Raw genomic sequence first — 57,671 nt, forward strand, 5'->3', positions numbered from 1 at the left:
GAAAAAAGCGCTAACGATTAATCCCGAAGCGTATCATTTAGAAGAGATCATCGAGAGAATGAGCGAATTTTAGAAAACAATCGTCATGTTTAGAAGGATTTATGAAGGCGGGCAAGAATATACTATAGTAAATATAGTTATTGGAATGAATGATGGGGGGGATTGCAATGAGTAGCACTGTTTCAGTTCTTGAGAAAAAAGATTTTATTAAATGGTTTTTAAATCATTATCAATTGAAAAAAAGAGAGTGCGTCTGGTTGTTAAATTACCTTGTCAGTGACGATCAGTTAATGGAAAAAGTACATTTTGTCGAAAAAGCCGAATATTGCCCGAAAGCCATTATTATGTCTGCGCAGTGTACGGACGGGGTTCCGTTTCGCTTTTATAAACAAAATGTACTTACAACAGATGCTGAGAAATCATTCCATGATATCCGTCTAAACCAGGACGAAGATATTTATATTGAATTAAATTTTAATTCTTCCAGGCTGACTCCGGAATATGCTTCAGTTTTAGAAGAGAATCCGCACTTGCCGCCGAACATGGTCACAGATAAGAAATATGGTTTATGGGCGGAGCTCATTCTCGATCAATCGATCAATGAGTTTAAGCGGCAAACGATTTTAATGCAAATCGACAAAGCCTTAGATGAAAAAGATGAAGCATCGTTTCAAAAATTGTCTGAGGAATTAAACAATCTGCAAAATTAAAGCCCTCTTTCAAGAGGGTTTTAATTTTGGTTACTTTTTTGAAAAAGTAAAACCGCATGGTACTATAGTAAAGAATGAATACTATTAGGGGGAGAATGAGAGGATGAAATGGGAGTCTCGTGACTTTGAAGTTTATGATCAATCAAAAGAATATGTTGATACTGCGCTCGTGCCACTTTTACCCGTCAGTTTTAATGATAAGATGAAAAACGCTGTCGGAATGGGAGAATATGTAGACCTTTTAAGCAAAGAAATTGAGCGGCAGCTTCACGGCAGGGTGCTTTTGCTGCCACCGTTTACATATTTAAAAAGTAAAGAATCGGAAGTAAGCGTCGAGTTGTTAGGGGAATGGTCAACGGCTCTTGAGGATGAAGCAGCTTTTAAGCACATCTTTTTTTTAACGAGTGATGTAGATTGGAAAAAAATTGAGCATACTATGAAACAAACATTGCTATGGTTGCCTGCCATTCCATTGGAGTCGATGGATGAGTCATATAAAGAAGAAATGATAAGAGAACAGGTTAAACAATTGATGACGGTCATTTTTAACGAGTGGCAAAAACGTTCAGTTTAAAGGAGTTGGACAGGCATTTGTATGATGGTTCTATTGACATTAAAAGACATCATACGCTATCATGGGAATGTCCTAGTAATAAGTGTGTAAATTTTCTGTCCGGATGGACCAAATTTGCGGCACAAGGGGGGGAAATGAATGTCAAAGGAAGATATCTCCAGACGTCAGTTTCTGAATTATACGTTAACTGGTGTCGGAGGCTTTATGGCTGCCGGGATGTTGATGCCAATGGTGCGCTTTGCGATTGATCCGATCCTGGAAAAAGGCTCGGATCAAGATATGGTTGCGGTTACAGACGTAAGCAAAATTACATCTGAACCGAAGACGGTGAATTGGAAGATTAAACAAAAAGACGGTTGGTACGAGTCTGAAGTTACACAATCCGCATTTGTGTATAAAGACTCGTCCGGAAAAATTGTTGCGATGTCACCAATTTGTAAGCATCTCGGTTGTACGGTAGGCTGGAACAATAATCCGGCATATCCGAACGAGTTTTACTGCCCGTGTCACGGGGGACGTTATTACAAAAATGGTAAAAACGTACCAGGAACACCGCCGCTTTCAGGGCTTGATCTCTATGAAAGCAAAGTGAAAAATGGAAAACTATACTTAGGAAAGGCAGTACCACGAGGGGGGGCGTAATACATGTTGCAAAAAATATACGATTGGGTAGACGAGCGCCTTGACATTACGCCGCTCTGGCGGGACGTAGCAGATCACGAAGTGCCTGAGCACGTCAACCCTGCTCACCATTTTTCTGCGTTCGTATACTGTTTTGGAGGATTAACCTTTTTTATTACTGTCATTCAAATTTTATCCGGAATGTTTTTAACCATGTACTATGTACCGGATATCGTAAATGCCTGGGAATCTGTTAACTATTTGCAAAACAGTGTTGTAAATGGACAAATTGTACGCGGGATGCACCATTGGGGTGCGAGTTTAGTAATCGTAATGATGTTTTTACATACATTGCGCGTATTTTTCCAGGGAGCATACAAGAAGCCCCGTGAATTAAACTGGGTTGTAGGTGTACTTATTTTCTTTGTCATGCTTGGCCTTGGCTTTACGGGATATCTCCTGCCATGGGATATGAAGGCATTGTTTGCGACGAAAGTAGGGATTCAGATTGCTGAAATGGTTCCGATTCTTGGACCGCTCATTAAAACATTCCTTGCCGGCGGTGAAATCATCGGGGCGCAAACGCTTACACGATTCTTTGCCATTCATGTATTCTTCTTGCCTGCAGCATTACTAGGGCTAATGGGCGTACACTTTTTAATGATCCGAAAACAAGGTATTTCCGGCCCGCTGTAAAATAAAGTGCCAATGAAGAAGAGATGAAACGCTATATTTTCAACGAAAAGGAGGGAGAAGTATGCATCGAGGTAAAGGAATGAAATTCGTTGGCGACTCACGTGTACCGGCAATCAAAAAGATGAAAAACATTCCGAAAGATTATTCGGAATATCCGGGAAAAACGGAGGCGTTTTGGCCTAACTTCCTTTTGAAAGAATGGATGGTAGGTGCCGTCTTTTTAATTGGATATTTAATTTTGACCATTGCACACGAATCACCGCTTGAGAAAAAAGCGGATCCTACGGATAGCGGGTATATCCCCCTTCCTGACTGGTACTTCTTATTCTTGTATCAATTGTTAAAATATAAGTATGCATCAGGAGACTATGCATTAATTGGTACGATTGTTATACCTGCACTTGCTTTCGGTGCCCTGCTCTTGGCGCCATGGCTCGATCGAGGACCTGAGCGTCGTCCGTCGAGGCGTCCGATTGCGACTGGATTAATGTTGCTCGCTTTAGCTTCCATTACATATTTAACCTGGGAATCTGTTGTCACACACGATTGGAATAAAGCGAAGGAACAGGGGAAAATCGTGAAAGAAGTGAAATTTGACAAAAATGATCCGGGCTATCAAGTATACACGAAACAAACTTGTGTGCAATGTCACGGAAAAGATCTTACTGGTGGTGCCGGACCTTCATTGATTGGTACTGGATTAAAGCCGGAAGAAATCGCGAAAATTGCCAAGCACGGAAAGCCGCCAAAAATGCCGCCTAATCAATATAAAGGAAGCGACGCCGATTTGAAAAAAATGGCGGAATTTATTTCAAAATTAAAATAATCAAGATAAAGCTGGCTTTTATAAAGTCAGCTTTTTTTACACAGAAGGAGAAGCTAAAAAGATGTATTGGGTATTTGCGCTGCTCAAAGAGAAATGGGTTATCTGGTGTTTGCTTGTTATTAATATTCTTGGCACGATTTATGGATACTACTGGTACAAAAGCCAGCTTGCTGAAACACCGGCTCCATTTCTTTTATTTGTACCGGACAGTCCTACTGCAAGCCTTTTTTTCTGTTTTGTATTAATCGCCTTTTTATTCGGACGGAATGTTCCATTATTTGAAGCGTTAGCTGCCGTCAGCCTTTTTAAATACGGCATTTGGGCGGTCGGAATGAATATAGCCGGGAGCATCGTCGGGCCACCGCTGAATTGGATGAATTATATGTTAATCTTTTCACATTTAGGAATGGCTGCCGAAGGTTTACTTTATGCGCCTTTTTATAAAATCCAGCCAATTCATCTTGTAATTGCAAGTATATGGGTACTCCATAATGAAATGATTGATTATGTCTTTAAAATGATGCCGCATTATTACATGCTTGAGAAATATATGCCGATCATCGGTTACATTACGTTTTGGCTCAGCATCTTATCAGTTGCAATTGTTTACTTGTTCACGCGCAAAAAACATATACATAAAAAAGCCGAATGACCGTACGGCTAAAATAGGTCTAATCTTGTCCCTTCTTTCATATGATTTCATATATCGTAGGGGAGGGACAAGTCAATGAAAAAAATGCTATGTGCGGCCATACTTAGTTTTGCCATCTTTCCGTTTAATGTTCATGCGCAGACGGCCACAAAAGACTGGTCCGTTTTTAATGAACTTTCAGATAAAGTGTTAGAGCTCGGAAAAGAAGAGCGTTTTGACGAAGCAAGCGAAGTGCTTCAATATTTATCTAATCAATTCGAAAAGGGAAGCAGACAAACGGAACTCACACCTGAAAAAGCGCAAATTATTGATAGCACAATGGAGCTGGCACGAGAGACGCTTGCGAGGCCAAATGAAACGAGTGAAGAAAAGTTAAATAAATTAACCGGCTTTCGGCTTGTGATCGATGCGGTCAATTCAGACCATCAGCCACTCTGGAAACAAACAGAATATCAATTGATGAATCCATTAATGGATATGAAAAAAGCCATTCAAGATAAAAATATGCAGCGCTTTCAATTTGCAGCCAATCAGTTTTTATCACATTATGAAGTAATTCGTCCGGCTTTAATGATCGATTTAAGTGACGTTGAACTTCAAAAATTAGATCAAGACATTGACTTTATTGATAAAAACAGAGATCACTTTGTAGGCTCTAAAGAGACGAAAGAGGAATTAGAGGTGATTCAGGCTGATTTTGAAGCATTATATCATGCGGATCGCGACACATCCGAACCATCATTATTCTGGCTAATTTTTTCCATCGGAGGAGTCATCTTTGTCACATTAACATATGTCGGATGGAGAAAATATAAAGCAGAAAAAGAAAATGTAAGGGTGACTAATAAACATAAAGATGTTTAATTTGACAGCTTGTCGCTTGAAACTTAAGATAAGTTGTAAAGAACGTTTTGGAGGATTGACGGTAACATGTTTCTCATTTATTTCATACTGATCATGATAATTCCTATTTGGGCACAGATGAAAGTTCAAAAAACATATGCGAAATATTCAGAAGTTCCGAATTCATATGGTTTAACGGGTGCTGAAGTTGCCCGCGAAATATTGGACCGGAATGGACTTACACATGTTTCGATCGAACCGGTACACGGTCGCTTATCCGACCATTATGACCCAAGAGACAAAGTCGTGCGCCTGTCAGAAGAGAACTATTACGGTCAATCAATTGCAGGTGCCGCTGTTGCTGCACACGAAGTTGGCCACGCGATCCAGGATAGCAAAGGGTATGCTCCGCTCCGTTTCCGGCATGCGTTAGTCCCTGTAGCGAATATTGGATCAAATTTATCTTTTTTATTAATTATTGGCGGCGCCCTTCTTCATCTTGCTCAATTATATCTGCTTGGCATTCTTTTCATGGGTGCAGCTGTTTTGTTCCAGCTTGTCACATTACCGGTCGAATTTAATGCATCCAGCCGTGCGATGGACCAAATTGTCGAACTCGGGCTTATCCGCAACAATGAAGAGCGCGAAGCAAGGAAAGTGTTAAATGCCGCTGCGCTGACGTATGTTGCTGCAGCTTTAATCGCTGTCCTGGAACTCGTTCGATTTATCTTAATGTTTGTTGGAATGAATAGTGATGAAGATTAAAAAAACGAAGCGCACTCCGCTTCGTTTTTTTATCGTCCAATTGGATTCTTGTTTTCATCAAGGGTAAATCCTTCGCCGAGAACTTCATGGACGTCATTGACGGTGACAAAGGCGTGTGGATCAACCCGTTCAATTACCTGTTTTAAACGGACGATCTCGTTGCGGGCAATGACGCAATAAAGGACTTCCCGATAATTGCCTGTGAAGCTTCCTTTTCCAGTAAGAAGAGTTGCCCCTCTTTCCAATTCCTTCATAATTAATGCCGCAATTTCCGCATTTTTATCCGAGATAATCATCACTGCTTTACCAGAATAGGCGCCTTCCTGCATAAAGTCGATCACTCTTGCTCCGATAAATACAGCAACTAGTGTATACATCGCTTCTTTATAATTTAAATAAATAAGTGAAGACGTAATGACAACCGCATCGAACATGAACATCGTTTTTCCTATGCTCCATCCGAAATATTTATGTACAAGCCGGGCGATAATGTCGACCCCTCCGGTTGTCCCGCCAAACCGAAAAATGATGCCTAAGCCGATCCCGATAAAGACACCGGCAAAAAGAGCGGCAAGTGTCATATCACTTTTTAAATTGATATTCAATGTAGAATAGCGTTGGAATAAATATAAAAAAACCGAAACGCCTACTGTTCCGATAATCGTATACATAAACGTTGTTCTGCCAAGTAGTTTCCACCCGATGAAAAATAACGGTATATTCAAGATAAGGTTCGTATACGACGGATCGATATTGAACAGAAAATATAAAATGAGCGTAATTCCGGTAAATCCGCCTTCTGCAAGGTTATTGGCCATATTAAAATGTACGAGTCCAAATGAAAAAACGGCGGTTCCAAATAAAATAAGCAAAATATTTTTAATACGGATTGGATAATTCATGTAATTCCCCCTAATTGATACTCGGATTCCATTATAGTCGAAAAAAATAGCCTATTCAATTTTTCATTTAATTTGTCAAACTTGTCATCATTCGCTAACATGAACTAAGAGAGGATAAGAGGTAAAACTTCATATGGAAAAAGGAGAGATTGAAGAATGAGTAAGACGATAAATATTGTAATAGCAGGACCAAGAGGGAAAATGGGCAAGGAAGCCGTTCAAATGGTGCAAGGAACCGGCCATTTTAATCTTGTTGCCGTCGTTGATTCACGAAATGATGGTTTGATGTTGAAAGATTTAGAGGGGATGCCGCCATTAAATATACCGGTATACGATGACCTGAGAAAATGCTTAAGTGATATTCGTGCAGATGTATTGGTTGATCTTACAAAGCCTGAAGTCGGGAAAAAACATCTGGAAATCGCGCTTGAGATGAATGTCCGTCCTGTCATCGGAACAACAGGGTTTACAGATGAAGATCTTAATCGGATTGAAAACCTTGCAGCCGAAAAAGAATTGGGGGCGATTATTGCGCCGAACTTTGCAATAGGAGCCATTTTAATGATGAAATTTGCCCAGATGGCTTCCCGTTATCTTCCTGATGTTGAAATTATTGAACAGCACCATGACCAGAAGCTCGACGCTCCATCAGGCACAGCGATCAAGACGGCACAATTAATCGAGCAAGTAAGGAAATCGAAAAAGCAAGGACATCCTGATGAAAAAGAGGAGTTAAAGGGTGCGCGCGGCGCGGAAATGGACGGCATTCGGATACATAGCGTACGGCTTCCGGGGTTAGTAGCCCATCAAGAAGTGATATTTGGCGGAGTCGGTCAGACATTGAAAATTCGTCATGACTCAATCGCAAGGTCTTCTTTTATGCCAGGCATAAAACTTGCAGTTGAGACGGTAATGCAGTTAGATCATCTTGTATATGGTCTAGAAAATATCATTGAATAAAATTCGGCTGCTTTTTAAGAGGGGGAATGGTTGTGAAAATCGCGCTTATCGCACATGATAAGAAAAAACAGGAAATGATTCATTTTACGCTTGCCTATACGCATATTTTAAAAAAACACACACTCTTTGCCACCGGAACGACTGGCACAAAAATTATGGAGGCGACAGGCTTATCGGTCCATCGGTTCCAGTCCGGACCGCTTGGCGGAGATCAGCAAATCGGTGCCCTAATTGCAGAAAATGAAATGGATTTAGTCATCTTTTTTCGAGATCCGTTAACGGCCCAACCTCACGAGCCCGATGTTAATGCCTTAATGAGGCTTTGTGACGTCTATCAAATTCCCCTTGCAACAAATGTGGCGAGCGGAGAGCTATTTATCCGCGCAATGGAGCGGGGAGAATTTAACTGGAGAACGATTATTCATGAGAGGGAAAATAAAGAATGAAAAACAAAACGTGGCTAGCATTTGGCGCCCATAGCGATGATGTCGAAATTGGAATGGGGGCGAGCATTTACAAACATACGAAAAACGGCGGACGTGTATTTATCTGTGATCTAACAGAAGCTGAGCTCTCTTCTAACGGCACAGTTGAACTTCGCAAAACGGAAGCAAATGAAGCGGCCCGTCTCTTAGGTGTAGCTGAGCGGTTGAATTTACAGCTTCCTGATCGTGGATTGTACATAAATGATGATTATATATTAAAAATCGTTTCCGTTATTCGTAAAGTGAAGCCAGATGTCATTTTCGCGCCTTTCTGGGAGGATCGGCATCCTGACCATGCAATTGTGCAAGGCTTGTAGACGAAGCGGTCTTCTCTAGCGGCGTGAAAAAGGTGACCGATCCGGAGAATCTTGAACCCCACCGCACCGGAAGCGTCTATTATTATTTTATCAATGGGTTCCATAAACCGGATTGTTTAGTGGATGTTTCAGAGGATTATGAGCACAAGATTGCTGCTTTAAATGCGTACAAAAGCCAGTTTATAAAAACCGCCGATAGCTTCAATACTCCTCTAGTAAATGGTTATATTGAATCGGTGAAGGCAAGGGAGCTTTTGTTTGGCAAAGAGGCAGGCATTTGTTTTGCAGAAGGTTTTATGTGCAAAAGACCAATTGTTTTAAAGGAGTTACTATGAAATTAAAAATTGGTATAACCTGTTATCCATCAGTAGGAGGATCCGGTGTCGTCGCGACGGAATTAGGGAAGATGTTGGCGGAAAGAGGTCATGAGGTTCATTTTATCACGTCAGGCCTGCCGTTTCGACTCGGGCGGCTTTACGAAAATATTTTTTATCATGAGGTGAAGGTGAATCAATATTCCGTTTTTCAATATCCTCCATATGATTTGACGCTGGCAAGCAGAATGGCGGAAGTCGCCAAAAGAGAGAAGCTCGATTTGATTCACGTCCACTATGCCATCCCACACGCCGTTTGTGCTTACTTAGCGAAACAAATGGTCGGCGATTCATTAAAAATCGTGACGACTCTTCATGGAACGGATATAACGGTTTTAGGCTATGATCCATCATTAAGCGGAATGATCCGATTCGGTATTGAAAACTCGGATGTCGTCACATCTGTATCCAATAGTTTAAAAGAAGAGACGAAAAGTTTATTGTCAACCGATAAAGACATTCTTCCGGTTTACAACTTTATTGACGAACGGGTTTACTATAGGCGAAAACAATCGTCGCTAAGGGAAGTTTATGGCATATCCCCGGATGAAAAGGTGATCGTACATATTTCGAATTTCCGAGCCGTCAAACGGGTGCCCGATGTGATTCGTTCTTTCAAAATCATTAACAGCACGCTTCCTTCGAAATTATTACTGATCGGAAATGGTCCTGAGCTTTCCGTTTGTTGCGGGTTAGTTCGAGAGCTTGGACTTGAAGGGGATGTCCTGTTCTTAGGAAAACAGGATAATATTGCTGAGTTGTATTCGATCAGCGATTTAAAATTGCTGTTATCGGAAAAAGAAAGTTTTGGCCTTGTCGCACTTGAGGCAATGTCATGTGGTGTTCCTGTCATTGGGACAAAAATTGGCGGCATCCCTGAAGTGATTGTCGATAAGGAAACGGGATATTTAGTCGAAGTAGGAAATATTGAAGAGACAGCAAATCAAGCCATACAATTATTGCAAGATCCGGAGAAACACAGGAATTTTTCGGAAAATGCTATTCGCCATGTGCGCAAAACATTTCATTCTGAAAAAATCGTCAGCGAGTATGAATCGATCTATTATGAAGTTTTAAAAGGATAGTGGTACTATGCAGCCGTCTTTTGCTGAGGCAAGTGAAGTATTAAACAAACTAAAAGAAGCGGGGTACAAAGCTTATTTTGTCGGCGGCTCTGTCCGGGATTATTTAATGGGAAGAGAGATTGGTGATATTGACATTGCAACGAATGCAACACCTGAAGAAGTCATGTCACTCTTTTCTAAAACCATTCCTGTAGGGCTAAAACATGGAACGGTCATTGTCCGCCACAGGCACGAGTCATATGAAGTGACGACATTTCGAAAAGAATCAAACTATGAAGATAAGCGGCATCCTTCGTCTGTCGTCTTTATCGACTCCCTTTATGAAGATTTAGCGAGAAGAGACTTTACGATGAATGCGATGGCGATGGACGAAAATGGCGAAATATACGATCCATATAATGGCAGGAAGGCGATCCAGTTAAAACAAATTGAAACGGTCGGAGATGCTTCCCACCGGTTTCAAGAGGATCCCCTTAGAATAATGCGGGCGCTAAGATTTATGAGCGTGTACGGTTTTTCTCTTGAAGAAAAAACAAAACAAGCTTGTATTCAGTTATCACATGAATTAAAGGCGATTTCCGTCGAACGAATGGCCGTCGAATTTATTAAATTGCTCGCGGGCAGCCATTGCTCTGGCGCGCTTAAAATGATTGATGAATATCACATCTACCGCTTTTTGCCGGCTTTGAGTGAGTATGATCAATCATTTGAAGCACTGTTTCCGATCGATTGGGACAGGCTGGAATCCAATGAAGAACGGTGGACGCTTCTCTTGTTTTTGCTGGGCGTCGATGATATTCCGTCATTCTTAAGAAAGTGGAAATTACCGAATTCGCTCATTAAAAAAGCGGTAAAACTCATTTCGTTTATTGATAAACCGCTTTCTCTCTGGGATATTTATAGGTTAGGCCTGAAAGACAGTCTGTCATGCCAGAGGATGAGCAATCTATTGAATGGCAGAACGCCTCATCATGATTTTAAGAAAATCAAGGAACAATATGATTCTCTGGCTATCAAATCAAGAAAAGATATCGCATTAGAAACGAACGCAATAGTAAACGTTATAGCGAAAAAAAGGGGGCCATGGATCAACACCCTTCTTTCCGATATGCAAAAAGCGATCGTTGAGAAAAGGCTTAAAAATAATGAAAAGGAACTCATGGAATGGGTGAGGAGGTGGAAAGAAAATGAGACAACAACTTCTTGAAATGTTAATGAATCATCAAGGCGAATTTTTATCAGGGCAACAAATTAGCGACCAATTGAATTGTTCACGGACGGCGATTTGGAAACATATTGCCGAACTTAGAAAACAAGGATATCAAGTTGAGGCTGCGCCTAAAAAAGGGTATCGAATTCTTTCATCACCAGATGCTGTCACAGCGGATGAAATCTCCATTCGCCTGAAAACGGAAAAGTTTGGCCGGCAGATTGTCTCTAAAGAATCAGTGTCAAGCACTCAGGAAATTGCCCATAAGCTTTCTCATGAAAAATGCGAGGAAGGCACACTCGTCGTGGCTGATGAACAGACGGGTGCAAGAGGAAGAATGGGAAGGCCGTGGCAATCGCCAAAAGGGAGCGGAATTTGGATGAGCCTCATTCTTCGACCGGAGATTCCGCTGCAAAGAGCCCCGCAATTAACGTTACTAACCGCAGTCGCCGTTGTAAAAGCGATCCATAAAGTAACCGGTCTTAACGCGGAAATCAAGTGGCCAAATGATATTTTAATCAATGGAAAAAAGGTCGTTGGCATTTTAACCGAATTGCAAGCGGAGGCCGATCGAATTAATTCGGTCATCATTGGGATTGGAATGAATGTCAATCTTTCATCAGACGAACTTCCAGATGAAATCAGGGGAATCGCCACTAGCTTACAAATCGAAACGGGTCAAGCTATTCGGAGGGCAGATTTGATTGCGGCTGTCATGAAAGAGATGGAGGTATTGTACAAGCAATATTTACAAGAAGGATTTCATCTCATTAAACTTTTATGGGAAAGTTATGCGCTAAGTTTAGGCAAACGAATTAAAGTCCGGACGATCAGTGGGGAATTTGAAGGATTTGCGAAAGGGATAACCGATGAAGGTGTCCTCCTGTTAGAAGATGACGAAAATCAAATCCATCAAATTTATTCAGCGGATATAGAGATACCCCGGTCGTGAAATTTATGATAAAGTAATAGTGTAAATAAAGGCGGTATCTTAATTTTTAAGAACTGCACTTTTTTGCGGAAATCATTTTTAAAAGCAAGTTCTGCCTAGATCCAAACTGGACCGGGACAGAGGGATGTTTATAACAATTCAGTCCTTCTTCCTTTGCGAGAAGGATTTTTTTGACTCCTCTGTTCCTCCTACAGAAAAAAGGAGGAAAAAAGATGATGAAAAACACACAGAGCTTTCTAAAAATGAAGCGAAATGGTGAAAAAATCGCCATGGTGACAGCTTATGATTATCCTTCCGCCCATTTGTGCGAGCGGGCGGAAGTGGACATCATACTTGTCGGTGATTCACTCGGCATGGTTGTCCTCGGATTGGAATCGACCATTTCGGTAACGCTCGATGATATGATTCACCATACAAAAGCGGTTAAGCGAGGGGCGCCGAACACCTTTATTGTAACCGACATGCCATTTATGACGTACCATGCATCAAAAGAAGAAACCGTTAGAAATGCAAGGGCTTTAATGCAAAAGGGTGGATGTCATGCGTTAAAGCTTGAAGGAGCGAAAGACGTTGTTCCAATGATCCGCGCTCTTACAGATGCCGGAGTCCCTGTCGTCGGCCACCTTGGCTTGACACCGCAATCAGCCTTAGTATTGGGTGGTTATAAAGTGCAGGGAAGAGAAGCGGAGGCGGCTGCGCAGTTAGTAGAGGAAGCAAAAGCTGTAGAAGCGGCCGGCGCGTTTATGCTCGTCCTCGAATGTGTTCCGAAACAATTGGCTGAACTGATTTCGGAACGTTTGACGATTCCGGTCATCGGCATTGGTGCGGGAAATAAGACGGACGGACAAGTACTCGTTTACCATGACTTATTGGGTTATGGATTCCATCATATTCCAAAATTCGCCAAAAAATATGCAAGCGTCGGAGTCCAGATGACGAGTGCAATCGAGTTGTATTGTAAAGAAGTGAAGGCGGGGCAATTTCCGGCGGATGAGCATTCGTTTACGATGAAACAAGAAGAAATTGAAGCGGTTTACGGAGGAAAGTAACTTGAAAATTATACAGTCGATTCAACATATGAAAGATTACGTAACCGAATGCCGCCAAAGAGGGAAATCGATCGGGTTTGTTCCGACGATGGGATTTTTGCATGAAGGCCATTTGTCGCTAATTGAAGCCGCCCGTCGCGAAAATGATATCGTTGTGTTAAGCATTTTTGTCAATCCTCTTCAATTTGGTCCGAATGAAGACTTTGACCGCTATCCACGCGATATTGAGCGGGATGAATTGCTTGCAAAAGAAAAAAAAGTAGATGTCTTGTTTTACCCGGGAGTTGAAGAAATGTATCCGACTCCTCCTTCTGCCGTAGTAACGGTAAAGAAGCGAGTGAATGTTTTATGTGGAAAATCAAGAGAGGGTCATTTTGATGGCGTCGCGACTGTTCTTGTCAAATTGTTTCATATTATTCAACCTACAAAAGTTTACTTTGGAATGAAAGATGCACAGCAAGTGGCTGTAGTGGACGGTCTTATTCAAGACTTTAATTTTCCAATTGAAATGATCCCTGTACCTACCGTGAGAGAAGATGATGGACTCGCTAAAAGTTCGCGCAATGTTTATTTAACGGAAGATGAGCGGAAAGAAGCACCTCACCTATATCGATCATTACTATTAGGTAAAGAGATGGTAGTCTCTGAAAAAAACATTTCATATGTAAAAGAAAAAATGGTAGAGTATATACAGGAACATACAAGCGGGGAAGTAGACTATTACGAAATTCTATCTTTTCCCGAATTGAAAGAACTGGATCGAGTGGAAGGATCGATAATTATCGCACTTGCCGTTAAATTTTCAAAGGCCCGGTTAATTGATAATATTACATTTTCCATTTAAATATGAGGTGACAACGATGTATCGAACATTAATGAAAGGCAAAATTCATCGTGCCCGTGTAACTGAAGCGAATTTAAATTATGTTGGCAGTATCACTATCGATGAAGATATACTTGATGCGGTTGATATGCTCCCTAATGAAAAAGTCCAAATTGTAAATAATAATAATGGAGCGCGTTTTGAAACGTATATCATTCCCGGGCAAAGAGGAAGCGGGGTCATTTGCTTAAATGGTGCCGCAGCCCGTCTTGTGCAGGAAGGGGATGTCGTTATTATTATTTCGTATGGCATGTATGATGAAAAGGAAGTTAAAACACATCAACCGAAAGTTGCCATTATGGATGAAAATAATAAAATTGTCGACATGTTAGGTTATGAACCGGCTTCTACGATTCTTTAACCCCTCCTTTAAAAGGGGTTTTTCTTTTGTAATTGCCTAAACCCCTTTTTTGACGAATCTATTTCCGTTTAAGAAAAGAGGTGATGAAATGAACAACCGCTATGTTGTAATTGATGTTGAAACAACGGGGAACTCGCCGAGTAAAGGAGATCGCATTATTCAAATCGGTGCGGTTGTTGTTGAGCAACATACAATCATTGAACGTTTTTCTACATTTATTAATCCGAAAGTGCCCATTCCTCCATTTATTGAACAATTAACGGGCATTGATGACAAAATGGTAAAAGACGCCCCTTCTTTTGAGGAAGTTGCTCCAAAATTGTTAACGATGCTTGAAGGAGCCTATTTTGTTGCTCATAATGTTTTATTCGATTTGTCCTTTTTGCAAGAAGAGTTAACAAATAGCGGCTATCAAACATTTAATGGACCTTTGCTAGATACGGTAGAGCTATCAAGACTGCTCATGTTAAATGTCGACGGGTACCAATTGGGCCAGCTTGCAGAACATCTTGGCTTAGAACATGATAATCCGCATCAGGCGGATAGCGATGCGGAAGTAACGGCAGGCCTTCTTTGCTATTTGCTGAAAAAGTTAGAAAAGTTGCCGCTACTGACACTGCAGCGGATTGAACCTTTCTTAAAAAAAATGCAGAGCGGGTTAGAAGAAATTGTCGGTGAACTGATCAAAGAGAAATCTCGGAACTTAGAAGATGATGAAAATGATCTCGACTTTTACCGGCAGCTTGTCTTAAAAAAATCCTATGAGACCGAGCAAGAAGATGATTCGATTGCACATGTTGATACAACAGCAGGGGCGCTCGTGGAAAAACTGTCATCTCAAATGGAACATTATGAGGCACGGGACAGTCAGTTGAAAATGATGGATTTGATTGAGCATTCACTTAATAACCGGGAGCACGCAATGATTGAAGCAGGTACGGGTGTCGGCAAATCACTCGGCTATTTAATCCCTTCTCTCCTTTTTGGAAAACGAGAGGACCGTCCCATCGTCGTTAGCACACATACCATTCAATTGCAGCAACAATTAATGGAGAGGGACATCCCGATTTTAAAAAAAATTATGCCATTTTCGTTTGAGGCGACTGTATTAAAGGGAAGAAACAACTATCTATGTTTACGGAAGTTCGAACAAAGCTTAGATGATTCATATGAAGATAATTATGACACGAATTTAACGAAAGCCCAGCTTCTCGTATGGTTGACGGAAAGTGAAGACGGGGATATCGAGGAGTTAAATTTAGCATCAGGAGGAAAGCTATTCTGGCAACAAGTAAAAAGCGATGCCGGATCATGTTTAAATCACCGATGTCCGTGGTTTACAAAGTGCTTTTATCACCGAAAAAAAAGAAAAGCACTTGAATCCGACATTGTCATCACGAATCACGCCCTTCTTTTTACGGATTTGCGAGCGGAGTCCCAGCTTCTTCCGTCATATAAAGAAGCGATTATTGATGAAGCTCATCATGTCGAAGAAGTTGTCAGCGACCATTTTGGCCTTAACACCGACTATTTTGCCTTTCATCGTCTTTTGGAGCGAATCGGATCTGACGTGGAGAGCGGGACGATGAAAAAGTTAAAAATAATGACGGAAACGGTTGAATTACCGGAAGTGGAACGGGCGCTTACTGAGATTGGCGATCGTGTGAATGACTTGCAGTTTGAGCTTGATGAATTATTCCGGCTTATTCGTACGTTTGTGCTGGAAAAGCGAAAAGATAAAGCGAATGACTTCGGGAGAGCAAGCTATCGGTATGATCAATCGGTATTAAAAGAAAAGGCATGGGAAACCCTGTTAGAAGTAGGCAATCGGGTTCATTCAGGTTTAAGCGGACTTTTAAAAGTCCTTAAACAAACGAGTAAAAAGATCAATGATAAGGAAGAGCATTTAACGTTCTCACAAAAAGGGATTCTTGTTGATTTTGACGGTTTGAAGAGCGCGCTTGAAGATGAAACGAACAAGCTTATTCATCTTTTAACCGGCATGAATGAAAATGAAGTCTTCTGGCTCGAAGCAGATGCAAAAGGGGCAAAAAATGCGGCCTATCTTTTCTCGAAACCGATTGATGTAAACGATATTTTAGCAGATGAGTTTTTCAAAAAGAAAAATAGCGTCATTTTAACATCAGCGACCTTGTCTGTGAAAAACTCATTTCAATATATGGTAAACCGGCTGGGGCTTTCGGATTTCAGCCCGATTACTGCCAGCTTGCCATCACCATTTGCCTATGAGAGCCAGGTTAAATTTCTTATTCCGACCGATATTCCGATGATCAACGATGTTAGCCAAAAAACGTTCGTTACTACTATTGCCCATCGGCTGAAAAGTATCGCAACCATTACGAAAGGGCGTATGCTCGTATTATTTACATCGTATGAAATGTTGAAAGAAACTCATGCTGTTTTTAAAGACTTGATCCAACATGAAGAGTTTATGCTCATTGCACAAGGAATCGATGGTGGAAGCCGGGCGCGGTTAACGAAAAACTTTAAGCGATTTGAGCAATCCATTTTATTTGGGACGTCAAGTTTCTGGGAAGGAATCGATATTCCGGGCGATGATCTATCATGCCTCGTCATTATCCGATTACCTTTCACACCGCCGGACAATCCGGTCATCGCTGCAAGAAGTGAACGGCTACGAAAAGAAGGCGGAAATCCATTTATGGAGCTATCTCTCCCTCAGGCCATTATCCGGTTTAAGCAAGGTTTCGGCAGGCTTGTTCGTACTGAACGTGATTCGGGCGCCGTTTTTGTCTTTGATCGAAGAATTACAGAGACGCGCTACGGCAGGTTATTTATTACGTCTTTACCGCCGTTGCCCGTTCATCAAGCACCGATGCATGAATTATTGACAGAACTAAAAGACTGGTTACAATAGGTATAGTAGGGTTAGAAATAGAAGATAACAGGAATCGGCGGAATAGCCGGTTCCCGTTATTTAAATGGTTTGGCGAAGTTGCATACATAGTTTAGGGGGAAGGACATGGAAAGTAAAATACAAATTCTTTCCACAGTTAAAATCAATAAATCGGACGATCTGTACAAGCTTGTCACCGTATTAAACAAAACGTTAAAGCATGAGGACTTAATGTTTGGCTTAGCTCTTGATGAGGAAGATCATAATAAAGTGGTATTTACAATTTACCGGACATAATGGTGGTTTTAAATGAAAAAATGGTTGTTGATCGTTTTCTTTATGGTAGTTGTTCTTGTAATATGGCAATCGATCTCTTTATATGAAACGATTCAAGCGGGAAAAAACGGATCGAGAAATAAAGCAGTTAAAATCGCGAAAGAAAGGTATAATCTTGTTAAAGTTCAGAGCGGTGAACCCTATTATGGAAATAAAGCTTACTTTGTCGTAGAAGGCAAAAATAAAGCTCACAAAAGCATCATTGTATGGGTTGATGAAAAAGGTAATACGTATTCGGAAACTAAATCTTCAGGTCTTTCAAAGAAAGAAATGTTAGCCTATACAAAGCGGAATTTAAACCCGAAAAAGATTATCGATATTCGTTTAGGGATGGATAATGATCACCCGATCTGGGAAGTTGTCTATATTGATTCAAACAATCGATATACGTTTTATGACGGTTACTTTGAAAACGGAAGCCGTTATAAAAAATATAGCATTAAACAGGACATTTAAAGCATATTAGCACATTTAGCTGCAGCAAAAACGAGGTAGGAGGGCATTTAAGTGAAAACAACAATATCTCAATTGCAAAAACATATTGGCGAAACTGTTACGATCGGCGCCTGGCTTCATAACAAACGGTCCAGCGGTAAAATTGCTTTTCTTCAATTAAGGGACGGAACGGGATTCGTCCAGGGCGTTGTCTTAAAAAACGATGTTCCTGAAGAATTATGGTCACAGGCGAAAGGGTTAACACAGGAAACGAGCTTATGGGTGACAGGAACGGTCCAGGAAGACAACCGTTCAAAACTTGGTGTAGAACTACTAATTACAGATTTAGAAGTCATCCACGAATCTGTTGACTATCCGATTACACCGAAAGAGCATGGGACGGAATTTTTAATGGATCACCGCCATTTATGGCTCCGTTCCAAGCGTCAGCATGCCATCATGAAAATACGTAATGAAATCATTCATGCCATCTATGAATTTTTTTATGAAAACGGATTTGTTAAGGTGGATCCGCCAATTTTAACTGGAAGTTCAGCAGAAGGAACGACAACGCTTTTCCATACAAAATATTTTGATGAAGATGCCTACTTATCACAAAGCGGACAGCTTTATATGGAAGCGGCCGCAATGGCGCTCGGAAAGGTATTTTCATTCGGACCGACATTCCGTGCGGAAAAATCGAAAACACGCCGTCATTTAATTGAATTTTGGATGATTGAGCCTGAGATGGCCTTTGTTGAACATGAGGAATCACTTGAAATTCAAGAGCAATTCGTAAGCCATGTTGTCCAATCTGTTTTAAAACGTTGCCAGATAGAGCTTGAGGTACTTGGACGTGATATAAGCAAACTTGAAAACGTAAAAGCACCATTCCCGCGCATTACGTATGATCAGGCGATCGAAATGCTAAAGGAAAAAGGCTTTGACGATATTGAATGGGGCGAAGACTTTGGGGCCCCTCATGAAACAGCCATTGCCGAAAGCTTTGATAAACCAGTATTCATTACGCATTATCCGAAAGACATTAAAGCGTTTTACATGAAGCCAGATCCGACGAGAGAAGATGTCGTCTTATGTGCCGATTTAATTGCCCCTGAAGGCTATGGCGAAATTATCGGTGGAAGCCAGCGCATCGACGATCTTAACTTAATGGAAAAACGGTATGAAGAACACGGTTTAACGGCAGATGCCTATAATTGGTATCTTGATCTTCGCAAATATGGCAGTGTGCCGCACTCCGGATTTGGCCTGGGACTGGAAAGAACGGTCGCCTGGATTTCAGGGGTCGAGCACGTTCGGGAAACGATCCCATTCCCTCGCCTATTAAATCGATTGTATCCATGATCATAAAAACCTCCACTCTTCTGGAGGTTTTTATGCTTTTTCATGTTATAATAATAGAAGGAGGGGGTGTCGAAAAATGAAGAATGAATGGTTTGAAAAATGGATGTTAGAAGGGACCATATCCATCCCGAAAGTATTATTGCGTTATTACCGCACCCTCGGTTTAAAGGATGAAGAATGCATGCTCCTTCTCCATGTTTATACGTTTATCGAATCTGGAACGCCTTTTCCTACACCTGAAGAACTCTCAAACCGCATGAGCCTATCAAGCGAGGCATGTATCCGTTATTTAAGAGGGTTCATTCAAAAAGGTTTTTTGGAAATTCATGAAGTAGAGGATAAAGGCATAAGAAGCGAATCGTACTCGCTTCTGCCCCTATGGAATAAATTGTCCCACGTTCTTATGAGTGAAGAAGCTAAACATGAGATGAAAAATCGCCAGGTGCTTGAAGAAAGTGTATATACGTCTTTTGAACGGGAATTTGGAAGACCGCTTTCACCGATGGAATGCGAAACATTGAAAATATGGATCGACCAGGATGGGCATGATGCCGATATGATTTTGACAGCATTAAAAGAGGCGGTTTTATCCGGCAAGCTAAATTTCCGCTATATCGACCGCATTTTGTTTGAGTGGAAGAAAAATAATGTCCGGACACCTGAAGAAGCAAGGACGTATGGTGAGAGATTCAGAGCAAAGCAAAACCGCACGTATAAAAGCAAGCAAGCTGTAACAAAAAGCGAACACGAGATTTCGATACCGCTGTATAACTGGCTTGAGCAGTAAAAAAGGCGAGACTCTTTCTCGCCTTTTACTTATATTTATCAACATGGAGGTAACAATGTTAAACCGATCGCAAATTTCATATTGCCTGGAGGAAATTGGCAAAATGTTCCCGGATGCTCATTGTGAACTTCATCATAGCAATCCGTTTGAATTAACTATTGCCGTCCTATTATCCGCACAATGTACGGATGCGCTTGTCAATAAAGTGACTCCGAAGTTATTCGCGAAATATAAAACTCCACAGGATTATTTAAATGTATCATTGGAAGAATTGCAAGAGGATATTCGCTCGATTGGTTTATACCGGAATAAAGCGAAGAATATCCAAAAGCTTTGTGAGATGGTGATCAAAGAATATGATGGACAGATCCCGCAAGACAGAGATGAATTAATGAAGCTTCCCGGAGTTGGAAGAAAAACGGCAAACGTCGTCGTTTCTGTCGCCTTTGGCATCCCTGCAATCGCCGTCGATACACATGTGGAAAGGGTATCAAAGCGCCTCGGCATTTGCCGCTGGAAAGATTCTGTATTGGAAGTCGAACATACGTTGATGAAAAAAGTGCCGGAGGCAGAGTGGGGAGTGACCCATCATCGATTAATATTCTTTGGCCGCTATCATTGCAAAGCACAAAATCCACAATGTCTTGAATGTCCTCTTCTTACGATTTGCAGAGAAGGGCAAAAAAGAAAGAAAGTGATTGCGAGAAAGGAAGGGAAATAGTCGTGGCGCTACTCTCTATTCCAGACGAATATCAACATCCACTCTTTTTTGCGCAAAATAGCATCGAATTAGCTGAAGGGCATAGCGAAAAAATCCCATTCCTGGAAGAGTTGTTGCTTGCCAACGGACATACCCATTCAGCCTCACTGAAAGATGTCGAAGCAGGCGGAGGCCCACTATTATTGAAGAGCCGGTTTGAAATCTGGCGCAAAGAGTTTGAAATAATTAAACAATATTTTCAGGTGAGAAATCGAAAAAAGGCAAGGGAACCGATGATTTATCAATTGAGCGTTTTCCTTCAAGCGTTATTCTGGGCAAATGGCAGACTAACGGGCAACTTGTGTCGTTGGGAAAAGGAGATCGAACCGCTTCCAATTCAACCGGTGAACCTTGAGGAACGGCTATCGTTCATTTTCGAACAACCCGATCACTATCACTCATTTATTCAACTATCAGAACTTTTTATTGAGCTAGAAAAGAAATCTACGGTACGAAAGAAATTGAAATAGACATATATACAAGTTGCTGAATCATAAAGTATTAGCATGATGTTACCTAGGAGGGGGAATCATGCAAATACATGTCGTTCAAAAAGGTGATTCCTTATGGAAGCTGTCTCAATTTTATGAAGTGCCGTGGCAGGAAATAGCGGCTGTCAATGGTCTGACGAAAGAGGATGTATTGGCGGTTGGACAAACAATTCTCATTTTGACGCCTCTGTCCTATCGGGTACAACAAGGGGATACGCTCGCCAAAATTGCAGGAAAACTTGGAGTAACTGTTGAACAATTGAGACAGGCAAACCCGGGACTTACCGATAGCGCACTTTATGTCGGTCGGGTGATCCGTGTACCGGAACGTGAAAAACGAACCTTAGTAACGAATGCGTTTGCGGAGCCATCGCCACTTTCTATCCAAAATTTCGAGAATGCCGCTAAAGCCTTAAGCTACATTTCGCTATTTAGTTATGAAGTCAATCGAAAAGGTGAATTAAAGCTGCTAAATGATACCGCCTTTTTAAAAGATATAAAGAGAACGTCGGTTAAGCCGCTTGTTTCGATTACCAATATTGAAAACGGAAAATTCAGCCAGGAACTTGCCAGCGCCATTTTAAATAATGAAGATCTTAGCAATCGTGTGATTAGTAATACGGTAAAAATAATGAAAGAAAAAGACTATTCGGGTGTGAATGTTGATTTTGAATTTATCGGCGGCGAAAATCGTGAAGCTTATAACCGCTTTTTAAGAAAAATCACAGAGCGAATGCACCGGGAAAACTTTATCGTCTCAACAGCCCTTGCTCCGAAACAATCCGCCACGCAAAAGGGAATATGGTATGAAGGGCATGATTATAAAGCGCACGGAGAAATTGTTGATTACGTTATTTTAATGACGTATGAATGGGGATATAGCGGTGGACCGCCGATGGCAGTGAGCCCGATAGACGAGATTAAAAAGGTAATAGACTATGCAGTTACTGAAATTCCTAGAGACAAAATCTTGATGGGCATTAACCTGTACGGTTATGACTGGACATTGCCATATGTAGCCGGAGGGCCATATGCAAAAGCGTTAAGCCCGATGCAGGCGACAAGGCTTGCAACGAGACGTAAAGCCGCCATCCAATACAGGAAAGAGGATGAATCTCCATTTTACCATTACTGGGATAAGTCAAAAAAAGAGCACATCGTCTGGTTTGAAGATTTAAGAAGTATGGAGGCTAAATTTAACCTTATCGATGAGTATCGTCTGGCAGGTGCGAGTTTCTGGAATTTGGCCTTTAATTATCCCGTGTTGTGGATCTATCTTGATCAGAGGTATACGATTCGTTTCCATGAATGAAGGATCGCCGATCATATAGGCGATCCTTCTGATTGCCCTTTAAATGGACAAACCTGTTTTTACTGCTCCCATCGTGGCCAAATTAGGGGGGACTGATGAAAGTAAAGAAAACGATTATAAGCCTTAATACGACTATTGCGCTTTTTGTCTGTACCGTTGTCGTCTTAGCATTAACGGTAACAGGCATATTAACTGCAATAGATATAGCAAATAAGACGGAAAAAAGCATTTCCGAAAAAGCGATGGATATTGCACGGGTAGTCGCACATTCTCCGTTAGTGATCGAGGCGCTTGAAGAGAAACGGAACGAATCAGTGATTCAGCAATATGCCGAGGAAGTCCGACGACTGACGCATGTTCGCTATATTGTCGTAATGGACAAGGATCATATTAGAAAATCACATCCGGACAAAAGCAAAATTGGAAAGCATTTTGTCGGCAATGATGAGGAAAGAGCCTTTCGCGGTAAAGAATACACGTCCACGGCAAGAGGAAGCTTAGGAAAGTCAATGAGGGCTTTTGAACCTATTTATAATGCCAAGGGTAAAGAAATCGGAGTAGTTGCGGTTGGAATTATGTTAACTCATGTAAAAGAAAGCATTGCAAAAAGTACGAAAATGATTGATATCGGAATAGGAACCGGCATTTTAGTTGGAATTTTCGGGGCACTCTTGTTAGCCAGAAAAATCAAAAAAGTGCTGTTTGGGCTGGAGCCATATGAGATTGCAAAATTTTTGCAGGAACGAAATGCCATGTTAGAATCCGTTAAAGAAGGTATTTTAGCAGTAAATAAAGAAGGAAAAATCATTTTGGCAAATGCTGCAGCTATTCGAATGTTTAAGCTAGCGGGGTTCAATGAAAACCCACTTCATAAAAATGTGGAAGAATACTTGCCTGAAACCCGTTTCGGCGCACTTTTAGAAAGCGGCAGTTCGGAGTTTGATAAAGAATATGAGTTGAATGGAATATCACTTGTTGTGAATCGGATGCCGATCAAAGTAGAAGGCCAGGTAGTCGGAGGCATTGCCACATTCAGAGATAAAACGGAATTAAAGAAATTGGCGGAACAATTAACGGGCGTGAAAGCATATGTAGAGGCTTTAAGGGTCAATACCCACGAATTTATGAACAAATTGCATGTCATGTTGGGGATGGTCCATATTGGAGAATATGAGAAATTATCAGCATACATTCATTCAATTACAAATCATTATCAAATGGAAATAGGTGCTGTTTCGCGCATTGTGAAGGATCCTGTTTTGGCAGGGTTTTTGCTAAGCAAAATAAGTTACGCTCGCGAGCAGGCGATCACACTTCTAATTTCCGGAAAGAACGTTTTGCCGGAAATCAAAAACGAAAACATCATTAATGAACTAATCACGATTCTCGGAAATTTAATTGACAATGCCATCGAGGCAGCAGAGGGTCAGCCCAATAAAGAAGTGAATGTTGACATTGCTTTTGATGGGGATACATTATCTTTCTCAGTCAAAGATTATGGAGAAGGGATACATGAAACGATAAAGGAAAACATTTTTAAAAAAGGATTTTCAACAAAGGGAAGTGACCGCGGCTTCGGTTTGTATTTAGTTCAAAGTAGCGTTGAGAAATTAGGTGGCACTTTCATGTTCAACTCTCGGGAAAATGAGACAATTTTTACAGTTCATTTGCCGTATATAGACAGGGATGATTCATGGTGATTCAAGTATTGATTGTGGAAGATGACCCGATGGTAGCAGAAGTAAATAAAAAATATTTAACCGCGATACCCGGATTTTCCTGCGCTGGGATTGTATCGAATGTAACAGAGGCGTGGACATTTATCGAACAGAATCCAATCGATCTCGTATTGTTGGACGTTTTTATGCCTGGAAAAAGCGGGCTGGACCTTTTGAGAGAAATTCGTAAGGAAGGAAAAGGAATCGATGTCATCGTCATTACCGCTGCCAACGATATTGAAAATGTCAAAAAAGCATTGAGGCTTGGAGCGGTTGACTATTTAATTAAACCATTTGAATTTCGACGCTTAGAATCGGCTTTGACGATCTATCAAAAGGAATATGAAGCAATGAACAAGCGGGAGCAATTAAGTCAAGAAGAATTGGATAATCTGCTTATCTACCAAAAAAATAAAGAACCCATTTCTTTTAATCTGCCAAAAGGCTTGACGAAAGAAACGCTTCACCTCGTCGTGAACAACATTTTGAAAATGAACTCAAAGGGATTTTCTGCCGAACAATTGGCCAATGAAGTGGGAATTTCGCGGGTATCGGTCCGTAAATATTTAAAATTTTTAACAGAAATTGAACTTGTTGCGATTGAAGTATCTTATGGAACGATTGGGCGGCCAGTCACCACCTATCGTTTAATTGAAGTGAATATGGAAAGGCTCGAACGATATATAAAGGTGCCTGAATAAGGCGCCTTTTGCTTACTTTAGTTACAAAACTCTTTTTTTACTTACAAAAAATTAACGGAATATTCGAAATAAGTTAACGTAATAAATAAAACAGAAAGGGGAATGAATTTGAAAGCGATTTCTTATTCAGTAAGGGAGGCAGAACAAATTGAAAAAACTATGTAAAAATCTAACGTTTCAAGTTTTGACGGCGATTGCGGTCGGAATCATTTTAGGCTTATTGGCGCCCGATGCAGCTAAAGCAATGAAGCCTCTCGGCGATCTCTTTATTAACATGGTAAAAATGATCATTGCGCCGATCATCTTTTTTACGATCGTTCTTGGGATCGGAAAAATGGGCGATATGAAAAAAGTAGGAAGAGTAGGAGGAAAAGCGCTTCTTTATTTTGAAATTGTAACTACTTTTGCCCTTGCCATCGGACTTATTATCGCAAATTTGATGAATCCTGGAGAAGGTGTCCATTTAGATACTTCGAAAGGAAAAGAGCAGGTCGCACAATTTGCAAGTGAAGGCGAAAAAATGAATTTCGTCGATTTCGTCACCCATATCGTTCCATCTAACATGGTAGATGCTTTTGCAAAGGGAGAAATTCTTCAAGTCGTGTTTATTGCCATTTTATTCGGATTTGCTTTAGCTTCCCTTGGCAGCTTCGGAAAACCAGTTATAGACCTGTTTGATCGGATATCAAAAGTGTTTTTTAAGATCGTCAGCATCATTATGCGTGTAGCGCCAGTTGGGGCTTTCGGAGCGATTGCATTTACCATCGGAAATTATGGTTTATCTTCGATGTTGCCGCTTGGAAAATTGATGATATCCGTTTATATAACGATGATCTTGTTTGTTTTTATCGTGTTAAATGTAATTTGTAAATTATATGGGTTCAGCCTCTGGAATTATTTAAAATTTATTAAAGAAGAGTTGCTGATCGTTCTTGGAACTTCATCATCCGAATCTGTCCTGCCTCGTATGATGGACAAAATGGAGAAGTACGGGTGTTCAAAGTCAGTAGTAGGGCTAGTTCTCCCGACCGGCTATTCGTTTAATTTAGACGGAACTTCCATCTATTTAACAATGGCCGTCGTCTTTCTAGCCCAGGTAAGCGGAGTTGACCTCAGCCTTACGCAAGAAATAACGATTCTATTCATTTTAATGCTTACTTCAAAAGGAGCCGCAACAGTTACTGGAGGGGGATTTATCGTTCTCGCCTCAACTTTAAGTGCGATGAAGATCATCCCGATGGAAGGTCTCGCGCTTCTTCTCGGAGTGGACAGGTTTATGTCGGAAGCACGTGCCATCATTAATATGATTGGAAATGGCATTGCAACAATAGTCATTGCAAAAAGTGAAAACGAATTCAATCCGAATAAAAAAGAGGAAATTGAAGTAAATGTTGAAACAAATGTGATGTAGAAATTAATATAAGCAGAAAAACCCGAAGCAAACGCTTCGGGTTTATTCTAAGGAAGTAATTGATCGACTCCATTTCCTTTACCAGGCTTAGTTTTGTCGCCACTGTGATCACCTTTTGCTGGAGGTTGTGATGCTCCACCGTTATCGCCTCCATTTTGATCGCCATTTCCTGGTGGCTGATCAGGATTTTGGTCATTGCCGCCGCCCTGATCTCCTCCTTGATCACCGTTATCGCCCCCGTGATCACCGCCCTGGTCGCCTTGATCTGGTGGGGTTTGGCCATTATCACCGCCTTGATCAGGAGGATTTTGACCGTTTTGATCACCCTGGCCAGGCTGCTTATCGCCATTATTATTATTATTTTTATTGTCGTCAGGCTGTGTGTCCTCATCTTTCGGTATGGTTATTGATGTTTGTGCCGGTTCGCTTTCTTTTCCGGTTTTTTCATCAACGGCTACTACCTGGAATGTATATTTGGCGCCCGGTGTTGGATTTTTTACGATGAATTGCTTGTCTTTGATCGTACCTTGATCCGTTAATGGTGCACCGTCAATACCTCCACTCAATTTATAGGAAGCTTTTCCATTATAGTTCCATTTTACTTCAATTTGTTTCTTGTCTTTATTATAAGTCGCCGTTAGACCTTCAATTCCGGCTGGTTTTTCGTATTTAGTAGAAACTTCTGTCGGTTCATGACCGCGAACGAATAATTCATACGTTTTTTTGTCTTCAGGCGTATATTCGCTTGCACGTTTTTCCGTTCCTTTTTCAAGCGGAACTTCAACAACCGAATTCGGTTTCTTAAAGTCTTCGCTCGAATGATCAAGCTGGCTCATTATTTCTCTGAAAATTCGTTTCGGGATGCCATCCTGTCCAGAACGCGAGTCTAAAAATTGTGCCTGCCCTTTATTGACATCATTATCATATCCTGCCCATACGGCCGTCGAATAGGAAGGGGAATAGCCAACCATCCACGAATCTTTGTTAGCATAGCTGCCATCACCAAGCCCGTATTTTTGCAAAAAATCATCGCTGAAGTTCGTTGTTCCGGTTTTTCCGGCAAGATGAATGCCAGGGACATTTGCAAGCGTTCCTGTTCCTTTTTGAACAACGTCTTTCAACATGTCGGTAATCATATAAGCTGTATAATCATGCATGGCCGCAACCGGTTTATTATCCGGTGTTACGACATTTCCATCAGGAAAAACCACTTTACGAATCGTTGTCGGCTCATTATAGACGCCGCTATTGGCAAATGCCGAATAGGCACCGGCCATTTGTAATGGAGAAAGTCCTGTTTTAAAGCCGCCAATGGCGTAAGCAGGTGAAATCTCATCTAATTTAATGCCTAATTTGCTTGCAAAGTCTTTTGCTTTTTCAGGTCCAACTTCCTGGTATGCCCGGATCGCTGGCAAGTTTTTTGACCATTCCAGAGCATAACGCATCGAAACATCCCCGCTATAGCTTCGATTGGCATTACGGAATTCATGGCCATTTACGGTTAATGGCGTATCGCTTAAAATATGCCCCGTACTCCATTGGAAGTTGTCAATCGCAGGTCCATAGTCAAGGATCGGTTTAATCGTTGAACCGGGCTGGCGCTCGATGCCGGAAGCATAGTGGGCGCTTAATTGATTTTCTTCCCGTCCGCTTCCAATCGCTCTTATCGCACCAGTCTTCGGATCAATGATCGCAACACCTGCTTCAATATTTTTTGAATTCGCTGTCCAAATGTTAGGGTCATTTGATTCGAGTACTTTTTCCGTTATTTCTTGAGCTTTCGTATCTAAATTCGTGTAAATTTTAAGCCCGGATGTAAACGGATCAACGTCATCGCCGACAACCTTTTTTAAATCTTGAAGCACTTGTGCCTGGTAAGCTGCATACTGCATCGAATTGGTCGTTTTTCCGCGATGCAGTTCTTTTTTGATCGGAATCGCTTTTGCTTTTTCCGCTTGTTCTTTCGAAATGAAGTGGTATTTGGCCATCTGGTTTAAAACGACATTTCGCCGTTGCTCTGCCGCTTCAGGGTGTTTAAAAGGGTCATAGTAGCTCGGCGCTTTCGGAAGAGCGGCGAGAATGGCACCTTCCGATAAATTTAAATCTTTCACATCCTTATTAAAATACGTTTTGGCAGCAGTAGCGAGACCTGATGAATTGTTACCAAACCATACTTTGTTTAAATACATTTCTAAAATTTGGTCTTTGGAATATTTCTGTTCTAATTTAATCGCTAAATAAGCTTCCTGGATTTTGCGAGTAAATGTTTTCTGAGGGGTTAAATACGACCGTTTAATCACTTGCTGGGTAATCGTACTTGCTCCTTCAGAACCGAAGCCTTCCTTCACATTGGCCAAAGCCGCGCCGAAAATTCTTCGGACGTCAATTCCGTGATGTTTCCTGAACCGGATATCTTCTGTTGCGATGAACGCATTTTGAACGATTTCAGGGACATCGTTGATCGATGTTTTTATCCGTTTTTGCTCACTGAAAAACATGGAAACTTGCTTATTATTTTTATCCAACAGTTGGGAAGACTGCGGAGTTTCCAATTTTTTTGGATCCAGGTCAGGAGCTTTTGCAATAATGACTCCGACTGTTGCAACTCCGATTACAAACAAAGTAATAACCGTCAATACGATAATTTTAAGAAAGCCCAATTTCTTTCGTTTCTTTTTTTGTGGCTTACCGGCATGATTTGCCTTGCGCCGTTCTTGCCTGCTATTGTATTGGTTCGACATTGTATACCAACCTTTCAACCTCTCTATTACAACATGATTATTCGAAATACAACCATTCTTTTTGAGTACACCCCTTTAATTGGAAATGCTTATTTGAGTTATTCCCCATCGAAGTACATTTTATCAATAATTTGCAAATAGTCAATTCTCGGGTTATAGCCGATCTGTAGGGAATAACCATGCTTTTCTATATATGGTTTTGGGATGGATTTTCTGCCATTTTGCTGATCTTCCCAAAATGAGACCAGATGTGATGAATCAAGAATATAGAGTTCGTCTGTCAGGGAAAAGCGTAGCAAAACAAAGCTGATTCCGCCGTGTTCAGCGACCGCTATCATATGCTGAATTTGATGATCGTGAAAATTACGGAGCGGAAACGATTGTTTATTTTTTGTTTCCTTTGCTTCAAAATCGATATATTTTCCTCTGTAAATTCCATTGTAGTCCGTTGTTGAAGCGAGTTTAAAATAAGCTTCTTTTATGACGGCGGCGGATCTTCTCGGATATTCAACGGATACGATTTGCACCGGTGTCGGCTTTTTGTGGATGACCGCCTTATTATGAAGTAAATAATATTCATTGCTCTTGTTAATATCTTCCTCGAGCGTCATTCCACGGTTTCCATATTCAATCGTACGGGAATCACTTTTTGACGGCTGTAGAAGGCCGCTCCGTTTTTTTCCGTTCGGATAATTGATCGTCGCCATAGCAATCACTTCCTTACTTAAGAATAAAGAAAGGCTATGCGGATTGGGCATAGCCGATTAGATATTTAAGTGTTTTTTTAGCGATTCCTGGTTAAATCCCATTACAACATCCTTAGAGCGCCCGTCAAATATTACGGTTACAGGAGTAGAGCTGGCGCCAAGTTCGATTACCTCGTTTAAATAGGCAGGATTTTTACGGATGTCACGTTCTTCATAAGGAATATGATTCGCTTTTAACCATTCTTTTTCAGCAAAACAGGGAGGACACGTTTCCTGGGTATAAATAATCACTTTTTTCATCCGCAATGCCTCCTTAAAAAATGTAATTACTATCCTCAATAAGTTTACATCTTTTTTTGTGAAGTGACAAATAATTTTTATAAGGACAAGAGGTATGAAGGAGTGTTTACTATATGAAAGAGTTGACGAATGAAGAACGATGTTTGCTTCAATGGATCATGGAAGAAACGGAAAAAGGAAACGTGGATAATATTTCACGTACCGTATTTTATGAGAAATTTTACAAGCGGCATCGAGAAATAAAATGGTCCTTCTTAGCCGCCATGGTTTCCCGGAACGCCGGTTACAATATGTGCGATTTAAAAGGAGAGTGGGTTGGAAGAGTCCTTTCTGAGAAGACACGCAGTTGGCTTTTTTATACATATGAACGCGCAAATTGGCTGATCTTTTCTGATGCTTATCCACAGCTTTTGCTTTATGAGCAGAGTAAAAGTACGGGAAAACCTTTATTTCATTTGCTTCCATATTTAAATGTGTCACGTTTCATGAAGCGGGAGTGGGAAGTCTTTTGGATGGTAAAAGACGAGGAACGGCTCTGGACGTCATTAATCATTAATGAACAACATGTCATTCAAAAACCGGTTATTGAACATCCTTTTTTAAAACGGAAAGTATTTCGGTCTTTGCCATTTAAAATGCAAGAGTGGTTTCATTTCAGCACCGTTTTGTTCCCGACAAGAAATGGAGAGATTTACGGGTTATCGGTAAACGGGTTTCGAAGTGTCGAAAACAGGATTTTGCTTGGCAGAAGGCTTGGCTGGCTTCTTTTTCAATCGAAATGGAAGGATGATTTTTTGGATTTCGCTTCACATACCGATCATACAGGTTCTCGTTTCGATTATGAAAAATACATTTATCCATGGAAGAGGAAGGATACCCCTTTTTTAAGAATGGCCTATCCCATCATCAAACATGGACGTGGCAAGCTGCCGGATTGGAGCCTTAAAAAAAAGAAATTAGGGCAATTTTACAAACCGATCTCCCTTCCTGAACAGGTCTTACTTACGGATTGGTATGAAAAAAAGCAAAAGCAAATGCAAGTTGGGATTTTGCTTGAGGAATTATTTATGTAAAGGGCCGGCTGGTCTTGCCGGCCAATCATTTTTAAGTTGCAGGGAAATTAGGACCTTCTAATTTTTTGTCGCCGTACCCGTCTTTTCTCTCTTCTCTTGCTCCTTGCTTTTGTTCTTTTGGCTGATTTTGTTGTTTATTTTTCGGATTCATTATTCGTTCACCTCCTTATGATAGTGTGAGATGTACAAGTGGTTTTATTCAAAGATCGTAAGCTGTTGTCGAAAAGAAAGAGTTTGAAACGAATTCCACTTTCTTTGCCGAATAAGTACTAGTTTTGTCAGGCGGGAAGGGAGAGGAAAGGAAAGAAAGAATAAGTGTAGTACAAGAAATACGGGAGGGGAACGAATGATGGAAATGGTAATGAAAACAAAAACAGTTTCGGAACAATTGGGAGTCAATCCGACAACAGTACAGCGTTGGGTCAAGCATTTCAAAATCGACTGTCAAAAAAATGAACATGGCCATTATTTGTTTACTGAACACGACGTTCATCAATTAAAACAAATTAAAGAACAACTGGACGCCGGATTGCTAATGAATGATATTCAACTTAGAACGGCGCAGGAGGCGAGATACAAAGAGGAGGAAAAACCGTTTGACCAGCGGTTTAATCATCTGCTTGACCAATTGGATCGGCTGGAAAAGAAAATTGAGCAAAAAGCGGACGATGTGTTATCTTACCAGGTTCTTCAGCACGCCTCAGAAATGGACGAAATGATGAAACGACTTGTAAAAATTGAAGAAAAAATCGAGGATCTTGAAGTCCAATTACTGAAGCTTCCTGAACGAGAAATGGAACTGGCGGCGAAACCGAAACGGAATTGGCTAGTCAGCTTGTTCACATTTTAATCCATTTACTCCGTGCATTTTAGCCTTACTTTTGGTAGGCTAAAATTTGTAAGGGGTGAAACGATGGAGGGGCAATTACTCGAATTAACGAATGAAATGCAAAGGCTCAACAGAACAGCTTTTTCCCAATATGTGAACAAAACTAAAGAAGGGTATACCGCAGATTTTTATAAGGAAGTAAAACCGTTTGCCGATGGGGTGCTTCATGTTTCAAAACAATGGGCTGAGCTTGCTGAAAAGTGGGTCATGGACAACAGGCCGAAATATTTATACCCGTTGCAAATTCAAACGACATTTGACAACATTAATCTTGTTTCCGTTCTTGCCTTTCAAAGCGATACGAAAGAAAAAAGGTTGAATGAGATGATCAAGTCAATTGATTATGTTCTCGATAACTTAAGGGCATCCCTGGAAAAAAAGATGGCATATTAGCCGTCTTTTTTGTTGAATCATCATAAAATTTCACGTACCGTATTAGTAATTTAAAAATAAATGAAGTATAATAGGTTGAAATTTTATGATAACGGGTTGAAAAAAGGAAGTAGGGAAAACATGTTTGATCCAACCATTTACGAAAATTTAAAAGTCATTTTAGAAGGCATTGTTTATGACCTTGACTTGAGCGGGAAGCTGGAGATAACAAACCGAAGGGATCTCGTTGATCTTGCAAGAATGTCAAGGATGTATTCGATTCGCGTGCGGGATACGAAAAACCGTTTTCGCCCATTAGAAGCGGAAGTTGTCTTGCATACAGAATTACAAGACCTTGCAGGAGAAATTTTGGAACAGCAACATATAAGTAGCATTGGCTGTCATTTTACGGTAAAGTTTTATTTATCTGTACAAAATATTGAAAGTGAATGTCCGGTGATCGAAAAAATGATTAAACGGATCTGGGCCATGCCATTAAACGTTACGCAAAGACTTGCATATACATACGGAATGCCGCATGGAAGCTATGATAATGAGATCACTTTAGAAATTTTTGATAAAATAAATGAGGAAAATAGCGAGAAAATCACATCACTCGTCGAGCGTGTCATAATAACGTTTGAAAATTTTTCAAGAAGATAAAAGGAGTCAAGTAATGGATATAAAACATTTTCAACCATTTATTCAAAAAGCCTGGGAAAAAGCAGGGTTTAAACAATTTACTTCGGTTCAGGAAAAAGCGATTCCTTTTTTATTAGAACATCAAGATGCTATGATTGAGTCGGCAACAGGAACGGGGAAAACGCTTGGGTATGCACTGCCTGCTTTACAACGAATGGATACGTCAATTGCAAATGCCCAGGCCATACTTCTTGCGCCGACAAGGGAGCTTGCCATGCAAATACATGCCGTGTTGCAAAACTTTTCCGAAGGCAGCGGGATCACGGGCGCTGCACTAATCGGAGGGGCGGCGATTTCGCGGCAAATAGAAAAATTAAAGAAAAAGCCGCACTATATTGTGGGGACGCCAGGAAGAGTTTTGGAGCTCATCAATGCGAAAAAATTAAAAATGCATGAAGTGAAAACAATTGTAATTGATGAAGCGGATATTATGATCGATATGGGGTTAATGGACAGTGTTCAGTCCATTATTAAGGCAACAACGAAAGACCGGCAGCTTGTTTTTGTCTCCGCTACCATTTCAAGTAAAACAAAAGAGCTCGCGAACGAGTGGATGAAAGAACCGATTTTCGTTCGAGTCGAAAACAAAAAAACGGGCGAGACGAATGTTGAACATTTGTACATGGTCAGTGAAAGACGGGATAAGATTGAAAATCTCCGCAGACTGATAAGGCATCATAATGAAATGAAGGCCCTCGTCTTTATTAGCGAAAATATGCGATTGGATGAGTTTGCAGCAAAGCTTGAGTATAGAGGAATATCGTTGGGTATTCTGGCAGGCCGTTCATCAAAACAAGAACGGGAGAAAGTGCTTCGGGAATTCCGGGCAAGTAAGCACGCGATATTGCTATCAACGGATATCGCGGCAAGAGGATTGGACGTTCAGGGAATTACGCATGTCATTCACTTTGATTTACCCGAGTCAAATAAGCAGTTTGTCCATCGTTCCGGCCGGACGGGAAGAATGGGAGCGAAGGGAACGGTCATTTCACTTGTAACGGAAAAAGAAGAGAGGATTCTTCTAAAATGGGCAAAACAGCTTGAAATCACCGTGCAAAAAGCCTATTTATATAAGGGCAGCTTGATAAAAGAAAATAGAAGTAATTCTCCTGTAAGGAAAAATAACAAAAAAAGATGAGCCGAAAGTTTCGGCTCATTTTTTTATCCATTTAAAACATTAAAATACCGGGCTTCAGGATGGGCAAATACAATTGCTGTTACAGAGGCTTCCGGCTCCATCATGCATCCGTCTGTTAATTCAATGCCAATGTCCTCAGGACGTATGAGGTTAAACAATTTCTTTTGATCTTCCAGCTCAGGGCATGCCGGATAACCAAAAGAGAAGCGTTGCCCCTGGTAACGGGCTGAGAAACGTTCCCGCATCGTGAAGTCAACAGGATCAGGGAAGCCCCAGCGGTCGCGCATTTGTTGATGGATAAGCTCCGCAAATCCTTCCGCTGTTTCGAGTGCCAGTGCCTGAAGAGCATGGCTTTCCAAATACCGGCCTTCATCTTTTAATTTCATGGCGCGTTCACGTATGCCACGTCCAGCCGTTACTGAGAAAAAGCCGACATAATCCATAATTCCACTGTCAACCGATTTCAAGTAATCCGCAAGGCAGAGATATGGTGCTGCAGGTTGTCTTGGAAATTCAAACTGTTCAATAATGGTCGTTTGATCTTCTGGATCGTAAATATAGATTTTTTCACCATCTGACTGGGCAGGGAAAAATTGATATAGAGCGGCAGGTTTGATCCAATCATTTACTTTCGCCTCGTATATTAATTGGTCGACAACTTCTTTTACTTTTAAGGTTCGTTCATCTTTTTCTTCTAGCAATCTTGAAATTTTCCCTTTGACACCTAAATGATGGCCAAGGAGCATTTGCATATTAATATACGGCTCAATATGAGAAACCGAATAGCTTTTCAACAAATGCCGCTTTGTATCTTTCGGGATATAAACAGGCGCCTCCGCTGATACAGAAGAACGAACTTTAACAGCAGTAGCTACAGCGGAAGACTCTTCATTTGCTACGGGCTCGAGTTTCGCTTTCTTTTCCACAGTTTCTGTCAGCAGACGTTCATATTCTTCAGTCGATTGAAGCTGATTAGCCAGCGACAATCCATTCATCGCATCTTTTGCGTACAGTACAACCCCATCATACTCTTTCGCAATTTTCGTGTCGGTGAATTTGCGCGAGAGAGCGGCCCCTCCAACTAAAATAGGAATAGAAATGCCGGCTTCCCGCATATCCTGGGCGGTAAGAACCATTTGTTGGGCCGATTTCACCAGAAGTCCGGAGAGCCCGACAATATTCGGCTTCTCCCTTTTGACTGCTTCGATTAATTCGGCTGGTGTTACTTTAATGCCAAGGTCAATTACGTTGTAGCCGTTATTGCTTAAAATAATATCGACCAGGTTTTTACCAATGTCATGCACGTCTCCTTTAACCGTTGCGAGCAATACTTTTCCTTTTGAAGAAGATGAAGCGTTCTTTTCCATATATGGTTCCAGAAAGGCTACGGCCGTTTTCATCACTTCCGCGCTCTGGAGCACTTCTGCCACGATTAATTGATTGTCATTAAACAAGCGGCCGACTTCCGCCATCCCGTCCATTAGCGGCCCGTTTATAATATCAAGAGGCGCACTATACTCATCTAGCGCCAGCTCGAGGTCTGGGATCAGACCTTCTTTTGTTCCTTCAACGACGTAGTAAGCAAGCCGTTCCTGTAACGTCATATCAGGAAGTGTGGATTTCGCTTCTTTCTTTTTCCCCCGATAAAATGCCGTAAATTCGGCTAACGCTTCTTCCGTTGTTTCGAAAAGCAATGTTTCTGCCATTTTTACTTCTTCATGCGATATTGACGCAAATCGTTCTAATTTTTCTGTATTGACAATCGCATAATCGAGCCCCGCTTGCGTGCAGTGATATAGAAACACGGCATTTAAAATTTCTCGTCCAACAGGCGGGAGACCGAAAGAGACGTTGCTAATTCCGAGTATTGTCAAACATTCCGGAAAATGTTCCTTAATTAAGCGAATGCCGTCAACGGTTGCTTTCGCTGAACCGATATATTGTTCATCGCCCGTACCAACAGGGAATACGAGCGGGTCAAAAATAATGTCGGTAGGAGAAACATTGTATTTGTTAACAAGTAGATCGTAGGATCGTTTCGCAATTTCAAGTTTTCGGTCTGCTGATACTCCCATACCCTCTTCATCAATTGTTCCAACGACAACCGCACCGCCATAGCGGTGGAGGAGGGGAACAACCTTTTGGAATCGTTCTTCACCGTCTTCCAGGTTAATCGAGTTGATGATCGCTTTTCCCTGTGAATATTGCAACGCTTTTTCGATGACATGATCATCAGTTGAATCGATGACGAGCGGGACTTTTACTTTTTTGACCGCTTCTTTAATGAAGTTTTCCATGTCCTTAAGCTCATCGCGATCCGGATCAGCCAAACAAATATCGATGACATGGGCGCCGTTTTTCACTTGAGCGCGTGCGACTTCAGCGGCTTCTTCGAATTTTCCTTCGGCTATCAACCGTTTGAACTTACGTGAACCGATCACATTAGTCCGTTCTCCCACCATGATGGGGCGTAAAGTCGGATCATCGTAAATGAAGGGTTCGATACCCGAAACCGTGTGGACTTGTTTTTCTTGAATGCATCTCGGTTGATATTTTTTCATCGCTTCCGAAATCGCTTGAATGTGGGCAGGAGTCGTTCCGCAGCATCCGCCAACGATATTCAGCCAGCCTTTTTCTGCAAAGCCGGAAAGTTTCAGCGCCAACGATTCAGGCGTTTCATGATATTGCCCTTCTTCATCAGGCAGACCGGCATTTGGATAACAGCTAACCGCCGTCGTCGCGAGTTCCGATAATGACCGAATATGGTCTTGCATAAATTCTGGTCCTGTTGCACAGTTTAATCCGACAGCGATCGGATTCATATGCTCAAGGGAAATGTAGAAGGCTTCTATCGATTGACCGGCCAGTGTCGTACCCATCGGTTCAATGGTTCCGGAAACGATGAGTGGCAGTTCTTTCCCTGTTTTTCGGAACGCGTTTTGTATGCCAATAAAGCCGGCTTTCACATTGAGCATATCCTGGCTCGTTTCAAGCAATAAAAGATCGACGCCACCGTCAATAAGACCTCTTGCTTGCTCTTCATATACGCCAGCAAGTGCTTCAAATGTCGTTCCACCGGTTACGCTTAATGTTTTCGTCGTTGGTCCCATTGAACCGGCGACAAATCTCGGCCATGACCTCGTTGAAATTTGATCTGCCGCTTCTTTCGCAATTTCCGCCGCTATTTTATTAATTTCATAGGCTTTGGAACCGAGATGGTATTCATCAAGCACAATGCTCGTTCCGCCAAACGTATTTGTTTCAATAATGTCGGCACCTGCTTGTAAATATTTAATGTGAATAGATTCGATAACGGAAGGCTTAGTAATATTTAAATATTCGTTGCAGCCTTCGAACTCCTCGCCGCCGAAATCATCTGCGGTCAATTGTGCTTCTTGAAGCATCGTGCCCATCGCACCGTCCATAATGAGTATTTTTTTTCTAAGTTGTTCTGTTACTGATGGTTTAGACATTTTTCTTACCTCCTGGCTGTTAGGGCAAAGCTTCTGCTCTTAGCATAGTCTGTGAGTTCAACCGTTAATTCGTAACGTAGAAACGGTGTAATCAAATAGATGCCGTTGAAAAGTTCCATTGCCGCATCTAATAGCGATTTTGCGATTGCGAGTCCTTCCTGGCTCGCTTTGGCTGGATTATCCTTATAACGCGACATGCGCTCACGGACGCTATCCGACAGTTTAATTCCCGGTACTTCATGATGTAAGAAATCGGCATTTTGACTGCTAGTAAGCGGCATAATGCCAATGTAAACAGGTTTATCTAAATGTTTGACCGCATCATGGACTTCCAGGAGTCGCTCTTCAGAGAAAACCGGCTGGCTAATGAAATAATCGGCACCGCACTCGATTTTCTTTTCAAGCCGCTTGACCGCTTTTTCCAACGAACGAACATTCGGATTAAACGCTCCTGCGACCGAAAAAGAAGCCTTTTGCCCGAGGTCTTTTCCGGAGAGAGAGATCCCTTGATTGAACTGTTTGATCATTTGAATGAGTTCAAATGAAGTGACATCATATACGGAAGACGCTCCCGGCAAATCGCCAACCTTCGTCGGGTCGCCCGTTACGGCTAAAATATCGGTCAAACCGAGTGTATGAAGTCCCATCAGGTGAGACTGCAATCCAATTAAATTATGATCCCGGCACGTAATGTGAATAAGGGGACGAAGACCGATATCCGTTTTTACTAATGAACCAAGTGCGCTATTGCTGATTCTTGGGGAAGCAAGCGAATTATCAGCCATTGTAATTGCATCAATCCCAGCTTCCTTTAATGCTCTAGCCCCTTCGAAAAAACGGGCCGTATCTAGTTTTCTTGGCGGGTCTAATTCTACGATAATCGATTGTCTTTCTTTTACAATATCGTGAAGTGGAGTGATATTCTGGCCAGGCGTTTCCCTCACTACGATTCTTTGTTTCTTCTGTTTAACGGTTTTTTCCGTGACCGGCCGAGCACCTTTCAATACGTTTGAAAAGGCACGGATATGTTCAGGTGTCGTGCCGCAACATCCTCCAAGCAAACGAACTCCCTGGTTGCGGAATTTCGTTGCGCATTCATTAAAATAGTCGGCGTCCCCTTCGTACTGAAATTTGCCATCATTGTAGGATGGGAGGCTTGCATTCGGATAAGCGGATAAATAAGCATGTTTTGGAATCGATACTTCTTCTAATGTTTGCAGCATATGATAAGGTCCTAACCGGCAGTTTAGCCCAACAATATTTGCTCCAAGATCTTCTAGTGTTGATAATGCTTCTTGTATAGGGGTGCGATCTTGCAAGATGCCGACTTCCTGAAGCGCAATCTGGGCAATGATCGGCAAATCCGTTTCTTTTCGCGCGATTTGCAAGACGGTTTCTAGTTCTTCGATATCATAATAGGTTTCTAGAATAACTCCATCTACTTCTTCCATTAATAGACAATACAATTGTTCGCGAAAGCTTCGTTTAATTTCTACCACCGTGACCGAGTTTGGCTTGATCGAACGAATTCCGCCAATCGTACCGAGCACATACGCGTTGTCTCTTGCCGCTTTTTTCGCTAAGCGAACGGCGGCACTATTAATATCTTTTACTTGATCCTCAAGCCCGTAACGTTCGAGCTTAAAATAATTAGCGGCATACGTGTTCGTCTGAATGATATTCGCTCCAGCTTCAATATAGGCACGATGAATATTTACAATTTGATCCGGCTCAGATAGATTTAATTCTTCAAAGCAACAATCCGTTCCATAAGAATAAAGAAGGGTGCCCATCGCTCCGTCGCCTATTAATATGTTCGTTTTTAATTCATCCAGTAGTCCCATCCTTATTCTCCTTTCATGCAAAAACTTTCTTAGATGCAAAAAGTGCCTTATCGAGGTCTTTCATAAGGTCTTCAGGGTTTTCAAGTCCAACCGACAATCTTAATAGAGAGTCGGATATTCCTCTTTTTTCACGTTCATGTTTCGGCATGGCCGCATGTGACATTTTTGCCGGAAAAGACAGAATCGACTCAACGGCACCTAAACTAACAGCGAATACCGGCAATTGAAGTTGTTCTAAAAATGAACGGAGATCAACTTCGTTCCCTAGCTCAAAAGAGAGGACGGCGCCCGGACTATTCGCCTGGCTGCTTTGAATTTCATATCCCGGGTGGGAAGAAAGTCCCGGATAATAAACGTGTTTAATCAATGAATGCTCCTGTAAAAAATTTGCGATCTGCTTTGCTGATTTTACCGATTGTTCCAGCCGTACATGGAGAGTTTTTAGCCCTCTAAGAATAAGCCAGGCATCTTGAACGCCAAGGATGGCGCCAAACGAATTTTGCAAAAAGCCGAGTCTATTCCCGAGTTCTTCATCATTTGTTACTGCAAGACCGGCAACGACGTCGCTATGTCCTGACAAAAATTTTGTCGCGCTATGCAAAACGACATCCGCGCCAAGTGAAAGTGGTTTTTGCAAAGCAGGAGTCAAAAACGTATTATCAACAAAGGTAAATGCCCCGATGTTTTTTGCCAGGGAAGACAGAGCCCGAATATCTGCAACCTTTAAGAGCGGATTGGATGGTGTTTCAATATAAATAAGCTTTGTATTTGGACGAATCGCTTGTCTTACCGCATTGATATCCGTCATGTCAACAAAAGTGTGATCAATTCCGAATCGCGAGAGAACTTCCGTGACCATTCGGAATGTTCCGCCATAGACGTCATCCGGCAATATGGCATGATCTCCTTGTGATAATAGAAGAAAGGCCGTTGAGATGGCGGCCATTCCTGAAGAAAAAGCGAACCCTCTTGTACCTTCTTCCAATTGAGCGATTGTCTCTTCCAACGCTTCACGTGTTGGGTTTAAAGAACGGGCGTAGTCGTATTTGCCGAAATGGTCAACATCCGATTGATGAAAGGTCGATGCATGTTGAATAGGAACACTTACCGCACCTGTTGCCGGATCATATTTATTGGAATTATGGAGCAACCGGGTTTGAAAGGTATAGTCTAGACTATCGCTCATTGTAATACCCCCTGACTTACTTTGCTTAAACTGTGTGCAAGATCTTTAATTAAATCATTTACATCTTCAATACCTACAGAGAAGCGCAACAGTCTGTTGCATACGCCAGTTTTTATCCGAATTTCTTCAGGAATATCGGCATGTGTCTGTGTCGCAGGATACGTAATAAAGCTTTCCGTACCTCCTAAACTTTCAGCAAATGTGATCAGTTTCAATTCTCGCAAAAACGGGTCGACCCAGGACTCGTTCACCAAACGGAATGAAAGCATTCCGCCTTTTCCGGGATAAAGAACATCAGTAACCGCTTCGTGATTCGCTAAAAACTGGACAATCGTTTTCGCGTTTTTTTCATGCTGTTTCATGCGCAATGCCAATGTTTTCATGCCTCTCATGAGAAGCCATGAATCGAACGGACCGAGAACGGCTCCGGATGCATTATGATGCTTAGCGAGCAATTCACTTAACTCTTTTCCTTTCGAAATGATTAAACCCGCTAGTACATCATTGTGCCCTCCCAGATATTTCGTTGCACTATGAATGACGATATCCGCTCCATCTTTAATCGGTTGCTGGAGAAGCGGTGTGTAAAAGGTGTTGTCAACTATGAGCAGTATTTGGTGTCTCTTCGTTATTTCCGCAACTTTTCGAATATCGGCCTGTTCCATTAATGGATTCGTTGGTGTTTCAAGAAAAACCGCTTTCGTATTTTCTGAGATAGCTGCCTCGATTTCGTCACAACAGGAAGTATCGACATAAATACAATTTAATCCCCATTTACGGAATCCTTCTTCAAATAAACGGTACGTGCCCCCGTATAAATCTTTAGAAACGATGAATTCGTCACCAGATTGAAAGAGTGCGAGCACGGTAAGGATTGCACCCATTCCTGAACTGCAAGCAAAGCCTGCGTCCCCGCCTTCAAGGTCGGCGATCGTTTTTTCAAGAAGACAACGTGTAGGGTTGCCCGTGCGTGAATAATCATAGCCTGTTGATAGGCCGATCCCATCGTGGCGGTAAGCGGTAGAAAAATAGACTGGAGGATTTACAGTTCCAGTAGCGTTTTCACTTCGGTTTCCAATTTGTGCGAGTTTTGTTTCGATTTTATACATTTCCCCATCTCCTCTAAAGTAGTAACGAAAAATAAAAAAAGCCTTCTATAAGAAGAAGACTTTAAAACCGATAACAGTCGTTCTTCTTATCTTCCAAGTCCATAAGAGCTGAACTTGTTGGAATTAGCACCTTTTCAAGCGTTTTGCCGGCGGCTTGAAGGTTGCTGAGGTGTCATCGGGCCAGTCCCTCTACCTCTCTTGATAAGAAATGAGTTGTTTTCATTTAATTTTCTTAACTTTACAACAGATGATTTGAGATTGCAACAAATTTTTTTCCATTTTCAAACGTTTCCTCATTTGAACACTTTCTTTTTTGATGTTTTTTGTTATGATAGGGAAGGATATTTTAGCAGGTGGTGGAATGAAACATGAATTTTAGAGTATTGCTATATTATAAATATGTACCAATTGATGATCCTCAAAGCTTTGCGGAAGAACATTTGAATTACTGTAAAGAATTAGGATTAAAAGGACGCATTCTTGTGGCGAGCGAAGGGCTGAACGGAACGGTTTCAGGGACGGTGGAGCAAACCGATCACTATATGGCTGACCTCCGAAAAGACCCGCGCTTTTCTGATATCGTTTTTAAAATCGAAGAGGCTGACCAGCATGCCTTTAAAAAGATGAAAGTGAAAGTGAAAAAAGAGATTGTGAATTTAAGCCTTGAAGAAGACATTAACCCGAATGAACTGACGGGAAAACATTTATCACCTAAAGAGTTTTATGAAGCGATGCAGCAAGAAGATGTCGTCATTTTAGATGCGAGAAATACGTACGAGTACGATCTCGGCCATTTTCGCGGAGCGATTCGTCCGGATATTGAAACTTTCCGTGACCTGCCGAAATGGGTTCGGGAAAACTTCGAGCAATTTAAAGATAAAAAAGTTTTAACGTATTGTACTGGCGGCATTCGCTGTGAAAAGTTTTCCGGCTTTTTAATCAAAGAAGGATTTAAGGATGTTTCCCAGTTAGAAGGGGGCATTATCACTTACGGATATGATCCAGAGGTGAAAGGAGCCCTTTGGGATGGAAAATGTTATGTTTTTGATGAAAGAATCTCCGTTCCTGTTAACCGCACGGGTGAAGAAAGGATAGTCGGGAAATGCTACCATTGTGGAAGGCCCGAAGAACGTTATGTCAAGTGCGGAAATCCTGAATGCAATAAACATTTGCTTATGTGCGAAGAATGCGAGCGTGAGCATAAACGCTCTTGCAGCAAAGAATGCGCCGAACATAAGTGGAATCGTTATGTAAAAGAACATGCCATTTAAAAAAAGATTTTTACTAAAAATCTGAAAAAGGCATTGACTTTTTCAAATTCTCCGTGTTACATTATTAACTAATTTAAGATGCTAGTAAAAATAACATATATTGGACTCTTATCCAGAGAGGCTGAGGGACTGGCCCGATGACGCCCGGCAACCTTCAAACAATGTTTGAAAAGGTGCTAATACCTGCAGGAAAATTTTCCTGATTGATAAGAGGAGGCGAGCGAAAACCCCTCTTCTTATGAAGAGGGGTTTTTTTATACCTTGATACTTATCTGGAGGGATAAAAATGAATGAAAAAAACGGAGAAAATAAGGGAATTGAAAAACAAATCATTAAAGTGGCGCTTCTGGGATTAGGAACGGTAGGATATGGGGTATTTACAGGGCTTGTTGAGAAAAAAGGTCATTTTAGCTCTTTATTAGGGAAAGCAGTTGAAATTACCGGGATCCTCATTCAAGATCCAACTAAGAATAGGGAACTGCCGAAAGATGTTTTTGTAACGACAAATTTTCAGGAACTCCTTCAAAAAGACAAGCCGGATGTTGTTGTTGAAGCCATCGGGGGAAAGGAACCGGCATTTACTTTTATCAGACAATCTCTTGAGTCAGGGTGTCATGTCATATCGGCGAACAAAGACTTAATTGCTCGCTCTGGAAAAGAACTTTTGCAAATCGCTCAGTCAAATGATGTCCGCTTTGTGTATGAAGCAAGTGTCGGCGGTGGAATTCCTGTTTTGCGAACGATTAAAGAGTTGCTCCAGGTTAATCGAATCGAGAGGGTTGAAGCGATTCTTAATGGAACGACGAATTTTATTTTAAGCTATATGAGAAATCATCGTTCATCTTTTTATGAAGCACTGGAAATTGCCAGGCAACAAGGATACGCTGAAGCGGATCCAACGAATGATATTGAAGGAATCGACGCTTTTTATAAAGCGATGGTGTTATGTGATTGGGTGTTTGGCGAGCAACCAGATTGGGATCATGTGCAGGTAAAAGGAATTAAAGATGTCCAAACGGAAGAGCTGCTGCTTGCTGAACAATCTGGATTGCGATTAAAACAGCTCGTTACAATAAATGAAACGCTTGACGTTCAAGTAACACCGATCTTTGTCGATCAAGAACATCCGCTTTATGGTGTAGAAGGAGTCGACAATGCCGTTCGAATAAAAACGGATCTACTCGGATATTTAACGTTGCAAGGAGCCGGTGCCGGAGCTTTTCCAACTGCAAGTGCCATCCTTGAAGATTTAATTTCGGTGTACAAAACAACAAATAAAGAAAAAGTGAAGACAGGAAAAAGGGAAGAGAAGCGAAAAGAATCTAAAGAAAGCAACGTCTTTGCCCTTTTTATTAAGAATGTCTTAAACGAGAAAGAATTTAGCGATATTGTTAAAAAGATCGAATCTTCAGTTGACCTTCTACATGCAAGTGGCGAAATTGAAAATGGCAACGCGTTTGTCTTAGTGAAAGGAAATCTAGAATCAAATTGTATTGGACATGAATTTTCCGTTTATCCGGTCCAGATAACAAATGAACAAATGTTTACACGTGTAAAAGAAAAAGCAGTTGTCTAATTGATCGAAAAACACCTCATCTTTAGAGATGAGGTGTTTTTGGCTGAAATAATTGAATTTTTTTAAAAATATTGGTACAATCATAAAAGGGAACGACGTTCTATAATAAGCAACGAAATTCAAGATAGAATAGTGAAGGGAGTTTTTTTATGACAACGAGCAATGTTGATCGTTTGCAGGGAGTAGAAATTAAAGGGAAAATGGATCAGGGCTTTGCTGAAATATTAACGGTGGAAGCGCTGGAGTTTGTTAAGAAATTAGCGATTGAATTTGAAGAAGAAAGACAGCAGCTAATGAAGCTTCGGGATGAAAGACAGGCGGAAGTTAACCGCGGAAAGCTACCAGAATTTCTGCCGGAAACAGAACACATTCGCAAAGGGAATTGGAAAATTAGTTCGGTACCGAAAGACCTTCAAGACAGAAGAGTAGAAATTACCGGCCCTGTAGATCGAAAAATGATCATTAACGCCCTAAACTCTGGAGCAAATGGCTTTATGGCCGATTTTGAGGATGCAACTTCGCCAACATGGGAAAACATTGTGCAGGGGCAGATCAATTTACGGGACGCTGTGAATAAAACGATCAGCTACATCAATCCGGCAAATGGAAAGAAATATGAATTAAATGATAAAACGGCCACCCTTATCGTTCGTCCACGTGGTTGGAACTTGATGGAAAAACATCTCCTTATCAATGGTGAGCCTGTATCTGGAGGATTGTTTGACTTCGCCATTTATTTCTTCCACAATGCAAAAACATTGATTGAGAATGGATCCGGTCCTTATTTTTATTTGCCGAAACTAGAGAGCCACTTAGAGGCGAGATTATGGAATAAAATATTTGTCAAAGCGCAGGAGGAATTAGGAATCCCGATAGGGACCATTAAAGCTACCGTTTTAATTGAAACGATATTTGCTGCTTTTGAAATGGATGAAATTCTTTATGAATTGCGAGATCATATTGTTGGCCTTAACTGTGGCAGATGGGATTATATTTTTAGCTATTTGAAAAAATTCCGCAATCTTCCAGACTATATTCTGCCGGATCGTTCGGTCGTGACTATGACAAGTCCATTTATGAAGGCGTATTCGTTATTGACGATAAAAACGTGCCACAGGAGGGGTGCTCATGCGATGGGTGGAATGGCGGCGCAAATTCCCGTGAAAAATGATGAGGAAGCAAATCAAAAGGCGATTGAAAAGGTGTATGAAGATAAAAAACGGGAAGCGACGAACGGCCATGACGGAACATGGGTCGCCCACCCGGCACTTGTTCCGGTTGCAAAAAGTGTATTTGATGAATTTATGCCTGGTCAAAATCAAGTGGACAAACAATTGGCGGATATTGAAATTACAAGCGAAGATTTATTGGAAATTCCAACTGGTCCAATCACAGAAGAGGGATTAAGAACAAATATTAATGTCGGAATACAGTATATGGAAGCGTGGTTAAGAGGAAGTGGAGCAGTGCCTATTCATCATTTAATGGAAGATGCTGCGACTGCTGAAATATCGAGAGCCCAGGTGTGGCAGTGGATTCGGCATCCAAAAGGGGTATTAGAAAACGGTCAAAAGATTACATTTGAGCTCTTTTCCCAATATGTCGATGAGGAACTGGAAAAAATTAAACAGTCCATTGGAGTTGAAACGTTTGAGCAAGGCAAATTTGATCAGGCGAGACAATGGTTTGAAGAGTTGACGAGAAATGAAGAATTTGAAGACTTTTTAACCATTTCCGGCTACGAACTATTAATAAAAGAAGGAAAGTAATCGCTTAAAGGGATGTGCTTTGAAGGCATATCCCTTATTTTTCAAGAATTTCGAGACTATTCTAGTTTAATAAAGGTGGATGAGCTATAATGGATGTAATTAAAGAAATAGATTGGATGGGTTAGCGAGGGGATTTGTATGGTTAAATCAATTGACAGAGCATTAACAATCATAAAATTAGTAAGTTCGAGAAAAGACGGCTATGGTGTAACCGAGTTGGCTGAGCAGCTGGAATTAAATAAAAGTTCGATTTTTCGTATTTTGGCAACGTTAGTCGCGCACGGGTTCATTGAGCAAGATGCAGAGACGAAAAAATATCGATTGGGCTATCAATATTTAGAATTGAGCGCGAAATTATTAGATTCCATTGATATTCGCAAGGAAGCAACTCCTTATTTAAGGCAATTAGAAGAAATCTCAAACGAAGTCATTCATCTGGTCATCTATTCGCAAAAAGAAGCAGTCTATATTGAGAAATTGGAAGGCAGTGAAACGTTAAGAATGCACTCGCAAGTTGGAAAACGGGCTCCGATGCATTGTACAAGTGCAGGGAAAACGATTCTTGCCTATCTCCCTAAAAATGAAGTAATGGAAATCATTGAACAAAAAGGTCTTCCAAGGCATACGGAAAATACGATAACGAATCCGGATGAACTGTTTAAAAATCTCGATGAAATTAGAAGAAACGGCTACGGAATTGAAAGGGAAGAAAACGAATTGGGCATAACATGCATTGCTGCCCCCATCTTTAATCATCGGGGAACTGTTGTTGGAGCAATCAGCATTTCCGGAACATCAATGAGAATGACAGAAGAGCGCATTGATACTTTAAAAGATCAAGTCATGAATGTTTGCAGAAAAGTATCTGAGCGATTAGGCTATAAGACCAATAATTAAAATCATAAAGGCATGGATCCATGCCTTTATGATTTTAATTATTAGAAAATTTTTAAAAACCCCTTGAAAGTATCATTTTCAAATGGTATTATTTTTTTAAAGATTAATAAGAAACGCTGTTTTGTAATAAGCAACAAGAAGTAATTTGTGAAAAATTAACGAATATGTTGCTCCTTTTTTTAAGCAAACAATAGAAACGGCGTTTTGTAATAAGCAACAAAGGAGGAAGTATGAAATGGCGTTAACTTCAGAAAGAAAAGAAGAATTGACGAAATTAACAAAACAAATTCGCCGGCACATTGTGAAAATGACACATCATGCAGGCAGTGGACACCCGGGAGGTTCATTATCTGCAACCGAATTAATGACGGTTCTATTTTTTGATCACATCAATGTTGATCCGCAAAACCCGGATTGGGAAGATCGCGATTGCTTCTTCCTTTCAAAAGGGCATTGCACGCCGGTTTATTATTCCGTATTAGCAGAAAAAGGGTTCTTTCCAGTAGAAGAACTTATGACGTTCCGTGATGTTGACGGGCGATTGCATGGCCACCCTTGTGCAGAGCATATTCCTGGTGTCGACATTTCCTCGGGTTCACTCGGACAGGGGTTATCAGTGGCAAATGGTGTCGCACTGGCAGCGAAGCTTGACGGAAAAGAAAGACGCTCATATGTCATGATCGGAGATGGCGAATCTCAAGAAGGGCAAGTTTGGGAAGCCGCCATGACAACGGCCCACTATAATTTAGACAATGTGTGCGCCATCATCGATTGGAACAAAATTCAGCTGGATGATTTCGTTGAAAACGTAAAAGGAATGAAAGATTTTGCCGCAAAATGGAGGGCATTTGGCTGGCATGTTGTAGAAATTAACGGGCACGACCTTGATGAAGTTGATGAAGCATTTCGGGAAGCAAAGCGGATCAAAGGAAAACCAACAGCGATTCTCGCCCATACCGTAAAAGGCAAAGGCATTTCGTTCATGGAGGATACACATAAGTGGCACGGATTGGCACCAAATGATGAGGAATTAGAATTGGCTTTAAAGGAGTTGGTTTAAATGACAATGCAAAAAGCACCTCGTGAAGGATTTAGTGAAGCGCTTATTCGCTTAGGAAAACAATATGACGATTTAGTCGTACTTGATGCCGATTGTGCGAAATCCAATATGACAAATTTCTATAAAGACAATTTTCCAAACCGCTTTTTTAACATAGGAATTTCAGAATGTGATTTAGTTGGGACAGCGGCAGGACTTGCCATTGCAGGAAAAGTACCTTTTGCGAATGCGTACGCAAACTTCCTGACCGGACGCGCATTTGACCAGATGCGAATCTCGGTTTGCTACTCCAACAATAATGTGAAAATCGTCGGACATAACGCAGGAACATCTGCTGCGCAAGAAGGAGCGACACACTTGCCGCTTGAAGATATCTCGCTTATGCGTTCCTTGCCAAGAATGACCGTCATCGTTCCAGCAGATTCATTAGAAATGGAAAAAGCGGTCGAAGCAGCCTATCACTTTGAAGGTCCAGTCTATTTAAGGGTGGGTAAACTTCCTGTTCCAATTGTGACAAATGAAGACGATCCTTTTGAAATTGGAAAGGCAATTAAATACCGCGAAGGATCCGATGTCACGCTTATAAGTACTGGCATTATGTTAGATGAAACGTTCAAGGCGGCCGAACAGCTTGAGCAAAAAGGCATTCAAGCCGAGGTACTTCATGTACACACCATCAAGCCAATCGATGTAGAGGCGATTACAACATCCGCAGCGAAAACGAAACGGGTAGTTACGGTAGAAGAACATTCGATTATTGGCGGGCTGGGTAGCGCTGTCGCCGAAGTTTTAGCAGAGCAACAACCAACTCCACTTAAACGCGTTGGAACAAACGACCGTTTCGGTGTTTCGGGAAAAATGCCAGAACTATTGGATTTCTTCGAATTAAGAGCGGCAAGAATCGCCAAAACTGCAGAAGAATTAATCGATATCGCATTAGTCAAATAAGGAAAGTTCGAATAGGCAATCAACTTGAAAGGGGGTAGAAAGAATGAGCATTACATTTCAATCCATGTACGAAGAAATCATGGAAAATATATCAAATGAAAATGTAGATTCACCGCTGCGCAAAAAGATTTCAGAGAAACTCAAGCAAACGAACCATAAGTTGATCATATTAGACGATGATCCAACCGGTGTGCAAACGGTTCATGATGTAGATGTCATTACAAGCTGGGAAAAAGAATGGCTCAGGGAAGGGCTTTCAGACGATAAAAATGTTCTTTACATTTTAACGAATACAAGAAGCTATACTCCTGAAGTGACAAAACAAATCAATCAAGAAATCATCTGTAATTTAATCGATGTGACGGGTGAACTGGGTGTTGACTTTTCCGTTATTAGCAGAAGCGACTCAACATTAAGGGGCCATTACCCGTTAGAAATTTCCGTTATTGAAGAAGTATTAGCTGAAAGATCAGGGTGGGAAATCGCGGGACATCTTATCATCCCGGCTTTTTTTGAAGGGAAGCGATATACGTTCGATGATACTCACTATATTGTCGATGGAAAAATGCTCGTACCAGTTCATGAAACCGAATTTGCGAATGACTCCGTTTTTGGATTTTCCACAGCCCATCTCCCTAAATGGGTGGCGGAAAAAACAGAAGGGAAAAAAGCTGCTGACGACGTTTTGACGATTTCAATCACTGACATCAGGCAAGGCGGTGTCGATAAAGTGTTAGAACGATTGCTTTCTGCAGAAAAAAACGCTCCAATCGTTGTCAATGCAGCCAACTACAATGATTTAGATATCGTTTCTTTTGCCGTATTAAAAGCGATTGACAAAGGTAAGCGATTTTTATTTCGGACGGCAGCATCATTTGTCAAATCAATCGGTGGAATCGGGCAAAAGCCATATTTAGACGCAGGTGAAATGATTGCAAAGACTAGTGATCACAGATACGGGGGATTGCTCGTTGTCGGTTCGCATACAAAGAAAACGACAGATCAATTGACGGATTTAATTAAAGAAATTCATGTCCGGCCGATTGAAATTAAAGTTGAACATATCCTGGATTCCACTAAGAAAAACGATGAGCTTGCACGAGTTTGCAATCTGTTAGAAGAATCGATAATGGCTGGAGAAGATACGGTCATTTATACAAGCCGTAAAGTCATAAAGGCTAAAAGCAAGGAAGAAAATTTAAAGTACAGCCAGACGATTTCCGCCACACTTGTCGAAGTCGTCCGCTCATTAAAAGTAACGCCAAATTTCATTATGGCAAAAGGTGGAATCACGTCAAGCGATGTTGCGACACAAGGATTGGAAATTAAAAAGGCCAGGATTTTGGGCCAGGCGGCTGCAGGAGTACCTGTACTCTTAACCGGTGAAGAAGCGAGGTTAAAACATGTCCCGTACATTGTCTTTCCCGGAAATGTCGGGGATGAAAATACGATCACATCGATTATTAGAAAAATACATCAGTTGAAGGGGAGATAAAGAGTGGCAAAACAAAAGATGACCGCAGCAGAAGCAATTGTGTTCTATCTTGAAAAAAGAGGGGTTAAACAAATTTACGGAGTGCCGGGAGCCGCAATTTTACCTGTTTATGATGCAATCCGTGAAAAAAGCAAGATTCAATCGTATGTCGTTCGCCATGAACAAACCGGTGCATTTATGGCAGATGGTTATTCCAGGGCAACCGGGGAAGTTGGGGTATGTGCGGCGACTTCTGGTCCTGGGGGAACGAACTTCTTGACTGGGCTTTACGGTGCATGGATGGATTCCGTACCGATGATCGCTTTAACCGGCCAACAAAAATCAACGCTTATTGGAACGATGCAATTCCAGGAAGCTCCTATCGTTGAAATGGCAAAACCGGTAACGAAAGCCGCCTACCAGCTAACTGATGGAGCAAAAGCTGCTGAACTTATCCATGAAGCATGGGAAACAGCAACGAAAGGAAGAAAAGGTCCAGTTTTAATCGATCTTCCTTTAGACCAGCAAAAAGTCGAAATTGAGGTAGATTTAGATGAATTGATTGCGTCTAGCGAGCCAGAACAATTGCCTCAAGCAACAGATGAAGATATCGAAAAAGCGCTCGAGTTTTTAAAAGATTCAAAAAAACCGGTTCTCGTCTCCGGTGGTGGTGTAATTCTTTCAAATTCTACAAAAGAATTGAAAGAATTGGCTGAAACCTTGCAAATTCCTGTTGTAACTACTTGCATGGGGATCGATACATTCCCTAACGACCATCCGCTTTTTGCCGGACGTATGGGAACAATGCTTGATACACCATATGGAAACAAAACGATCCTTGAGTCTGACTTAATCATTAACCTTGGCGGACGTTTCGCAGACAGAAGTACCGGCGATGTGAAAATCTTTAAACGTGACGCAAAAATCATTCACGTAAATATCGATAACAAAGAAATCGGCAAAGTCGTACCGACAGAACTTGGTGTCGTATCTGATGTTAAGACATTTATGGTGAAATTAACAGAAAGCTATAAAAAGCTTGGAGCTGATGTGGCGGCTACAGCGGAAGCCACGGCAAAAATTGACCTTACAGAAGAAAGAAAGAAACACGCGCGGAAAACAGATTTCGAAGATCTGCCAATCAAACCGCAACGTGCCTTAAAAGAATTGAGAGAATTTTTAGATAGAGATGCTATTGTAACACATGATTGTGGAATTAGTCAAATCTGGTCAAACCAATTATTTGAAACGTATGAACCTCGAACATTCTTAATTACCGGCGGTGCTGGAACGATGGGATGGGGATTAGGTGCAGCAATGGCGTCGAAGCTAGCCTTCCCTGAGCGCCAATGTGTCAACATTCTCGGTGATGGTTCGTTAGGAATGTCGTTGCAAGATCTTGCGACTGCTGCAAAGCACAATATCCCGATCATCGTGTTCTGTATGAATAACTCACTCTTAGGCTTGATTCGCCAGCAGCAAAACTGGTTCTATGGCGAGCGCGCCATTGATACAGACCTTATTTATAAAAACGAACTTTGTGACAATGAAGAACGCGGCATTGACTTTGTCAAAACGGCTGAAGGAATGGGTGTGCGCGGGGAGCTTGTAACCCATTACAACCAAATTAAGCCGGCGTTAAAACGTGCTGTTGACAGCGGCAAACCGTATTTAATTGAAGTTGTTGTCGATCCGGCTGCCGTTTGTGGATTCTCTAACAACGGTACATTAACAGGATTCGATTATTCCCAAAACTAATCAAGTAAAGCAGGTCATGGCGAACCGCGTCATGCCTGCCCCCTCTTCAACATTAAATGGACATTCTGAAACGATGAAAAGGAGGCGAACCGGATTTATCCGGAAAACTATGACAGATCTTCATAAGTATATGCAAGTAGGAATTGTACATTTTATGGCTTATCCGGCGGCAAGTTCAGGCGAAGGCGCAATCGCCGAGTCGGTAAAGAAAATCGTAACGGATGACTTCTTTTCTGCGATCGAAATTACGAGAGTAAATGATCCAAAAGAACGCCAGGAAGTTAAAAACATAGTAGAATCTGGCCGGATGACGGTCGGCTTTGGAGCCCAACCGATTTTGCTCGGCAATAAAGGGAATTTAAACTCATTTAATCCCGAAGAACGCCAGGCTGCGATCAACCTCGTAAAAGGCGCGATCGATCAGGCGTATGAAGTGAATGCCGGTAAACTGGGCTTTTTAAGCGGGCCAAAACCGGAAAAAGATGAGGACCAGGCCCTCCAGCTTCTGGCGGACTCTATTAAAGAGCTATGTCAATATGCGAAAAGTAAAGGAGATCTCGTCCTCTCATTAGAAACATTTGATGACGAAACGGATAAAAAATGTTTGATCGGTTCTAATCGATTAGCGGTTGAAGTTGCAAAGGAAGTGCGAAAAGTCGATCCAACATTCGGATTAATGCTTGATTTAAGCCACCTGCCAATGCAAAGAGAAACATCAAAAGACGCCTTAACGGTAGCACGAGACTACATTAATCATGCCCACATTGGAAACTGCTACATTAAAGATCCGAAAGATCCCGCTTACGGCGACCAGCATCCAAGATTCGGCTATCCTGGAAGCGAAAACGATGTTGAAGAATTGGCCGAATACTTAAGAGTGTTACTTGACATCGGCTATATCGGTGAAGGCATTCAAAATGTTGTCGCATTTGAAGTCAAGCCTGTTGGCAATGAATGCTCTGATGTCGTTATTGCCCAATCAAAACGTACACTTATTGAAGCATGGAATCGCGTTAAGATCGCAACTCCCCAACTTTAAATTCTAGTAAAAGTTCCTTGTCCACTTTTGTGGGCAAGGAATCAATCGATAAAATTCTTTTATCTTTTAACCATTTTTGTTAAATTAGAAATATTCATGCTAGGTGTCATTCTCTATACATAGTACTGTTCGAATTACCATTTTAATTGAAAACGTTTTATTCTTATTTGAAAAATAGTTTTTAGTTAAAACTATTTTCGCTACTAGATTGAAGGGGGAAGAAGAACGTGAAGAAACTAACAGAAAAAGTAAATGGCGCGAGAATAGCGGAAAGAATCGATCAATTGTCGCGTTGTTCCGAGCCTGCGATCGGAGTCACAAGATTATCATTTACGAAAGAATTTCAATGTGCGCAAAATATGGTTGAACAATGGATGCTTGAAGCCGGGATGACGGTGCGAAAAGACAGCCTTAATAATCTTATTGGCCGGTATGAGGGCAGCAATCCGAATGCTCCTGTTTTAATGATTGGCTCACATTTAGATACGGTTATTGAAGGCGGAAAGTTCGATGGAATGCTCGGCATTGTGACGGGAATTGAAATAGTGGCCGTTCTATTTGAAACAGGAATCATCCTTGAAAATCCGATTGAAGTCATTGCATTTTGCGATGAAGAGGGAGTGAGGTTCCATTCTACTTTTCTCGGCAGTAAAGCGATCGCCGGAACGCTAAAACGAGAAGAGTTAGAGGTAAAGGACGAAGAAGGCATAACACTCGCCAATGCCATTAAAGAACTCGGGTTGGATCCACTAAACTATAAAAAAGCAGCAAGAGTTCCTGAAGAAGTGCTCGCTTACATTGAACTTCATATTGAGCAGGGGCCTGTGCTGCAAGCAGAAGAAATTCCATGTGGAGTCGTAACAGGCATTGCGGGTGCATCTAGATATTCATTTACTATCGAAGGTTTTGCCGGCCACGCTGGCACAGTCCCTCATACACTACGTAAAGATGCTTTAGCGGGTAGCGCTGAATTGGTATTGGAAATTGAACGTTTAGCTAAAGAAAATGCTCCGATTGTAGCGACCGTAGGAAAATTATCTGTGAAACCTGGAAGTAGCAATGTTATACCGGGAGAAGTTGCCGGAACGATTGACATTCGCGATACGGATGAAAGACGTAAAAGGAAGGTGCTTGAGGCCATTTTTCAAAGTGGCGAAGAAATTGCAAGCCGCCGCGGGCTTAAAATTCATTTTGAAAAAGTTATGGAAGTCAGTCCGGTCCTTTGTTCTGAAGAACTCATCCCGATTATTGAATCATCGATTCGTGAAAATGGGATGGATCCAGTCCGTCTTATTAGTGGAGCGGGCCATGATGCGATGGCAATGGCTGATTTAACGAAAGTTGGCATGATTTTTGTCCGTTGTCGGGACGGGATTAGTCATCATCCAGATGAACATGCTAGCCTAGAAGATATGGAAATCGGCGCAAGAGTTCTGTTGGATACTGTTCTTCAAGTCATCCATAGTAAGGTAGCGGCTAAAACCGAGGTTTAAGGAAAAAAGGAAAAGTTCTGCTTATAATTGACTGATTATTAGGAATTTTTATTCTTGAGCATGAAAGATTCGGGATAGAGAATTTTTGGGAGGTCTTACCATGAAATTCACCGTAGAAAAAGCTTTAAAGATTCAATCACTCAAACAATGCAAAGTTGTGGCAGGAAGCCGCGGACTCAATCGCAGTATCCGTTCTGTCAGCATCATGGATTGTCCGGATACGTCCTGGTTAAAGAGAGGAGATTTATTATTAACTACCGGTTATGTCTTTAAGGATGATCAAGAGGCCCAGATAAAGTTAATTAAAGATTTAGCTGAGCGAGAGTGTGCAGGTTTAGCCATTAAAGTGAAACGTTTTCTTCCATCTATTCCCGAACCTATGCTTCAGGAAGCAAATCGTTTAGGCTTGCCGGTTTTAGAAATTCCATATGAATTGGTTCTATCAGATATGCTCATCGCATTGACGCGTGAAATTTTGGCCAGGGAAAGTCTTTATAATGAAGAAACTAGAAAAAAACATTTCTTTTCAACCCTTTTTGGGGGAGAATTTCCTACAAGCGATTCGATCCTGTCACAGGGTCAGGAATATGGTTTATTGCCTGGATGTGAGTATGGTGTTTTATATTTTTCGATTAAAGAGCAAGATAATTCTCCTTTAATAAGTGTAACAACCTTTCAGCAGGTGATTAATCGGGTATCTGCGACAGTAAACGTAAATCTACTTGGTGTCCAATTTGAGGATTTTGTTGCTATTATACAGGCCCGTAGATTAAAAGAGCCGTTTGAGAGGGTTGCGAGAAAAGCAGCTGAACGGATTTTAAGTAATTTAACTGAGCATGTTTCAAAAGAGATGATCGCCGTTGGAATTGGCACAAAAAAGACAATAGCCGGGGAAATTCACTCAAGTTTTCAGGAAGCGAAGGAGGCAATTTATTTAGGCCATCGGGTGACTTCGGGAACATGCGCAATTTATGAATATACGGCCCTCGAACCCGAAGCCTTGCTGCAACATTTACCGGATCACGTTCTGAAACGTTATTTTACTGCAACGATGGGAACTCTTGTGAAATATGACGAACAAAACAATTCGGATCTTCTCAATACATTAGAAGTTTACTTAAATTGTGGCGCAAAGCTCGGGGAAGCCGCACGTATTCTTTATGTACACAGGAATACCGTCAAATTCCGTATTAGCCGAATTGAAGAGCTCTTAGGGATGGACTTGAATGATGGAGAGGTTGCGTTTCGTCTTCAACTCGGACTTTGCGCAGCGAGATTACTAGGTTTATTAACAAGAAAGACGGACCCTGGGTTAAGTTTGATTGGACAAGGATCGCAAAGGGGGTGACGTAACAGGGGGTACGGCTAAAGAATTAGCTGCAAGTAAATACGTGCTAGAAAACTGCAACTAGAGCAAGATGAATCATAATGTGAGATTTTGAAAAAAACTTTATGATGAATCAAGGAGGGGTTCCCTTGAAAAGTGAAAAAATCAGTGCATGGAAAATGTTTTTGCTCGGGTTTCAGCATGTATGCGTCATGTACGGCGGAGCGGTTGCTGTACCATTAATCGTCGCTTCTGCGATCGGCTTAAGCCAGCAGCAATTAGTTTATCTTATCTCGTTTGATTTGTTTACGTGCGGGGTAGCATCTTTACTTCAAGTTGCCGGGGGCAAACATATTGGAATTAAGCTGCCAGCTCTCATGGGCGTATCATTTGTTGTCGTTCAGCCAGTTATTGCGATCGGGTCGATTTACAGCATCCAGGGGGTTATTGGCGCAGTTCTTGTTTCTGGTATTGTCGTTACAATTGCAGCCCAATTCTTTAGTAAAATTTTAAAATATTTTCCGCCTGTCATCACGGCATCCGTCGTTCTCATTATCGGAGTATCCTTAATGCCTGTTGCAATTAATAATGCTGCCGGTGGAGCGGGTTCGAAAGACTTCGGCTCGATCACCAATTTATCTTTGGCTTTGTTTACATTAGTTTTCTTTATCATTTTAAATACGCTCGCCAGAGGTTATTTGAAAGCGATTTCTATATTGGTCTCGATGATTGTCGGAACGGTTGTAGCAGCTTTCTTCGGTGTCGTTGACTTTACTCAAGTAAAAGAAGCGTCATGGTTTCACATGGTTCAACCTTTCTTTTTCGGGATGCCGACTTTCCAATGGTCATCCATTATTACAATGACGATCGTTGCGATCATCATCATGGTTGAAAGTACGGGATCATTCTTTGCGCTTGGGGAAGTGTCGAATCGGAAATTAACTGACCATGATATTAAAAAAGGTTTAAGGGCTGAAGGGATCGGTGCAGTGATTAGTGGCGTTTTTAACAATTTTAACCATTCGGCATTTGCGCAAAACGTCGGGCTTGTTGCAATCACTGGAAT

53 protein-coding genes, 1 pseudogene and 2 riboswitches (2 of these 56 cut by a window edge) are annotated in these 57,671 nt (G+C 41.4%); of the genes and pseudogenes, 46 read left to right on the forward strand and 8 right to left on the reverse strand.

Features of this window, described 5'->3' with window-relative positions:
- The 9 genes from WD019_RS05065 to WD019_RS05105 form a co-directional block, all read left to right on the forward strand.
- Window positions 1–73, forward strand: the end of a protein-coding gene (locus tag WD019_RS05065) for a tetratricopeptide repeat protein (protein ID WP_425710830.1). Its footprint begins 1,190 nt before the window's first position; 73 of the gene's 1,263 nt are visible here — the last part of the coding sequence; its start codon lies beyond the left edge, outside the window; it ends in the stop codon at window positions 71–73.
- A gap of 94 nt (window positions 74–167) precedes the next feature.
- Window positions 168–710 carry a ReoY family proteolytic degradation factor gene (locus WD019_RS05070; protein ID WP_026676961.1) on the forward strand — a complete coding sequence of 181 codons (543 nt, stop codon included), beginning with the start codon at window positions 168–170 and terminating at the stop codon, window positions 708–710.
- A gap of 103 nt (window positions 711–813) precedes the next feature.
- The gene (locus WD019_RS05075) at window positions 814–1,284 is read left to right on the forward strand and encodes a YpiF family protein (RefSeq protein WP_026676962.1); all 471 of its coding nucleotides are present in this window, start codon (window positions 814–816) and stop codon (window positions 1,282–1,284) included.
- A 138-nt stretch (window positions 1,285–1,422) separates the two neighbouring features.
- Window positions 1,423–1,926 carry a ubiquinol-cytochrome c reductase iron-sulfur subunit gene (locus tag WD019_RS05080; protein WP_026676963.1) on the forward strand — a complete coding sequence of 168 codons (504 nt, stop codon included), beginning with the start codon at window positions 1,423–1,425 and terminating at the stop codon, window positions 1,924–1,926.
- Window positions 1,927–1,929: 3 nt separating this feature from the next.
- A complete protein-coding gene (gene qcrB, locus WD019_RS05085; protein WP_026676964.1) occupies window positions 1,930–2,601 on the forward strand; it encodes a menaquinol-cytochrome c reductase cytochrome b subunit in 672 nt (223 codons plus the stop codon).
- A 61-nt stretch (window positions 2,602–2,662) separates the two neighbouring features.
- The gene (locus tag WD019_RS05090) at window positions 2,663–3,427 is read left to right on the forward strand and encodes a c-type cytochrome (protein ID WP_425710831.1); all 765 of its coding nucleotides are present in this window, start codon (window positions 2,663–2,665) and stop codon (window positions 3,425–3,427) included.
- A 61-nt stretch (window positions 3,428–3,488) separates the two neighbouring features.
- Complete coding sequence (locus WD019_RS05095) at window positions 3,489–4,079, forward strand: DUF1405 domain-containing protein (protein WP_026676966.1); 591 nt, start codon at window positions 3,489–3,491, stop codon at window positions 4,077–4,079.
- A 75-nt stretch (window positions 4,080–4,154) separates the two neighbouring features.
- Complete coding sequence (gene ypjB, locus WD019_RS05100) at window positions 4,155–4,943, forward strand: sporulation protein YpjB (protein WP_026676967.1); 789 nt, start codon at window positions 4,155–4,157, stop codon at window positions 4,941–4,943.
- A gap of 66 nt (window positions 4,944–5,009) precedes the next feature.
- Window positions 5,010–5,687: a zinc metallopeptidase gene (locus tag WD019_RS05105; RefSeq protein ID WP_026676968.1), complete on the forward strand. Its 678-nt coding sequence runs from the start codon at window positions 5,010–5,012 to the stop codon at window positions 5,685–5,687.
- Between the two features lie 29 nt (window positions 5,688–5,716).
- On the opposite strand, the gene WD019_RS05110 is transcribed toward WD019_RS05105, so the two are convergent.
- The gene (locus WD019_RS05110) at window positions 5,717–6,589 is read right to left on the reverse strand and encodes a YitT family protein (protein WP_026676969.1); all 873 of its coding nucleotides are present in this window, start codon (window positions 6,587–6,589) and stop codon (window positions 5,717–5,719) included.
- A 156-nt stretch (window positions 6,590–6,745) separates the two neighbouring features.
- Between WD019_RS05110 and dapB the strand changes: the two genes are divergently transcribed.
- The 20 genes and pseudogenes from dapB (at window position 6,746) to WD019_RS05210 (ending at window position 26,459) form a co-directional block, all read left to right on the forward strand.
- On the forward strand, window positions 6,746–7,549 hold the full coding sequence (dapB, locus tag WD019_RS05115; protein ID WP_026676970.1) for a 4-hydroxy-tetrahydrodipicolinate reductase: 804 nt from the start codon (window positions 6,746–6,748) through the stop codon (window positions 7,547–7,549).
- A 32-nt stretch (window positions 7,550–7,581) separates the two neighbouring features.
- Window positions 7,582–7,995 (forward strand): methylglyoxal synthase, encoded by a 414-nt coding sequence (gene mgsA / locus WD019_RS05120; RefSeq protein ID WP_026676971.1) that lies wholly within the window; start codon window positions 7,582–7,584, stop codon window positions 7,993–7,995.
- Window positions 7,992–8,686 (forward strand): annotated as a pseudogene (gene bshB1 / locus WD019_RS05125) (bacillithiol biosynthesis deacetylase BshB1). The gene mgsA and the pseudogene bshB1 overlap by 4 nt, the downstream one beginning before the upstream one ends.
- The gene (bshA, locus tag WD019_RS05130) at window positions 8,683–9,810 is read left to right on the forward strand and encodes an N-acetyl-alpha-D-glucosaminyl L-malate synthase BshA (protein ID WP_425710832.1); all 1,128 of its coding nucleotides are present in this window, start codon (window positions 8,683–8,685) and stop codon (window positions 9,808–9,810) included. Before bshB1 ends, bshA begins: the two are co-directional and overlap by 4 nt.
- 7 nt (window positions 9,811–9,817) lie before the next feature.
- Window positions 9,818–11,017 carry a CCA tRNA nucleotidyltransferase gene (locus tag WD019_RS05135; protein ID WP_425710833.1) on the forward strand — a complete coding sequence of 400 codons (1,200 nt, stop codon included), beginning with the start codon at window positions 9,818–9,820 and terminating at the stop codon, window positions 11,015–11,017.
- On the forward strand, window positions 10,998–11,972 hold the full coding sequence (locus WD019_RS05140; protein ID WP_425710834.1) for a biotin--[acetyl-CoA-carboxylase] ligase: 975 nt from the start codon (window positions 10,998–11,000) through the stop codon (window positions 11,970–11,972). The genes WD019_RS05135 and WD019_RS05140 overlap by 20 nt, the downstream gene beginning before the upstream one ends.
- A gap of 215 nt (window positions 11,973–12,187) precedes the next feature.
- Complete coding sequence (panB, locus tag WD019_RS05145; RefSeq protein ID WP_425710889.1) at window positions 12,188–13,021, forward strand: 3-methyl-2-oxobutanoate hydroxymethyltransferase; 834 nt, start codon at window positions 12,188–12,190, stop codon at window positions 13,019–13,021.
- Window position 13,022: 1 nt separating this feature from the next.
- Complete coding sequence (gene panC / locus WD019_RS05150) at window positions 13,023–13,865, forward strand: pantoate--beta-alanine ligase (RefSeq protein ID WP_026676977.1); 843 nt, start codon at window positions 13,023–13,025, stop codon at window positions 13,863–13,865.
- A 16-nt stretch (window positions 13,866–13,881) separates the two neighbouring features.
- Window positions 13,882–14,265 (forward strand): aspartate 1-decarboxylase, encoded by a 384-nt coding sequence (panD, locus tag WD019_RS05155; protein WP_026676978.1) that lies wholly within the window; start codon window positions 13,882–13,884, stop codon window positions 14,263–14,265.
- Between the two features lie 88 nt (window positions 14,266–14,353).
- Window positions 14,354–17,164, forward strand: a complete 2,811-nt coding sequence (gene dinG, locus WD019_RS05160) for an ATP-dependent DNA helicase DinG (RefSeq protein ID WP_425710835.1) — start codon at window positions 14,354–14,356, stop codon at window positions 17,162–17,164.
- A 105-nt stretch (window positions 17,165–17,269) separates the two neighbouring features.
- On the forward strand, window positions 17,270–17,440 hold the full coding sequence (locus WD019_RS05165) for a YpmA family protein (protein ID WP_081412597.1): 171 nt from the start codon (window positions 17,270–17,272) through the stop codon (window positions 17,438–17,440).
- Between the two features lie 12 nt (window positions 17,441–17,452).
- On the forward strand, window positions 17,453–17,935 hold the full coding sequence (locus WD019_RS05170; protein WP_425710836.1) for a DUF5590 domain-containing protein: 483 nt from the start codon (window positions 17,453–17,455) through the stop codon (window positions 17,933–17,935).
- 51 nt (window positions 17,936–17,986) lie between these two features.
- Window positions 17,987–19,279 carry an asparagine--tRNA ligase gene (asnS, locus tag WD019_RS05175; RefSeq protein WP_425710837.1) on the forward strand — a complete coding sequence of 431 codons (1,293 nt, stop codon included), beginning with the start codon at window positions 17,987–17,989 and terminating at the stop codon, window positions 19,277–19,279.
- Between the two features lie 76 nt (window positions 19,280–19,355).
- Window positions 19,356–20,066 carry a DnaD domain-containing protein gene (locus WD019_RS05180; protein ID WP_026676982.1) on the forward strand — a complete coding sequence of 237 codons (711 nt, stop codon included), beginning with the start codon at window positions 19,356–19,358 and terminating at the stop codon, window positions 20,064–20,066.
- Between the two features lie 55 nt (window positions 20,067–20,121).
- On the forward strand, window positions 20,122–20,787 hold the full coding sequence (gene nth / locus WD019_RS05185) for an endonuclease III (protein ID WP_026676983.1): 666 nt from the start codon (window positions 20,122–20,124) through the stop codon (window positions 20,785–20,787).
- A 2-nt stretch (window positions 20,788–20,789) separates the two neighbouring features.
- The gene (locus WD019_RS05190) at window positions 20,790–21,296 is read left to right on the forward strand and encodes a YpoC family protein (RefSeq protein WP_425710838.1); all 507 of its coding nucleotides are present in this window, start codon (window positions 20,790–20,792) and stop codon (window positions 21,294–21,296) included.
- A gap of 61 nt (window positions 21,297–21,357) precedes the next feature.
- Entirely contained in the window at window positions 21,358–22,629 is a 1,272-nt protein-coding gene (locus tag WD019_RS05195; protein WP_425710839.1) for a glycosyl hydrolase family 18 protein, read from the forward strand.
- 95 nt (window positions 22,630–22,724) lie between these two features.
- A complete protein-coding gene (gene dcuS / locus WD019_RS05200; protein WP_425710840.1) occupies window positions 22,725–24,329 on the forward strand; it encodes a DcuS/MalK family sensor histidine kinase in 1,605 nt (534 codons plus the stop codon).
- The gene (locus WD019_RS05205; protein WP_425710841.1) at window positions 24,323–25,048 is read left to right on the forward strand and encodes a response regulator; all 726 of its coding nucleotides are present in this window, start codon (window positions 24,323–24,325) and stop codon (window positions 25,046–25,048) included. The genes dcuS and WD019_RS05205 overlap by 7 nt, the downstream gene beginning before the upstream one ends.
- Before the next feature lie 148 nt (window positions 25,049–25,196).
- Window positions 25,197–26,459, forward strand: a complete 1,263-nt coding sequence (locus tag WD019_RS05210; RefSeq protein WP_026676987.1) for a dicarboxylate/amino acid:cation symporter — start codon at window positions 25,197–25,199, stop codon at window positions 26,457–26,459.
- Window positions 26,460–26,506: 47 nt separating this feature from the next.
- Here WD019_RS05210 and WD019_RS05215 read toward each other — a convergent pair whose 3' ends face one another.
- From WD019_RS05215 to WD019_RS05225, 3 genes are all read right to left on the reverse strand, one after another.
- On the reverse strand, window positions 26,507–29,200 hold the full coding sequence (locus WD019_RS05215; protein WP_425710842.1) for a PBP1A family penicillin-binding protein: 2,694 nt from the start codon (window positions 29,198–29,200) through the stop codon (window positions 26,507–26,509).
- A 98-nt stretch (window positions 29,201–29,298) separates the two neighbouring features.
- On the reverse strand, window positions 29,299–29,907 hold the full coding sequence (gene recU, locus WD019_RS05220) for a Holliday junction resolvase RecU (RefSeq protein ID WP_026676988.1): 609 nt from the start codon (window positions 29,905–29,907) through the stop codon (window positions 29,299–29,301).
- A 57-nt stretch (window positions 29,908–29,964) separates the two neighbouring features.
- Window positions 29,965–30,207, reverse strand: a complete 243-nt coding sequence (locus WD019_RS05225) for a glutaredoxin family protein (RefSeq protein WP_026676989.1) — start codon at window positions 30,205–30,207, stop codon at window positions 29,965–29,967.
- A gap of 113 nt (window positions 30,208–30,320) precedes the next feature.
- Between WD019_RS05225 and WD019_RS05230 the strand changes: the two genes are divergently transcribed.
- From WD019_RS05230 to WD019_RS05250, 5 genes are all read left to right on the forward strand, one after another.
- Window positions 30,321–31,280, forward strand: a complete 960-nt coding sequence (locus WD019_RS05230; RefSeq protein ID WP_425710843.1) for a DUF2515 family protein — start codon at window positions 30,321–30,323, stop codon at window positions 31,278–31,280.
- A gap of 346 nt (window positions 31,281–31,626) precedes the next feature.
- Window positions 31,627–32,130 carry a chromosome-anchoring protein RacA gene (racA, locus tag WD019_RS05235; protein ID WP_051291353.1) on the forward strand — a complete coding sequence of 168 codons (504 nt, stop codon included), beginning with the start codon at window positions 31,627–31,629 and terminating at the stop codon, window positions 32,128–32,130.
- Between the two features lie 63 nt (window positions 32,131–32,193).
- Window positions 32,194–32,562, forward strand: a complete 369-nt coding sequence (locus WD019_RS05240; RefSeq protein WP_026676992.1) for a YppE family protein — start codon at window positions 32,194–32,196, stop codon at window positions 32,560–32,562.
- Between the two features lie 120 nt (window positions 32,563–32,682).
- The gene (locus WD019_RS05245) at window positions 32,683–33,204 is read left to right on the forward strand and encodes a hypothetical protein (RefSeq protein WP_026676993.1); all 522 of its coding nucleotides are present in this window, start codon (window positions 32,683–32,685) and stop codon (window positions 33,202–33,204) included.
- Between the two features lie 13 nt (window positions 33,205–33,217).
- Window positions 33,218–34,381 carry a DEAD/DEAH box helicase gene (locus tag WD019_RS05250; protein ID WP_026676994.1) on the forward strand — a complete coding sequence of 388 codons (1,164 nt, stop codon included), beginning with the start codon at window positions 33,218–33,220 and terminating at the stop codon, window positions 34,379–34,381.
- 23 nt (window positions 34,382–34,404) lie between these two features.
- Here WD019_RS05250 and metH read toward each other — a convergent pair whose 3' ends face one another.
- The 4 genes from metH to WD019_RS05270 are packed head-to-tail and all read right to left on the reverse strand — an operon-like array spanning window position 34,405 to window position 41,993.
- Window positions 34,405–37,854, reverse strand: coding sequence for a methionine synthase (gene metH / locus WD019_RS05255; RefSeq protein WP_425710844.1), 3,450 nt, complete (start codon window positions 37,852–37,854; stop codon window positions 34,405–34,407).
- A 5-nt stretch (window positions 37,855–37,859) separates the two neighbouring features.
- Complete coding sequence (locus tag WD019_RS05260) at window positions 37,860–39,698, reverse strand: bifunctional homocysteine S-methyltransferase/methylenetetrahydrofolate reductase (RefSeq protein ID WP_425710845.1); 1,839 nt, start codon at window positions 39,696–39,698, stop codon at window positions 37,860–37,862.
- 13 nt (window positions 39,699–39,711) lie between these two features.
- Window positions 39,712–40,884, reverse strand: coding sequence for a cystathionine beta-lyase (gene metC / locus WD019_RS05265; RefSeq protein ID WP_425710846.1), 1,173 nt, complete (start codon window positions 40,882–40,884; stop codon window positions 39,712–39,714).
- Window positions 40,881–41,993: a methionine biosynthesis PLP-dependent protein gene (locus WD019_RS05270; protein WP_425710847.1), complete on the reverse strand. Its 1,113-nt coding sequence runs from the start codon at window positions 41,991–41,993 to the stop codon at window positions 40,881–40,883. The genes metC and WD019_RS05270 overlap by 4 nt, the downstream gene beginning before the upstream one ends.
- A gap of 83 nt (window positions 41,994–42,076) precedes the next feature.
- A riboswitch (SAM riboswitch) is annotated at window positions 42,077–42,201 on the reverse strand.
- A 160-nt stretch (window positions 42,202–42,361) separates the two neighbouring features.
- On the opposite strand from WD019_RS05270, the gene WD019_RS05275 reads away from it, so the two are divergent.
- The 12 genes from WD019_RS05275 to WD019_RS05330 all read left to right on the forward strand — a co-directional run.
- Window positions 42,362–43,264, forward strand: coding sequence for a rhodanese-related sulfurtransferase (locus tag WD019_RS05275; protein ID WP_425710848.1), 903 nt, complete (start codon window positions 42,362–42,364; stop codon window positions 43,262–43,264).
- Window positions 43,265–43,369: 105 nt separating this feature from the next.
- A riboswitch (SAM riboswitch) is annotated at window positions 43,370–43,477 on the forward strand.
- Between the two features lie 73 nt (window positions 43,478–43,550).
- Window positions 43,551–44,840 (forward strand): homoserine dehydrogenase, encoded by a 1,290-nt coding sequence (locus WD019_RS05280; RefSeq protein WP_425710849.1) that lies wholly within the window; start codon window positions 43,551–43,553, stop codon window positions 44,838–44,840.
- Between the two features lie 149 nt (window positions 44,841–44,989).
- Complete coding sequence (gene aceB, locus WD019_RS05285) at window positions 44,990–46,609, forward strand: malate synthase A (protein ID WP_425710850.1); 1,620 nt, start codon at window positions 44,990–44,992, stop codon at window positions 46,607–46,609.
- A gap of 138 nt (window positions 46,610–46,747) precedes the next feature.
- Window positions 46,748–47,506 (forward strand): IclR family transcriptional regulator, encoded by a 759-nt coding sequence (locus WD019_RS05290; RefSeq protein WP_026677001.1) that lies wholly within the window; start codon window positions 46,748–46,750, stop codon window positions 47,504–47,506.
- A 235-nt stretch (window positions 47,507–47,741) separates the two neighbouring features.
- Window positions 47,742–48,566 carry a transketolase gene (locus WD019_RS05295; RefSeq protein ID WP_026677002.1) on the forward strand — a complete coding sequence of 275 codons (825 nt, stop codon included), beginning with the start codon at window positions 47,742–47,744 and terminating at the stop codon, window positions 48,564–48,566.
- The gene (locus WD019_RS05300) at window positions 48,567–49,514 is read left to right on the forward strand and encodes a transketolase family protein (RefSeq protein WP_425710851.1); all 948 of its coding nucleotides are present in this window, start codon (window positions 48,567–48,569) and stop codon (window positions 49,512–49,514) included.
- 43 nt (window positions 49,515–49,557) lie between these two features.
- On the forward strand, window positions 49,558–51,009 hold the full coding sequence (locus WD019_RS05305; RefSeq protein WP_425710852.1) for a four-carbon acid sugar kinase family protein: 1,452 nt from the start codon (window positions 49,558–49,560) through the stop codon (window positions 51,007–51,009).
- Window positions 51,010–51,012: 3 nt separating this feature from the next.
- A complete protein-coding gene (locus tag WD019_RS05310; protein WP_026677004.1) occupies window positions 51,013–52,746 on the forward strand; it encodes a thiamine pyrophosphate-binding protein in 1,734 nt (577 codons plus the stop codon).
- 16 nt (window positions 52,747–52,762) lie between these two features.
- Window positions 52,763–53,785 (forward strand): sugar phosphate isomerase/epimerase family protein, encoded by a 1,023-nt coding sequence (locus WD019_RS05315; protein ID WP_425710853.1) that lies wholly within the window; start codon window positions 52,763–52,765, stop codon window positions 53,783–53,785.
- Between the two features lie 227 nt (window positions 53,786–54,012).
- The gene (locus WD019_RS05320; protein ID WP_425710854.1) at window positions 54,013–55,278 is read left to right on the forward strand and encodes an allantoate amidohydrolase; all 1,266 of its coding nucleotides are present in this window, start codon (window positions 54,013–54,015) and stop codon (window positions 55,276–55,278) included.
- 100 nt (window positions 55,279–55,378) lie between these two features.
- Complete coding sequence (locus WD019_RS05325; protein WP_026677007.1) at window positions 55,379–56,626, forward strand: PucR family transcriptional regulator; 1,248 nt, start codon at window positions 55,379–55,381, stop codon at window positions 56,624–56,626.
- A gap of 128 nt (window positions 56,627–56,754) precedes the next feature.
- On the forward strand, window positions 56,755–57,671 hold the 5' portion of the coding sequence (locus tag WD019_RS05330; RefSeq protein ID WP_425710855.1) for a nucleobase:cation symporter-2 family protein. 418 nt of this gene lie beyond the right edge of the window; only the first 917 of its 1,335 coding nucleotides appear in the window; the start codon lies at window positions 56,755–56,757; its stop codon lies off the right edge, out of view.

Origin of the sequence: Fictibacillus sp. Mic-4, assembly GCF_049843615.1 — a bacterium.
Taxonomy (GTDB): Bacteria; Bacillota; Bacilli; order Bacillales; family Fictibacillaceae; genus Fictibacillus_A; species Fictibacillus_A gelatini.

What these genes read in the sequence shown, in the direction of transcription:
- WD019_RS05105 (WP_026676968.1), top strand. Translation starts at nt 5,010, where the DNA reads ATGTTTCTCATTTATTTCATACTGATCATGATAATTCCTATTTGGGCA.
- panD (WP_026676978.1), top strand. Translation starts at nt 13,882, where the DNA reads ATGTATCGAACATTAATGAAAGGCAAAATTCATCGTGCCCGTGTAACT.
- WD019_RS05080 (WP_026676963.1), top strand. Translation starts at nt 1,423, where the DNA reads ATGTCAAAGGAAGATATCTCCAGACGTCAGTTTCTGAATTATACGTTA.
- WD019_RS05245 (WP_026676993.1), top strand. Translation starts at nt 32,683, where the DNA reads ATGTTTGATCCAACCATTTACGAAAATTTAAAAGTCATTTTAGAAGGC.
- WD019_RS05230 (WP_425710843.1), top strand. Translation starts at nt 30,321, where the DNA reads ATGAAAGAGTTGACGAATGAAGAACGATGTTTGCTTCAATGGATCATG.
- WD019_RS05205 (WP_425710841.1), top strand. Translation starts at nt 24,323, where the DNA reads ATGGTGATTCAAGTATTGATTGTGGAAGATGACCCGATGGTAGCAGAA.
- racA (WP_051291353.1), top strand. Translation starts at nt 31,627, where the DNA reads ATGATGGAAATGGTAATGAAAACAAAAACAGTTTCGGAACAATTGGGA.
- WD019_RS05250 (WP_026676994.1), top strand. Translation starts at nt 33,218, where the DNA reads ATGGATATAAAACATTTTCAACCATTTATTCAAAAAGCCTGGGAAAAA.
- WD019_RS05170 (WP_425710836.1), top strand. Translation starts at nt 17,453, where the DNA reads ATGAAAAAATGGTTGTTGATCGTTTTCTTTATGGTAGTTGTTCTTGTA.
- bshA (WP_425710832.1), top strand. Translation starts at nt 8,683, where the DNA reads ATGAAATTAAAAATTGGTATAACCTGTTATCCATCAGTAGGAGGATCC.
- WD019_RS05260 (WP_425710845.1), bottom strand. Translation starts at nt 39,698, where the DNA reads ATGGGACTACTGGATGAATTAAAAACGAACATATTAATAGGCGACGGA.
- dcuS (WP_425710840.1), top strand. Translation starts at nt 22,725, where the DNA reads ATGAAAGTAAAGAAAACGATTATAAGCCTTAATACGACTATTGCGCTT.
- nth (WP_026676983.1), top strand. Translation starts at nt 20,122, where the DNA reads ATGTTAAACCGATCGCAAATTTCATATTGCCTGGAGGAAATTGGCAAA.
- metC (WP_425710846.1), bottom strand. Translation starts at nt 40,884, where the DNA reads ATGAGCGATAGTCTAGACTATACCTTTCAAACCCGGTTGCTCCATAAT.
- WD019_RS05140 (WP_425710834.1), top strand. Translation starts at nt 10,998, where the DNA reads ATGAGACAACAACTTCTTGAAATGTTAATGAATCATCAAGGCGAATTT.
- WD019_RS05070 (WP_026676961.1), top strand. Translation starts at nt 168, where the DNA reads ATGAGTAGCACTGTTTCAGTTCTTGAGAAAAAAGATTTTATTAAATGG.
- WD019_RS05275 (WP_425710848.1), top strand. Translation starts at nt 42,362, where the DNA reads ATGAATTTTAGAGTATTGCTATATTATAAATATGTACCAATTGATGAT.
- WD019_RS05300 (WP_425710851.1), top strand. Translation starts at nt 48,567, where the DNA reads ATGACAATGCAAAAAGCACCTCGTGAAGGATTTAGTGAAGCGCTTATT.
- WD019_RS05180 (WP_026676982.1), top strand. Translation starts at nt 19,356, where the DNA reads ATGAAGAATGAATGGTTTGAAAAATGGATGTTAGAAGGGACCATATCC.
- WD019_RS05290 (WP_026677001.1), top strand. Translation starts at nt 46,748, where the DNA reads ATGGTTAAATCAATTGACAGAGCATTAACAATCATAAAATTAGTAAGT.
- WD019_RS05270 (WP_425710847.1), bottom strand. Translation starts at nt 41,993, where the DNA reads ATGTATAAAATCGAAACAAAACTCGCACAAATTGGAAACCGAAGTGAA.
- WD019_RS05295 (WP_026677002.1), top strand. Translation starts at nt 47,742, where the DNA reads ATGGCGTTAACTTCAGAAAGAAAAGAAGAATTGACGAAATTAACAAAA.
- WD019_RS05225 (WP_026676989.1), bottom strand. Translation starts at nt 30,207, where the DNA reads ATGAAAAAAGTGATTATTTATACCCAGGAAACGTGTCCTCCCTGTTTT.
- WD019_RS05095 (WP_026676966.1), top strand. Translation starts at nt 3,489, where the DNA reads ATGTATTGGGTATTTGCGCTGCTCAAAGAGAAATGGGTTATCTGGTGT.
- WD019_RS05165 (WP_081412597.1), top strand. Translation starts at nt 17,270, where the DNA reads ATGGAAAGTAAAATACAAATTCTTTCCACAGTTAAAATCAATAAATCG.
- WD019_RS05135 (WP_425710833.1), top strand. Translation starts at nt 9,818, where the DNA reads ATGCAGCCGTCTTTTGCTGAGGCAAGTGAAGTATTAAACAAACTAAAA.
- WD019_RS05305 (WP_425710852.1), top strand. Translation starts at nt 49,558, where the DNA reads ATGAGCATTACATTTCAATCCATGTACGAAGAAATCATGGAAAATATA.
- recU (WP_026676988.1), bottom strand. Translation starts at nt 29,907, where the DNA reads ATGGCGACGATCAATTATCCGAACGGAAAAAAACGGAGCGGCCTTCTA.
- metH (WP_425710844.1), bottom strand. Translation starts at nt 37,854, where the DNA reads ATGTCTAAACCATCAGTAACAGAACAACTTAGAAAAAAAATACTCATT.
- WD019_RS05090 (WP_425710831.1), top strand. Translation starts at nt 2,663, where the DNA reads ATGCATCGAGGTAAAGGAATGAAATTCGTTGGCGACTCACGTGTACCG.
- panB (WP_425710889.1), top strand. Translation starts at nt 12,188, where the DNA reads ATGAAAAACACACAGAGCTTTCTAAAAATGAAGCGAAATGGTGAAAAA.
- WD019_RS05280 (WP_425710849.1), top strand. Translation starts at nt 43,551, where the DNA reads ATGAATGAAAAAAACGGAGAAAATAAGGGAATTGAAAAACAAATCATT.
- ypjB (WP_026676967.1), top strand. Translation starts at nt 4,155, where the DNA reads ATGAAAAAAATGCTATGTGCGGCCATACTTAGTTTTGCCATCTTTCCG.
- WD019_RS05075 (WP_026676962.1), top strand. Translation starts at nt 814, where the DNA reads ATGAAATGGGAGTCTCGTGACTTTGAAGTTTATGATCAATCAAAAGAA.
- aceB (WP_425710850.1), top strand. Translation starts at nt 44,990, where the DNA reads ATGACAACGAGCAATGTTGATCGTTTGCAGGGAGTAGAAATTAAAGGG.
- dapB (WP_026676970.1), top strand. Translation starts at nt 6,746, where the DNA reads ATGAGTAAGACGATAAATATTGTAATAGCAGGACCAAGAGGGAAAATG.
- qcrB (WP_026676964.1), top strand. Translation starts at nt 1,930, where the DNA reads ATGTTGCAAAAAATATACGATTGGGTAGACGAGCGCCTTGACATTACG.
- WD019_RS05110 (WP_026676969.1), bottom strand. Translation starts at nt 6,589, where the DNA reads ATGAATTATCCAATCCGTATTAAAAATATTTTGCTTATTTTATTTGGA.
- WD019_RS05325 (WP_026677007.1), top strand. Translation starts at nt 55,379, where the DNA reads ATGAAATTCACCGTAGAAAAAGCTTTAAAGATTCAATCACTCAAACAA.
- dinG (WP_425710835.1), top strand. Translation starts at nt 14,354, where the DNA reads ATGAACAACCGCTATGTTGTAATTGATGTTGAAACAACGGGGAACTCG.
- WD019_RS05315 (WP_425710853.1), top strand. Translation starts at nt 52,763, where the DNA reads ATGGCGAACCGCGTCATGCCTGCCCCCTCTTCAACATTAAATGGACAT.
- WD019_RS05240 (WP_026676992.1), top strand. Translation starts at nt 32,194, where the DNA reads ATGGAGGGGCAATTACTCGAATTAACGAATGAAATGCAAAGGCTCAAC.
- WD019_RS05195 (WP_425710839.1), top strand. Translation starts at nt 21,358, where the DNA reads ATGCAAATACATGTCGTTCAAAAAGGTGATTCCTTATGGAAGCTGTCT.
- WD019_RS05215 (WP_425710842.1), bottom strand. Translation starts at nt 29,200, where the DNA reads ATGTCGAACCAATACAATAGCAGGCAAGAACGGCGCAAGGCAAATCAT.